This is a genomic window from Acinetobacter guerrae (assembly GCF_009372255.1).
In the GTDB taxonomy this organism is placed as follows: domain Bacteria; phylum Pseudomonadota; class Gammaproteobacteria; order Pseudomonadales; family Moraxellaceae; genus Acinetobacter; species Acinetobacter guerrae.
Map to the genome: position 1 here is coordinate 1 of NZ_LXGN01000001.1, position 57,671 is coordinate 57,671.

Consider the following 57,671-nt stretch of genomic DNA (forward strand, 5'->3'; position numbering starts at 1 on the left):
ACCAACGATCACTACGTCAAATTCCATTGATTCGCGTTCAAGATTATCCATAATAAAAAAGAAATATAGTTTCGCTTGTCGATATTTTAATTTGTTATTTTGCATAAAACAAGATTTATTTCTGAAATAAAAAAAGCCAGTAGGGCTAATACTGGCTATAAACTTAAATGTTGTATTGTTCTAAAAAATTATGAGTTTTGCGGGTCGTACTGTTTTTCTTTAATGAAAAGTGCAGGGATAACACCACAAATAAGATATGCAGCGCCCATTACAACAAAACCTAATCCGATAGAACCGCCCGATGCCAGAAAACCAATTGTTGCTGGTGCAATAGCTGCACCTAAGCGACCAACATTATATGCACCTCCAATGGCTGTACCACGAATTGCAGTTGGGAAGCTTTCTGTCATATAAGTGGCATTTACACCGTATGGGATGCCATATAGAAACCCGAAGATGACCAATAAATATAGAATATTGGCAGGAGAGTTATAAAACACAATGAGAGGAAGAAAAATTGCGGTGCCGATGGCTCCAAAGGCATAAGTAAAACGACGTCCAAGTTTATCAGCCATGTATCCTGCTAATATTTTACCTAGAATCATGGCTGTATATGTTCCAACCATATAGGCAGTCATTTCTTTGAACTTCATGCCAAGTTCACTTTCGAGGTAAGATGGCATCCAATTATTTACGCCATAATAACCAAACTGTAAGAAGCCCGCAGTCAACGCCCATAAGATAAACATATTGCGGTTACGTTTATCCTGAAAAATGATTTTAAATGCAGATTCCTTCGATTTTTCAGCGCGCTGCATCGGTTGTAAGCGTGCTTGTTGCCATGCTGCTGGCTCAGGCACAAGAACATACATCAGGATTGCCATAATCACAGGCACTATTGCAACGAAGAACAACATACGCCAGCCATGTTCAGGAATAATCCAGCCTGCAAGAAGAGTGGCCACGATATAACCGACGGTCCAGCCAGCTTGCAAAGTACCTAGAACTGTTGTGCGATAGCGAGTTGGAACATATTCGGCCATTAGTGTATTACAGGCGATATATAAAGAGCCTAAACCTAATGAAGCGAAGAAACGTAAGATACCAAACTGTAAAAAGCTTTGAGTTAGTCCAAGTCCGCAGGTCAGAATTGAAAATGTTAAAATAGAAAAAACGACAATACGCACACGCCCAAAACGGTCAGATGCCCATCCACCGAAAATTCCGCCAATAGCCATACCTGCAAGTGTAAAGCTCCCCAGCATTCCCGCTTCAACTGAAGTCAGACCAAAATCAGCTTTGATGCTATTTAAACTATAAGAAAGTAACATGAGATCGGCACCATCGACCAATAGTGCCAAAAATGCAAACAAAAATGCAATTTTCCATGTATTTGGTCCAATTCTGGACATTAAATTATTTGTGTTCACAGCTATATTCCTTTACCACAGACGAAATTGCCCATAGGCTGGCTGCATGACTAAAAGCCAGTAAGTGCTATTGGGAGATTTCTAAAAATTTTTCGGATAGTAAAACAAAGAATCAAATAAAACAACATTAATAAAAATAAATATCGCATAGCGATATTTTGTTATTTATATTAAATTTATGTTTTTTAATAAGAAATTTCCTGAAACTATAAAACTAAGACTTTAGTCTTGAACTTGTCAGTCTTTGCTATTGTTGTTAATCGGTGTATATTAGCTTTTAAATATCGCTATGCGAAATTTAATATTAATTTTTAAATATTAAATGATTTTGTCGATTCTGGTCGTTATAGGAAAAAGTATGGGTGCTCTAGAAGGATACCGTGTTCTAGATTTAAGTCGGGTGCTAGCAGGTCCGTGGTGTGGTCAAATCTTGGCAGATTTGGGCGCAGAAGTCATAAAAGTCGAACGTCCTAAACGTGGCGATGATACACGCTCTTGGGGACCACCATGGATGAAAGATGATGAAGGGCGCGCGACCCATGAGGCTGCATATTATCAATCGACTAACCGTAATAAACTTTCAGTGGCAATTGATATTGCAACGCCAGAAGGACAAGAGGTTGTACGGGCATTGGCTCTCGAATCTGATGTTTTGATTGAAAACTATAAAACTGGTTCATTAAAGAAATATGGACTAGATTATGAAACATTGTCTAAGCTTAATCCTAAACTCATCTATTGTTCGATTACGGGTTTTGGGCAAACTGGTCCACGTGCAGAAGAACCTGGTTATGATTTTATCATTCAGGGCATGGGCGGACTTATGTCTGTTACCGGTGAAAAAGATGATTTACCGGGCGGTGGTCCTCAGAAACTCGGTATTGCATTTTCCGACATTACGACAGGTTTGTATTCAACGATTGCCATTCAAGCCGCTTTACTTAACCGAAATATTACTGGCTTGGGTCAGTACATTGATATGGCATTGTTGGATGTCCAGATTGCAACACTTGCAAATCAGGGCATGAATTATCTGGCTTCAGGTAAAGTACCGGGTCGTTTTGGCAATGCGCATGCCAATATTGTGCCTTATCAAGTTTTTAAAGCATCAGATCGTGATTTTATTATTGCCTGTGGTAATGACACACAATTTATTCAATTGTGTCAGGCGATTGGATTGCCAGAGCTTCCGAATAATCCGAAATTTACCCGAAATGCAGATCGCATTAAGCACCGTGAAGAAATCACAAATTTACTTTCAGCACATTTTTCTCATAAAACTGCCGATGAATGGGTCGCTGTGATTCATGCTGCAAAAGTCCCTGTTGGTGTAATTAATAATCTTGAACAAGCATTTCAGGAACCACAAGTGGTGGAGCGAAAAATGTTGGTGGAGATGCAGCACCCACAACAAGAACATCTTAAAGTCATTGGATCTCCAATTAAGATGTCACGTACTCCTGTCGAATATAAGCGGGCTCCTCCAATGTTGGGTCAACATACGGATGAAATATTGTTGAGGATTTTGTCTAAACAAACACTGGATACACTAAAATCTAAAGGCATTGTAGAATAAGTCTACAAAAAGGCAGCAATAGCAAAAGAAGTAAACGTTTTTATACATGCTTCTTTTGCTATTAATAGAATAAATAGATTATAATTTTCGCAATGCGAAACATTAATTGAGTTGAGTGCGCTCTAATACCATGACTGATTTAAACGAAACCGAACAAACTGAAAAACTACTGGTTCCGCTACGCCACGAATTACTTCATCCGATTGAAGATATGCAGGAGGAAGAGGATCGTCAGTTTATCACCGCGCTTGCACGTGGTTTAGAGCTTTTACGTTGTTTTTCGGCTAAACAACCGCATTTGGGTAATCAGGAATTATCACAAATGACAGGTTTACCTAAACCTACGATTACTCGTTTGACGCATACTTTATCGCGTCTAGGCTATATTCGCCAAGTACCAAACTCAACCAAATTTCAATTGTCGGTAGGTGTATTGGCGTTTGGTTATTCAATGCTTGCCAATGTTTCGGTGCGCTCGATTGCACAGTCATACATGAAAGAGCTGGCTGATTATGCAGGTGCGGCTGTTGCCATGTCTACGCGTGATCGATTAAACATGATCTATTTGGATGTGGTGCAGGGTAAAGGTAATGTGACTATGCGTCGTCAGGTCGGGACATATTTGCCCATTCACTTGAGTTCGATGGGACGTGCCTGCCTTGCTGCTATGCCTGAAGATGAACGCGACTTTTTATTGAATGCGATTCGTAATAAGCATAAGGAAGACTGGATCAAGATCAATCGCGATTTGGATAAAGCCTTTAAAGACTATCAGGATTTTGGTTATTGCTTCTCTATTGGTGACTGGCATAAAGATGTCAATTCCGTTGCTGTGCCTTTATTGCATGAGCAACATGGTTTATTGGTGTTTAACTGTGGTGGCCCAAGTTTTATTATGAAACGTGAAAAACTAGAAGAAGATATCGCACCGCGTTTATTGCATATGGTCAATAATATTAAAACTGAAATTGGTTAATTTTTTTAATAAAACCAAGCCAGTAATGTGAATATTCATGTTACTGGTTTTTTTGTACCAATATAGGTGACAGTTTGGCATCTCGAAGGCAACAATAAAGTGTCAAAATCGCCAAAATAAAGCCTAAAACACATACACCATTCCAACCAAAATGCCGCCATGCATAACTTCCTGCCGTTGTTCCGACCGCACCTCCAGTAAAATAACTGGTCATGTAAATTGCATTAAATCTGGATTTAAGTTGTTGGTTGAGCTTAAACACAATGCTTTGATTGGTGACATGAACAGCAGAAAGGCATGAATAGATTAAAATCGTTCCTGCGACATAAAAAATAAAAGAAAATGGCAATAAACGAAATAAAATCCAGCTCAGAATCAGCCCGAAACCACAGTAAATCGAAATTTTATGAATATAGCCCTGATCGATATATTTACCTGAAAAATTAGCAATAAAAGTTCCGATAATACCAACAAAACCAAATAAGCCAATTGTAAAATCACTAAAATGGTATGGTGCAGGTGCAAGCAAAAGTGACATTGTGGTAAATGTTATACTTATGCCTGCAAAGGTGAGAAAGCCAATATAACTTCGGCATCTTAATCTTTGATTTTCCTTAAAAATAACAGGAATTGATCGGATGGTAGTGAAATAACTTTCAGATTGTGTCGCTGGAAAAGCCCCAATTTTTCGATACAAAATGATGGCGATCATCAACAACAAGAAACCGCTAATGAGATAAATAATATTCCACGAAAATAAAGTCGACATAAGCCCAGATAATGAACGGGCTAACAAAATACCGATCATTAAACCACTAATTAGAAACCCCACCACGCGACCACTGTGTTGGATTGGAACTAAACTTGCAGCCAAAGGCAATAAAAGCTGTGCAGATATGGAAAATAACCCTGTGATTAGAGTGCCTAACATGATCAGACCAATATGACTTGAAAAGCCACTAATCAACAAACCCAAAGATGCAAGCAACATCAGAATAAATAACAGTCGTCTTTTCTCAAGAATATCGCCTAGAGGCATTAAAAATAATAAGCCACAGGCATAGGAAATTTGGGCAAGTGTGGGAACCCATGCAATGGTTGTTTCTGAAAGATCAAGTGCCAATGCCATTGAGTGTACTAAAGGCTGACTAAAATAATTACTTCCTGAGCAAATACCAGCAGCAACTGCCATCAAAATAACGGTCGGTGTATAAATACTCGAAGATTTCATGCAATTTCACTTGAGTTTTGACAGTGCAATTCTGTTTGCACATTGGGGTTAAACAAGCTTAATCAAAAACAAATATTTTTACAATAATAATAGAATTATATTTTGCTAGGTGATATTTTGATTTATTATGAGTTTGTCGAATTAAAAAAACGACGTCAATGGAAGAGCTAAATTTGATCAATAATCATGAGGAATAATATGGGTGCCTTAACAGGATTTAGGGTTTTGGACTTAAGTCGAATTCTTGCTGGACCGTGGTGTAGTCAAATATTGGCAGATCTAGGCGCGGAAGTAATCAAAATTGAAAAACCATTTCATGGTGATGACACGCGAATTTGGGGGCCTCCATTCCTCAAAAACAATGAAGGTCAGGATACTGGCGAATCCGCTTATTATTTATCAGCAAATCGTGGCAAACATTCAGTCGCGATTGATTTGGCTACAGCAGAAGGACAGGCACTAATTAAAAAAATGGTGCTTGAGAGCGATGTTCTGATAGAAAACTACAAAGCGGGTTCTTTAAAAAAATACGGTCTAGATTATGAAAGTTTAAGTCAGATCAACTCTAAACTCGTATATTGCTCAATTACTGGCTTTGGTCAAAAGGGTCCACGTGCTGCTGAACCCGGTTATGATTTTATTATACAAGGTATGGGTGGCATGATGAGTGTCACGGGTGAGCGTGATGACTTGCCTGGTGGTGGCCCACAAAAAGCAGGATTGGCATTTGCAGATTTAACCACAGGTTTATATGCTGCGATTGCGATACAGGCAGCATTATTGTCCCGTGTGACCACAGGTGAGGGGCAGCATATTGATATGGCATTATTAGATACTCAAGTTGCTTCTTTATCTGTGCTTGCCATGAATTATTTAACTTCTGCAAAAGTACCAGGACGTTTTGGTAACGCACATGCCAATATTGTGCCTTATCAAGTATTTAAAGCGCAGCAAGGTGAGTTTATTATTGCCTGTGGCAACGACCAACAGTTTAAAGCTTTATGTGAAAGCATTGGTTTGCCAAAACTGTGCGAAGACCCTAAATTTGCAAAAAACAAAGGCCGCGTAACCCACCGTGCAGAAATTACCGCCATACTTCAACAGCATTTTATGACGGAGTCAGCACAAACATGGGTCGATCGTATTCATGCAGTCAACGTGCCTGTAGGTATGATCAATAATTTACAGCAGACTTTGGAAGAAGAGCAGGTCGTTTTTAGGGAAATGCTGGTCAATATGCAGCATCCACTACGTTCTGATTATATCTCGATCGGCTCACCAATTAAGCTATCTAAAACGCCTGTACAATATGTTAAAACACCGCCATATTTGGGCGAAGACACAGACGATATTTTAAATCGATTTGTATCTGCACATGAGTTACAGGATTTAAAAGACAAAAAAGTCGTTCAACAGGGTTAAAGTGTTTGGAGCATTGATAACAATCAATTGCTCCTTTTAATTTATAGGTTTTCGGTCAAAGCATCCTGAATGCTATTCACCATATATTTTAAACGCGGCCCAATTTCTTCAATGGTTTTTTCAGCACTAAGCAAATAAGATGGAGAACCGCAGTTAAACACATATATACCATGTTTTGAGCTGACCAAAGGTACGGCAACAGAATTAATGCCTTGCTGCCATTCGCCTAAAGACAAACAATAACCATGTTTATCATATTGTTCAAAAGCACGATCCAGTTGTTCTTTAATGTCGAGCCACTGATCAGGTTCCCGTTTTTTTATCGCTTCTAAAATTAAATTCCGCTCATATTCTGGCGTTACAACTAAACAGGCACGCCCCATTGAACTGTTGTGTAATGGCAAGGTCGAGCCAATTGGACGACGTAATGTACTATTGGTTTGTACGACATCCAGATAAAGCATATTCAGACGATCACGAGCAGCAAGTGCGACTGGAGCTTGGGCATACAAACTCATTTCTTCCATAAAAGGATGTGCAGTCGTGCGAATAGTTAGATTTGATAAAGCCGCATAACCTAAAGAAAGCACACCAATATCTAGCATATATTTAGGCGAATCTGGCATTTGCTTCAAATAGCCTAAGCTAACCAAAGTATTTGTAATGCGGGCAATCGTCGGCTTTGGCAATCCTGTCATTTTAGCTAATTCTAAATTACCTAAAACTTGATGCTGTAGTGAAAAACAGCGCAGCAATTCCAAACCACGAGCTAAAGAAGCAATAAATTGAGGATTATTTTCACGGTGAATATGAGAAATAGGATCTAAACGAATTTCATCGAAATTAAGATTTTTATCATTTTTTTTAGTTTCGGCGCTTTGCGACATCAAGTTCTCAAATTCAAGAATAATTTGTGATAATAGAACATTTTATTTCGCATTGTAAAATAAATCCATTCATCACTGCGCTGATGTGATGAATGGATCTTTTTTTAAGCATTAAGCGACGTTTTCAATCACCATTGCTAAACCTTGGCCTACACCAATACATAAGCTAACAACTGCGTATTTTTTATTACGACGTTGTAACTCACGTGCGACAGTCAATGCTAAACGTGCACCAGATGCACCAAGTGGGTGTCCAATTGCAATTGCACCGCCATTTGGATTGACACGTGGATCATTAAAATCAACCCCTAAGCCTTTGAGGCAAGAAAGAACTTGTGAGGCAAAGGCTTCATTGATTTCAATAATATCCATATCATCTAGGGTTAAACCCGCACGAGCAACGGCTTTTTTAATAGCTTCGATAGGACCTGCACCCATAATACGTGGTTCAACACCTGCCGCTGCCGCAGACAAAATTTTTGCCATCGGTTTAAGACCATATTTTTGACCTGCAGATTCGGAACCTACCAACACAGCAGCAGCGCCATCATTAATACCTGAAGCATTACCCGCAGTGACAACACCACCTTCAAATAAAGGTTTTAACTTGGTTAAGGCTTCAACCGTTGAACTTGGACGAGGATGTTCATCTTCAGTCACTTGTTTCGGTGGTAATTTTTTACCTTGAGATACTTCAACAGCCGTAATTTCACCAGTAAAGAAGCCATCTTCTTTTGCTTTTTGATATTTGGCTTGAGATTGTGCAGCGAATAAATCGGCTTGCTCACGTGTAATACCATATTCAGCAGCGACATTGTCGCCTGTTTCTGGCATTGAATGACCGCCATATTGCGCTACGATTTTTTTATTAGGAAACCGTGTACCAATGGTGGTGTCATAAATTTTGGCTTCACGGCTATAAGCACTTTCTGCTTTGCCCATCACAAATGGGGCACGTGACATACTTTCTACGCCACCCGCGACATATAAATCGCCTTCGCCACACGTAATCGCACGTGCAGAATCGATAATTGCACCTAAACCACTGGCACATAAACGATTGACAGTTTGACCCGGTACAGTCACAGGCAAGCCTGCCAACAATGCCGCATGACGCGCTATGTTACGGCTATCTTCACCTGCCTGATTGGTATCGCCAAAAATGACATCTTCAATATCCGCACCCGGTACACCTGTTTTTTCAATCAGACGTTGAATGACCAAGCCTGCTAGGTCATCTGGACGAATCGAAGCTAGTTCACCTGCATGGCGACCAAATGGTGTACGTAAACCATCGTAAATATATGCGTTTAACATGGAGTAAATTCCCTTTTTAAATTAAGCAGTAAATGTAAGTGGAAGATTCAGTGCGACACGGCGTTGTAACCATGGGCTAGGGCGATAACGCGGATCGTAAGTCAATTCGGAAATGCGATTTAGAATCAATAGAATCTTGTCTGAGTTAAGTACATCACCCCATTCAATTGGGCCATATGGATAACCCAGACCCAAACGTACAGCAGCATTGATGTCGTCGACTGTTGCAATATTCTGTTGCGCAATGTCACAACCCAAATTAATGACCATTGCCAATACACGTTGCGCGACAAAACCTGTACTTTCGTTAATGCGACTTACGATCGCACCATCAAGATTGAATATGGAGTGCGCTGCCTGAATATAATCGGCATTCGTTGCAAGGGATGGCATGAGCGTACGATGTTTTTCAATGCCATACAGCATGTCTATCGCAACACTATGCGCAGGGGTTGCATTGAAACGTTTCGCAGCATGTGTGGTATCTTCACCGTAACAAGCCAACAAACATAAGCTGTCTGCCTGCGGTGTTGTTCCTGTATCCAATTGAATATTTTGTGCGCTTAGATAAGCTTCAAGCAGTTTTTTATCATCTGCAAAATCGGCTGCAATCCAAACAGCAGGGTAACGTTCTAAACGCTCGACCACTTTGGCTGCTGTTTCGCCTGTCTTACTACCTGTACGATAGTCATAAAAACCCTGACCGACTTTACGGCCTAACTGTTTGGCTTCGAGCATTTGTTTGGTGAGTGGACTTGGACGATAACGTGCTTCTTCGTAATATTGATGATAGATTGATTCCATCACAGGATGTGAAACATCAAGTCCTGTTAAATCCATCAATTCAAATGGCCCCATTCTGAAACCAACGCCATCCCGTAAAATACGATCGATTTCACTAATATCAGCGACATTTTCATTCAGAATTTTTAAAGCTTCTGTGCCATAAGCGCGGCCCGCATGGTTAATGATAAATCCTGGTGTATCTTTTGCTACCACTGGGCGATGACCAAAAACACGAGAGAGTTGGTTCAGCGTTTCCACATGTTTTGGATCAGTTTTTAAACCTTGAATCACTTCAACCACTTTCATAAGTGGTACAGGATTAAAGAAGTGATAACCAATCACACGTTCAGGATGCTGACAATTCGCTGCGATGGCAGTAATAGAAAGCGAAGACGTATTTGACGCCAAAATTGTGGTTTCAGGTACAATTGCCTCAAGCTGATCCATCAAAGATTGTTTAATATCCAGACGTTCAATAATGGCTTCTACAATTAAATCACAGTCTTTTAAATCACTGAGTTCATTCGCAACCAATAGGTTAGCATTCGCTGTATTTGCTTGTTCAACTGTGATTTTATTTTTATCGAGTAGTTTTTGAAATGTGGCTGCTAATTTTTCTTTGGCTTGTTGTGCTGCACCCGCTTTGGCATCATATAAATAAGTCGTATGACCTGATTGCGCCGCGATTTGAGCAATACCACTACCCATTACACCTACGCCTATAATGGCAATAGTTTTGATTTGTTGTGTCATGATGACTGTCCTAAGATACTGTAATCATTAAAAAATAGTGAAACAAAATTAAGTTAACCGCTGCTTATCACCGTCAATGGGTAATATCTGTCCCGAAATAGAACGACCACTGTCAGATGCTAGAAAAACGCATAAATCGGCAATATGTTTAGGATTGACAAAATGTTTGAGTGACTGATTGGCCAAAGCATTTTGGGTAACATCTTCAAGTGAAATATTCATCGCGTCTGCACGTGCTTGTAACACGCGTTGTACACGTTCACCATCAACCGCTCCCGGAAGCACGGCATTGACACGAATATCAAATGCACCCAGTTCCATCGAAAGGGTTTTGGTAAAACCAATAATTCCCCATTTTGAGGTTGAATAGGCCAGTCTAAATGGATAGCCCATACGTCCTGCAATGGAGGATAGATTGATGATTACACCTGAATTGGATTGCTTTAAATAAGGAATAGCAAGCTTGGTCATCATAAAAGTGCTGTTCAAATTTAGATTTAAAACCTGCGTCCAGTCAGCAAAACTAAGTTCTTCTGCTGCAATGGTTGGGCCTGAAATTCCTGTGTTATTGACCAGAATATCTAATCCGCCCAACTGTTGCATGGCGCTTTCAAACATAGGTTGGATTGCATCCATTTGACCTAGATCGCAACAGGCAATATGCAGTTGAGGATAATCCTGTTTGAACTTCTGCAAGCTATCTTCATTAATGTCGCATACAAAAACCTGATCACCTTGCGTCAAAAAGGCTTCTGCTATACATCGACCAATTCCTGAACCACCAGCACTAATAAAAACTTTACGAGCCATTATTTCATTCCCTAAATATTTGCCTGTGAAGATTTATTTGCCTTGATACGACGGTTTACGTTTTTCGATAAAGGCGGTAATACCTTCATTTTTATCTTCTGTAGAAAACAGCAATTGGAAAGATTTACGTTCTAGAGTTAAGCCTGCATTTAGTGGTACGTCTTCGCTCAAAAGAGCAACCTCTTTAATTTGTTGCAAGGCAATAGGAGGCATTTTGGCAAGACTTTGTGCCATTTTGATTGCAGTAGGGATGGTTTGATCATCTTCGGTCACTTGAGAAACCAGTCCCATTAGATACGCTTCTTCTGCTGGAACCATTGCACCAGTCATGATCATGCGCATGGCATGAAATTTTCCAACGGCGCGGAACAAACGCTGTGTACCACCAGCACCTGGCATTAAACCGACTTTAATTTCAGGTTGACCAAAGATTGCGCCTTTACCTGCAATAATAATGTCGCTATGCATGGCAAGTTCACAACCGCCACCTAAAGCGTAGCCATTTACTGCCGCTATGACAGGTTTTGGACATTGAGAAATTGCATTCCAGTAGCGCTCTGTACGGCGTAGCATCATGTCAGTTGAGCCTGCTGTAGCCATTTCTTTTAAATCTGCACCTGCCGCAAAAACGTCATCACCACCAGTTAAAACAATCGCATTGATTTCGTCATTAAAACTGAGTTCAGTAAATGCCTGTGCAAGTTGTTTGCGCACTTCGGTATTTAAAGCATTTTTAGAGTCTGGACGATTAATTTTGACGATTGCAATCTTTTCGATGGAATAGTCTATTTCAACAAAATTATCCTTTTTAAGTTCTGTCATTTTCACATCCTTTGTTTCGCATATCAAAACTATATTCCTCATATGATGCTTAAACCACAGAATTTTTCAAGTGTTTTTTCTTACTTATTCTAAGATGAACCAGTATTGCAGCAATAAATGATTGAAAAATATAGGTCACATGATAATAAATTTCGTTAAACGAAATTTATTTTTAAAAAGTATTGGAAAGTTGGTTTTAATTCTCGTAGTATGAAATCAATTTGAAGCAGAATTTAATTTTGTGAAACCTTATAGGCTAATTGATTTGCGAAATAGTAAATCAAAAATAGCGAAATACATGAAATGGGAGATCGCTCATGATCCGCGATGAAGGAATGTTGCAACAATTACTCTCGACAATTCGAGATTTTGTGAAAAATGAATTAGTTCCAAGAGAACACGAAGTCGATGAACTTAATGATATTCCTCAGGATGTCATTGAAAAAATGCGTGAATTAGGTCTGTTTGGACTAACCATTCCCGAAGAATACGGCGGCATGGGTCTGACGATGGAAGAAGAAGTCAATGTGGCTTTTGAGTTAGGACATACTTCTCCAGCATTTCGCTCACTTATTGGTACAAATAATGGAATCGGGTCAAGCGGCTTGATTATTGATGGTACAGAAGAGCAAAAACAAAAATATTTACCACGTTATGCCAGCGGTGAAATTATTGGTTCATTTTGTTTAACTGAGCCAGAAGCAGGCTCAGATGCAGGTTCATTAAAAACCAATGCAGTAAAAGATGGTGATTTTTATGTTTTAAACGGCACCAAACGTTTTATTACCAATGCACCACGCGCATCAACCTTTACGGTTATGGCACGTACTAATCCTGAAATTAAAGGTGCTAGTGGCATCTCTGCATTTTTGGTTGAAGCCAACACACCAGGTATTTCATTAGGCAAAATTGATAAAAAAATGGGTCAAAAGGGTTCACATACCTGTGACGTGATTTTTGAAAATTGCCGTATTCCAGCTTCAGCCCTAATTGGTGGGGTAGAAGGTGTAGGCTTTAAAACAGCCATGAAAGTTTTGGATAAAGGCCGTTTACACATTGGCGCGTATAGCGTTGGTGTTGCTGAGCGTATGCTAGACGACGCATTACTTTATGCGGTTGAGCGTAAGCAGTTTGGTCAACCAATTGCAAACTTCCAATTAATTCAAGCCATGTTGGCTGACTCTAAAGCTGAAATCTACGCAGCTAAATGTATGGTTTTAGATGCTGCACGTCGTCGTGATGCGGGTCAAAACATTAGCACTGAAGCATCTTGCGCAAAAATGTTTGCTACTGAAATGTGTGGTCGTGTTGCAGATCGCTGTGTGCAGATTCATGGTGGCGCGGGCTATATCAGCGAATATTCAATTGAACGCTTTTACCGTGATGTGCGTTTATTCCGTCTGTATGAAGGTACAACTCAGGTTCAACAAATCATTATTGCAAAAAATATGATTAAGGAAGTGACTGCTTAACTTTTTAGTGAAGTAAAACATGAGGCAATTGGATGCCTCATGTATTTTTGTCTGAGGAAAGAGACATGGCAACAGATACAATTACATCAAGCAGTACGATACAGGCAATTCAAACGCCTAAAAAAATCTGGATTACCGCATTTATATTTGCTTTTCTTGCTTTACTTTGTGACGGCGCTGACTTGGGCTTTTTAGCTTTAAGTTTAACCAGTCTAAAAGCAGAGTTTCATCTTACAGGGGTACAGGCAGGGACATTAGGAAGTTTAACCTTATTGGGTTCAGCCATTGGTGGTTTATTTGGCGGATGGGCGTGCGACCGTTTTGGTCGTGTACGTATTATTGTGTTCTTTATTGCTTATTCTTCAATTTTGACCTGTGCTTTGGGTTTTACTCATTCTTTTGAACAGTTCGCTATTGTGCGAGTATTTGGCTCAATGGGTCTGGGCGCACTGTATATTGCCTGTAATGTATTGATGTCTGAAATGGTACCTACTAAGCATCGTACTACAGTTCTTGCTGCATTAATGACGGGCTATACGCTGGGTTCTCTGCTTGCGACTTTATTGGCTGGGCATATTATTCCAGATCATGGTTGGCGCTATCTATATTGGTTATCAATCACTCCAATTGTGTTGTCTTTCTTTATGTATTTCATGGTGCCTGAACCAGAATCATGGAAAAAATCACGTCAAATTCGTGCGGCTCAAACTGATGGTGGGATGAAAGCCATAAAACGTGAAAATCCATATCGTGAAATCTTTAAGGAAAAGAAACATGGTGTGATGTTTTTGCTCTGGGTAATTAGTACAGGCGCATTACAGTTTGGCTATTACGGTGTGAGTAACTGGTTACCAGCTTATCTGGAATCAGAGTTAGGTATTAAATTTAAAGAAATGGCAATGTATATGGTGGGTACGTTCATCATTATGATTTTTGCCAAAATTATTGCAGGAATGATTGCAGATCGTCTAGGTCGTCGTGCGGTATTTGCTTTCGGAACAATTGGGACTGCCTTATTTATTCCAGTCATTGTGTATCTCAACACGCCTGTCAATATCCTCTGGCTCATGCTGTTCTTTGGTTTCCTTTACGGTATTCCTTATGCCATCAATGCAACCTACATGACAGAAAGCTTTCCAACGTCTATTCGTGGTTCCGCAGTGGGCGGCGCATACAACGTCGGAAAAGTGCTGTCAATTTTCTCGCCATTAACCATTGGTTATTTATCACAAAATGGTTCTATTGGTTTAGGTCTGTTAGTTATGGCGGGTGCTTATTTTATCTGTGGTGTGATTCCACTGTTATTTATTAAAGATCGACTCTTTAACCCGCAAAAAGCAGATTAATGCAGCTATTCAGACTGGTGATGGATCACCAGTCTGTATTTAAAAAATATTCAATATTTAAAAGTACAACAAATTCATCTAAATGAAATAGGTGGCAATATGAAAATGGAAGTTTTAGGTTTTGAGAAAGATACGGTGATTCAGACACCAAAAAAAGTCTGGATGACTGCGTTTATATTTTGTTTTTTGGTGTTGCTGTGTGACGGAGCGGATATCGGGATTTTGGCTTTTACACTAACAAGTTTGAAAGCAGAGTTTGGTTTAACCAGTGTACAGGCGGGCGCTTTAGGAAGCTGGTCTATTTTTGGAATGGCCATTGGTGGTTTGATTGGTGGATGGGCAAGTGATCGTTTTGGACGTGTACGCGTGATTGTCATCGCAACAGCAATGTTTGCCATTCTTTCAGCATGTACGGGGTTGGCACAGTCTTATGAACAGATTGTTATTTTGAGAGCGATTACCTGCTTAGGTTTAGGGTCACTTTATATTGCATGTAACACACTTATGTCGGAATTGGTTCCGACTAAATATAGAACAACTGTTCTGGCAACACTTATGACAGGTTATACCTTAGGTTCATTGGTGATTACCGCTTTATCAGGATGGGTTATTCCTGAGTTTGGTTGGCGAATGCTGTATTTCATTACAATCATCCCAATTATCTTTTCCATTTTGATGTACTTTCTTGTCCCAGAACCCGCGTCGTGGAAAAAAGCGCGCGCACTCAAATTAGCAAACCCGCAAGCAGGTAAAGCACAAAAACTCGAAAACCCTTATGTCGCATTATTTAAAGATAAACAACACGGCAGAATGTTGATGTTGTGGACATTTAGTTCTGGGTTTTTATTGTTTGGTTATTTTGGCGTGAGTAACTGGCTGCCTTCATATTTAGAGGCAGAACTGGGGATCAAGTTTAAAGAGATGGCAATTTATATGATTGGGACTTTCCTGACCATGATGTTTGCCAAAGTGATAGCAGGTTTTGTCGCAGACAGAATTGGCCGTCGAATTGTATTTGCGTTTGGAACAATGGGCACTGCTTTATTTATTCCAGTCGTCGTCTATTTCCACACTGCTGAAAATATTGGTTGGTTAATGCTGATTTTTGGATTTTTGTATGGAATCCCTTATGCCATTAATGCCACATATTTAACTGAAAGTTTTCCGACTTCAATTCGAGGAACTGCGGTAGGTGGTGCATTTAATATTGGAAGAATTGGTGCAATTTTTGCCCCGATTGCAATTGGTTATTTAGCAACCCATAACTCTATCGGTGCAGGTTTGCTTTTAATGGGTGTTGCTTACTTTTTATGTGGTTTGATTCCAACCTTGTTTATCAAAGACAGATTATACGATCCGCAAAAGGCTGAGTAATGAATAGTTTACAAATGATTTTGTAAATGAAAACAGAAGGAATGAATTGATATGATTAATAAGATCACCAGTGATATTGAATCGGTCTTAAGAACGATTCCAGATGGTGCAACCATCATGACCAGTGGTTTTGGCACCACAGGTCAGCCAGAAGCTTTACTAGAAGCGCTAATTGATATTGCCCCGAAAGAGCTGACCATTATTAACAATAATGCGTCATCTGGCCCAAACGGTCTAACCAAATTATTGACCGCGGGACTAGTAAAAAAACTGGTCTGTTCATTTCCAAAGTCTGTAAGTTCAACAGTTTTTCCAGATTTATATCGTGCAGGAAAAATTGAACTTGAACTTGTTCCACAGGGCAATCTTGCCTGTCGTATTCAGGCGGCAGGTGCAGGGCTTGGCGCAGTATTCACTCCAACTGGGTACGGTACAAAGATTGCTGAAGGTAAAGAAACAAGAACCATAAATGGTAAAAACTATGTATTGGAATATCCACTACATGCAGATTTTGCTTTTATTTATGCGGACAAAGCCGATCGCTGGGGTAATTTAATCTATCGTAAAGCAGCACGTAATTTTGGTCCGATTATGGCGAAAGCCGCGACTACAACGATTGTACAGGTCAATGATGTTGTAGAGTTGGGAACTCTGGACCCTGAATGCATCATCACTCCAGGAATATTTGTACAGCATGTTGTAAAAGTAGGAGATATCAAATGACCATTCAAAAAAGAAGTCGTGAAGAAATAGCCACTATTATCGCAAAAGATATTCCTGATGGTTCATATGTGAATTTGGGTATTGGGTTACCAACCAACGTTGCTAAATATTTACCTAAAGATAAGGAAATTTTTCTACATTCTGAAAATGGTGTACTGGCTTTTGGACCACCACCAATAGCAGGTGAAGAAGACCCAGATCTGGTTAATGCAGGAAAGGAACTGGTGACTTTATTACCAGGTGGTTGTTTTATGCATCATGGAGATTCATTCGACATTATGCGTGGTGGACATCTGGATATCTGTGTACTGGGTGCATTTCAGGTTGCTATAAATGGCGATTTAGCAAACTGGCACACAGGTAAGGAAGATGATATCCCTGCGGTCGGTGGTGCAATGGATTTAGCCGTAGGTGCAAAGAGTATCTTTGTTTATATGGAACATACCACTAAAAAAGGTGAAGCCAAAATTGTAAATCAATTGAGCTATCCAATTACAGGAGAACAATGCGTCAATCGAATTTATACCGATTTATGCATTATCGAACTCAAGGATGGACAAGCACGTGTCATTGAAATGGTTGAAGGTTTAAGCTTTGAGGAATTACAGGCAGTTACCGCATGTCCACTCGTGGATGCTCGTACTTAAATCTCACATGAGTTCTTGAAAAAACTTGTATATGGCAATTCGCTTTAATCGGGACATATACAAGTTAAAAATCTAATGCTTATCTTTAAGGAATAAAGATGAAAAAACTAATTTTAGCTGTGGCTTGTGCTACGGCTTCAGGGGCGCTTTTTGCAAATTCTAACGATACTACGGAACAACGAATTAATGCACTTGAAGCAGAATTGAACCGATTGAAAGCTGAACTTGATTTACAAAAAACAAATCAACAAAAAATACTGGCTGAACAAAAAGCAGCTCAAACCAATACTGTTGCTACAACGGCAGCCGCTAAAACCACAGATAAAGCAATTCCACCGTCATGGGTTACTTGGACAGATAATGTCAAAGTTTATGGAATTGCACGTTTAGATGCCGCGGTCGACTTTAAATCTTCTCCAGATACGGGCGGACGTACCACAAGCAGTATTTATCGGACACCGTTTGAAAGTGATAAACGTGCCGACCACGCACGTTCAGATGCGATGATTAATGCCAGCCGTTTAGGGGTTTATTTTACCAGCCCAGATAAGAAAGTGACTGGTAATATTGAAGCCGATTTCTTTGATAGTTCGACAATGGGAACTGGCGATGGCAAGTTCCGCATTCGACATGCTTTCTTTACTTATAAGGATTGGACGTTTGGTCAGACTTGGTCACTGATGTCAAATATGGAAACCCGTACAGAAGCAGTCGACTATACTCAGTTTATGGGGACTTCATACACCCGTTTACCACAAGTACGTTATGACTGGAAAATTGATCAAAATCATGATTTAAAAGTTGCACTTGAATATACAGGTTCAAGAGTTTCAGCTTTCCCTTCATTGACAGGACGATATACTTATAAAGATGGCCCATTGCTATTACTTGCTCAGGGTTTCGTCAACGAAAAATCAGTCGATGTAGGCAGGGATGATGTTAAAAAAGTCAGTTGGGGCGCAGGTGGTGGACTCAAATACGAGATCACGCCGAAACAATCAATTCAGGCGAACTACCAACATATTGTTGGAGACCAGAAATTTATGCCTTATACCACACAAAGTGGCTCGGCGAATGCATCTAGTTTAAATGCATCAGGTGATTTTTCATTAAATAAAGACAAAACTGATCTGGTGATGAATACATTAGATTCGTTCAATATTGGTTATACCTATAAATTTAATGATCAATGGCGTACTAACTGGTCTGCTTCAATATTTAAATATGATGACAGCAGCGACTATGCCGAATTAAATCAGGATGCCAATGATCGTTTGACTGATTATGCTGCCAACTTATTCTATAGCCCAACTGCGCAAATGGACTTTGGTGTGGAATATCATCAGGGTGAGCGGAAGGTGTTTGATGGAAGAACGGCTGACGTGTCACGTGTAAACTTCGTATCGATGTATAAATTTTAAAACTAATGTTTGAGTAAAAAATGTCTAAAATAATTCAATCCAGTACAGAACATATGGATATGTCTAAAAGTCTGGTGTTTATACTGGCAATGACTTGCGGTATTTGTGCTGGGTCGAATTATTATAATCAGCCTTTGATTTATTCAATTGCTCAAGCATTGGGGGTAAATCCTGATCAGGCGGCTTTAGTCATTGTGATTGGTCAACTTTCCTATGCAATCGGTCTATTTGTGTTAGTCCCTTTAGGCGATTTATTTGAAAAAAGATCCTATATTGTTTCGCTTATGACTTGTACAGGTTTGGCTCAGATTGGATTATCGTTTAGTTCAAACTTAACCATGTTGTACAGTTTAACTTGTCTTTCCACTTTTTTTTCGGTTTCAACTCAGGTCTTAGTTCCTTTTGCCGCTGGATTGGTCACACCGCAAAAAAGCCCACAAGTTGTTGGTTCACTTATGAGTGGACTGTTTATGGGAATCCTTTTAGCTAGATCCATCGCAGGGCTTTTATCAACGATTTGGTCATGGCATGCTGTATATGTATTAAGTGGTCTTATCATTTTGAGTTTTGCCTGTATTGTCTGGTTTAAATTACCTCTTGCCAAAAAATCAGCAAAGCTAAAAGTTTGGCAAATTTATGCCTCCTTATTTACTTTAGCTATCGAACAACCGCATTTGATACGTCGTGGTTTAGTTGGTGGAATTGGCTTTGGAATTTTGGCACTTATTTTTACGACCATGACCTTTTTACTTGCCAATGCTCCTTATCATTTTAATGATTTTCAGATTGGCTTATTTGGTATCGTGGGTTTAGCAGGGGTCTTTGCAACGCCATGGGCGGGTAAAAAAATTGCCCATCAGCAGGAAAATATCACTGCGCTCATTAGCCTGACACTGTTAGTTTTGGCATGGTTTCCCTTATTTTTTGCCCAAAAGTTTTTAGTGTTATATGCTTTTGGTGTAATTTTAGCCTATTTCGGATTGTCGGCTTTGCATGTGCTCAATCAGAATTTGATTTATCGTATTTCGGCTCAGGCACGTTCGCGTATTAACTCTATTTATATGACTTTTTACTTTGGAGGCGCTGCTTTAGGTTCATTTATTGCAGTCTATACATGGAAGCATTATGGATGGATCGCTTGTGCCAGTATAGGTTTGGGTATGGCAATCATTAGTTTTGTGATTGATCGTTATGATTTTTATAAAATGCGACAGCCAAATAAAAAAGGATTAAGCAAAGAAGCTTAATCCTGTGATTGATTAACGACGAATAATCATGAAGGTTGCCGAAGCAAAAGCATAAATTTTGCCCTGATCATCCACAATTTTACCTTCAGTTGTAATGATATTACGTCCTGCATTAATTAGTTCGCCATGTGCATAGTAGGCAGTATCTATTTGCATAGGGCGAATCATTTTTACATTTAAGTCAATTGTACCGTAGCCTACATTAGCCTCAAGTACTGAATGTGCAGCACCACCTGTTGCTGTATCCAACGCAGTTGCACAAAAACCACCATGCACACCACCTTGCACATTTAAGTGAGATTTATTGGGTGTCACTTTATAGGTTACTTTGCCTTTTGATGCTTCGATAAGCTGCATAGGTAAGGTTTGTGCCATAGGTGACGAGGAACTTCACCATTTTTGAGTGAAGTTAAAAAGTCTAAGCCTGTTTGTGCTGCTTGCATAGTTCATCCTTGTTAAAAAACATGAAAAATACCTTACTATAAAAACCATTTTTTCGGAATATTATTTTGCATAACAAAAATTAATTTTTTATTTTTTAAAGTACATTAAAATTAATTTTTACTTTAATTTATTGTAATTTATATATTAATTTTATTTATTCATGGTTTTTTGTGAAAATCACGCAGTTTAGATAGTGATATAAATCAAAATTTGCAGAAATAAATTTTGCAATATGGAATTTTTTTAGATATTTTTAGTTCATGAGAAAAATGCATTTTGAGCAACTTGGAACATCGCTTCAAGTTCAATTGAGAATTAAGGAAATAGGATATGCCTGCATATAAAGCCCCAATACGTGATATTCAGTTTGTAATGCATGAAATGTTTGATGCAGAAAAAAATTATCAAAATTTTCCTGAATATGCCGACCAACTAACCCGCGATGTGCTTGATCAATATTTAGAAGCCACAGCAGATTTTTGTGAAAATGAATTGGCTCCATTAAACCAGTCAGGTGATCAAGAAGGGTGTCATTTAGATCAAGGTGTGGTTACCACTCCTCAAGGTTTTAAAGCAGCACATCAAAAATACGCTGAACTGGGCTTTACTTCTTTAACTGCTGACTCAGCATATGGTGGGCAAGGTCTACCAACATCACTACGTATTGCCTTATCAGAAATGCTATATGAAGCAAACTGGGCGTGGTCGATGTATCAAGGTTTGTCACATGGAGCAATGCGTACACTGGAACACCACGGGACAGCTCAGCAAAAGCAACAATTTTTACCAAAATTAATTGCTGGAACATGGATGGGCACCATGTGTTTAACAGAGTCTCATGCTGGTTCTGATTTAGGCTTAATCCGTACCAAAGCTGAGCCTCAAGCAGATGGAAGTTATGCGATTACGGGTGAAAAAATCTTTATTTCGGCTGGCGAGCATGATTTAGCTGAAAACATTGTACATATTGTATTGGCTCGTTTACCTAATGCTCCAACGGGCACCAAAGGTATTTCCTTGTTTATTGTGCCGAAATTTAATGTTGATGAATCTGGCAATATTCAAGATCGTAATCATGTGGTGTGTAGTGCACTCGAGCATAAAATGGGCATTCACGGCAATGCCACTTGTGTCATGAATTTTGATGAAGCCAAAGGTTTTCTAATTGGCCCTGAAAATCGCGGTTTAAACTGTATGTTTACCTTTATGAATACAGCGCGTATTGGGACTGCTGTACAAGGGGTTTCTGCTTCACAAATGGCATTTCAAGGGGCATTGGACTATGCCAAAGATCGTTTAGCGATGCGTGCTCTGGATGGAGCCAAATATCCAGAAAAGAATGCAGATCCAATTATTGTACATCCCGCAGTTCGTAGCATGCTGATGACACAAAAAGCCTTTGCTGAAGGTGGTCGCGCACTGGTGTATTTTTTAGCTCAACATGCCGACATCGTTGAGCATTCAGATGACCTACAAGCCAAACAGTTTTCAGATGAGCTGCTCGCGTTTCTCACCCCAATTGCCAAAGCTTTTTTAACCGAAACGGGCAATGAGTCGGCCAAACATGGTGTTCAAATCTTTGGTGGGCATGGTTTTATTGTTGAACATGGCATGGAACAGATTGCCCGTGATGCCCGTATTTCAAGCTTGTATGAGGGAACAACTGAAATTCAGTCACTCGATTTGCTTGCGCGTAAAGTACTAAAGTCTGAAGGTAAATTGCTGAAGAATATGACTGATTTAATTGAACAGTTCATTGCTGAAAATCAGTCTAGTGCCATTTTAAAACCGGATCTAGATCAATTGTCTCAGTTAAAAACGGAATGGTTAGATATTACTCAGCACATTGCAAAAAAAGCAAAAAATAATCCAGAAGAAATTGGCGCAGCATCTGTCGATTATTTGTACTATTCAAGTTATGTCGTTTTTGCTTATTTGTGGGCACGTATGGCAAAAATTGCGCAACAAAAACTGGATGATGGTTCGACCGAACATAAGTTCTATCAAGCTAAACTTAAAACGGCACAATTTTTTTACAACAAGTTATTGAACCGTACTCAGCAGCATTTAGCTTCGATTAAAACTGGTGCTGAAACTGTTATGGCACTAGATGCAGAAGATTTTGCTTTTTAATGGATGAAGATACGGAGATGGTAAATAGCCACCTCCTCATTTGTGAGTATTGAATATGGATTTTCAACATATTTTAACCCATGTTGAGCAGCGCGTTGCTTATTTAACGTTTAATCGACCTGAAGTTTTAAATAGTTTTAACGAACAGATGCATCTGGAAGTGGCTCAGATTTTAACTGAATGGGAAAAATCTGAAAAAATCAAAGTCATTGTCATTTCTGGGATGGGTAAAGGTTTTTGTGCTGGGCAGGATTTGTCTGCCCGAAAACCTGAAGTCATCGAAGATCCAGACTATGATGCAGGAGCATCTTTAGATCGTTATTACAATCCATTGATTTTAAAAATCGCGAATATGCCTAAAGTGGTGGTGGCTGCTGTAAATGGAGTTGCTGCGGGTGCAGGAGCCAATATTGCACTGGCATGTGATATCGTCGTTGCAAAGCAGTCCGCTTCATTTATCCAGTCATTTTCTAAAGTTGGTTTAATTCCAGACGCAGGCGGAACATGGATATTGCCACGTTTGGTTGGTCAAGCCAGAGCAAAAGCGCTGATGTTGCTTGGAAATAAATTATCGGCCGATAAAGCTTTACAATGCGGTATGATTTGGGATGTTTTCCCTGATAATGAGTTCCAGAATCAGCTAAATGGATTGGTCGAAACTTTAGCGTTACAACCTTCTTCATCGGTCAGATTAATAAAAAAAGCACTGAATCTTTCTCAGCAAAACTCGCTTGAACAACAATTGAACCTTGAACGAGATTTGCAAAGAGAAGCTGGAAAATCTACAAATTATCGAGAAGGCGTACAGGCATTTATGCAAAAACGACAGCCAAACTTCGATTAAACTCAAACTATATTGAACAAAATAACTACACAGAAGGGATGTGATGATGTCAAGTTTACGACAACAGGTTTCAGCAACGGAATGGGCAGCTAGATGTGAATTGGCAGCTTTGTATCGTTTAATTGCTTATTATCGAATGACAGACCTAATTGATACTCATATTAGTTTGCGCGTACCTGATACAGAGGGTCATTTTTTAATTAATCAATATGGTATTCCCTTTGAAAAAATGACGGCTTCTCATTTGGTCAAGATTGATTATGACGGCAACATTGTAGATCAACATGATCAGGGAAAAATGGTCAATGTAGCAGGATTTGTTATTCATTCAGCTATTCATTCAGCGCGTCAGGATCTACATTGTGTGATTCATACGCATACGGCTGATGGGATTGCCGTGTCTGCACAAAAACAGGGACTATTGCCGATCTCGCAACATGCCTTAAAGTTTTATAACAAAATCAGCTATCACGATTATGAAGGTGTTGCTTTATTGACTGAAGAACGCGAACGTCTGGTTCAGGATTTTGGGCAAAATCGTGTCATGATTTTACGTAATCATGGCTTGTTGGCAGCAGGTGATAGTGTGCAGCGGGCTTTTCATGAAATTTACTTTTTAGAACGTGCTTGTCAGGCGCAAATCAAGGCACTTGCTGGTGGTTGTGAGTTAAATATTCCGAGTCAGCAGGTTCGTGAGCATACGAATGCACAATTCGAGTCCAAAGGGATTGAGCGTATTATTGCAAATGCTTGGCATGCTGCGTTGTCATTGATTGAACAACAAAAAGAGGAATATTGTTCATGATCGTGATTGCAACCACTGTTCCTAAAGTACAAAAATGGCTTGAAGATGCATTGGCTGAATATGCACCGCAAGAGGCTTATTGTTTGGCACATAGCGAACAAGCACAAGAAGCGACCACCGCTATTTCATGGTTTCCAGATTTAGATTATCTAGAAACTTTGCCTAATTTGAAATTAATTCACTCTATGGCCGCAGGCGTTGAACATTTAAATCTAAAACGTATTGGCGAACGTTATGCGGTATGTCGTGTTGTGGATGAATCTCATCAAAAGGGTATGTATGATTATTTACAATGGTGTGTATTGTACTATCAGCGTTTCTTTGATGTTTTGATTGCACAACAACAGCAGCAACGCTGGAAGCAACCTCCGCAGAAATCTAGTTCAGATGTCAAAATTGGCATTATGGGTTTAGGGCAAATGGGTGGCTTTATTGCTGAAAAATTTGCAAAGCTAGGTTATCAGGTTTCAGGTTGGTCACGCAGTTTAAAGCAAATTGAAGGGGTGAGTTGCTACGCGGGGAATGCACAAAAACAGGCTTTTCTTTCTCAAAGTGAAATTTTGATTAATCTATTACCTTTGACTGAAGATAATTTTGGCCTATTAAATACTGAATTATTTAATCAACTTCCCCAAGGCGCCTGTATTATAAATTGTGGTCGTGGTCAGCATTTAAATGAGCAGAATTTACTCGAAGCACTGGATTCAGAGCAATTGCGTGGTGCGGTATTAGATGTTTTTGCTAAAGAGCCGTTAGCTCCAGATCATACTTTTTGGCAACATCCTAAAGTTTTGGTGACTCCACATGTTGCTTCGCATGCACCGTGGTCGGCGGTGATTGGACAAATTCTTGAAAATGACCATCGTGTGCAGCAAGGGCTTGCATTGGTCAATCAAGTCAATGTTGTAAATGGCTATTAAAATTTATTCTGAATCAATATTAAGATGAATGTTGTATGCAGCATTCATCTTCTCTCTAAAAAATTTTATTGCCATGCATTAGGCAATTTCTAAAGCTTTTGGCAATTCTAAAACCTGCGTCACTTGTTCAATAAAGTGTTTCAAATTACCACTCCAGCTTTGCGGTTTAGTGGCGATCAAATAGGTATTGATTTCACCGATCTGATCATCAATATCAAAAAATTGTAGTTCATCTTTATACGAAGATTTTTCAATATAAGAGCGCGGCAATATGGCGTAGCCCATGCCTAAATGAACACAACTTAAGAATGGCATCCAGATTTCCCATTTCGGTTAGTTGCGATGGCGGCAAGTCATAACGTTGCAAAAAAGACTCTATACATTTTCGATAAAAACAGCCCTGACGAATCGCAAGAAAGGGAGTGTTTAATAAAACCTTCTTATCTGGAAATGCAGTGACTTCTTTGGGGCAAATCAGTACCAGATGCTCTGTCCATGCATGCAGATTATAAAAGTCGGGCAGTTCTTGTGAACTGGCAATAAAAGCACAATCCAGATCGCCCGTATAAACTCGGTCTATCAGCTCGCGTGTTGTACCTGTATTTAAGTGCAGGCGTAATTCGGGCAGTTGTAGAAGGACAGATTTAAACAATCGAGGCAGGCGCGTTGCTGCTGTGGTTTCCATGCTGCCAATTTTTAAAGAAATGTCATGACATAATGTTTGATTTGAAAAGTGAAATTTAGCTTGTTGATGAAGTTCAATCATCTGTTGTGCGTAATGGCATAATTGTTGACCTGCACTAGTAGGACGAATCGGGGATTGGCGTGATAGCAATTCACAATTTAATTCATCTTCAAGTTTTTTTATATGATTGGTGATGTTGGACTGTACGGTATGCATCTGAACTGCTGCATGGGAAAAACTGCCACATTCCAATACTTTTAAAAATATTTCCAACGACTTTAACTGCATTATTTTCTCTCAGCGTTTTATCTCAAAATACAGCTATCTCTAAATAAGATAATACCTATCACTATAAATCATTTTACCAGATGCAAACAACGCGTTTTAATCTATTCATCTTAAACAGAGATTTGTCTATGCAAAATACATCCAGATTGTTTTGGGTGGCATTTCTGTCAACTTGTCTAGGGATCGGGTTATTTAGATTTTCATATACCTCCCTGATGCCACTTTTAGTTGAACAAAAATGGTTTACTGCATCATTTGCCAGTTATTTAAGTAGTGCAAACTTATTGGGATATCTTATTGGGGCATTATTGGCGCATCCTGCTTCACGTTATATTCAAGATAGAAAGTTAATTATTATCAATGCATTTGTAGGATCTCTAAGCCTTTTACTTTGTGCAATACAGGGTTTACCTGAGTTTTTATATATTGTTTTTCGATTGTTTTCAGGAATTGCAGGCGCGACTTTAATGGTTTTGGCACCTAGTTATGCATTAAGACGTGTAGCCCCTGAAATAAGACAAAAACTCAGTATGGTGGCATTTAGTGGAATTGGTGCAGGAGTTGTGATTTCAACATTTATCGTGCCTTATGCTGCCCAAATCAATGTTGGATTAGGTTGGTTATTTCTTGGAATATTAAGTTTGGTTTTCAGTCTTCTAATTTTTATTGGGCTGCTCGATCAACAAGCAAGGACTGTAACGAATTATTCATATGAACCGACTGTTTCATTACAACCTAAACAGATTCAAATGGTTGTTCTTGTTATTGCTGCATACGCTTTAAGTGCAATTGCTTATATTCCACATAGTTTGTTTTGGATTGATTTTATTAAAAGTGAGTTGCATCAAACCATCCACTTTGCAAATCAACAATGGGCTTTTTATGGAATAGGTTCAATGTTGGGGGCTGTATTTGCTTTTTATTGTGTGAAACATTGGCAGCTTGCAGGGGCTTTGTGGCGTTGTTATTTACTTTATAGTCTGGCGATTTTTATTCCTGTTTATCTCCACAGTTTTTATAGCTTGGCGCTCTCATCTTTTCTGACGGGTTTATTAAATCCTGCTGTGGTCTCCCTTAGTTCAAGTGCTTTATTGACCATATTAGGTGCTCAACATCATCAATCCGCATGGAGCATGGCAACTGCAGCATTCGCAACCGCTCAGCTTTTAGGTGGTCTGCTCATGAGCTTTTTACATACGCATCATATTGATTACACAAATTTATTTTTCCTAGGCGCAATCATCATGAGTGTTGGCTTCGTTTGTAGTACATGTTTCTACATCATTCAGAAAGTAAATTTAACTCAACTTAAAGGAAAAAATTAATGCTTTACTTACTTGGGATTTTACGCATTATTTTGATCTTATCGATCGTCATAATAGTCGTTTTGTGTTTGTCTGCATGGGATAACTTTTTTAGTCCCCAACATCCAATCGAAGAACCTGAACATTTTATGCAATAAAAATGCAAGACGATGACTTAATAGTGAATTTTCATTCGAATATAAGCTTTGGTATTATAAGATTCACATCACATCTCTAAATAGTTTTAAATATTCAACTCAGTAGAATCATGCATATCAACACATAAATTAAGTGATTCTCTACATTTGTGTGTTTTTTCTAAGCGAAAGAACGTGTTGAGTATTTTCTAAAAAAATACTAAGGTTCGATGATCGAACAATAAGTTTAAAATTTGAATTATAAAATATTGCGTAACTCTCTGGCTGTTTCTTGTAATAACGGCAAAATATGCTGAACTAAATATTCTTTAGTTGTTCGCATGGTTGGCGAAACAATATTTAGAGCGGCGACAACGCGGGATTGTTGTCCATAAATAGGTACAGCCAATGCATGTACACCTAACTCATGTTCCTCACTAGAATAACACCAACCTTGTTCTTTAATCTCGGCCAAAAGCTGCAAGAAATCATGATTATTGGTATGCGTATATTTGGTCAGGCGTTGTAGTGGATGTTGTGATAACCATTCCTGTTGTTCATGATCATCTAGATAAGCTAAAAGAATTTTACCTGCCGATGTTGCGTGTGCGGGCAAACGATTGCCCAAATGAAGCCCATAAGGATTTACACGGTCTGTTTGTTGATGTGCTGCACTTCGAGCAATGGTAATCGCCTCGTAGCCATCTAGTACCATAACGGAATAAATAAGAGAAGTTTGTGTTGTCAATAAGTTAAGTAAAGGCTGAGAAATTTTTGGAAGATGAGCGCCACCAAGATAAGAGCCTGAAAATTTTAATATTTTGGGAGTAAGATAAAAATAATGACCATCTTGCTAAACCTGCAATGTAATCTTCGGTTCGAATTTGCTCATTTGAATGTGGATGATGCACGAACTCACTTTGTCGATCCATAACAAAATTCCTAGCTTTTTAGTTGGTTTTGTCCGCATAGCGGACAGATATGATGATATACGGATTTTATTGAATTTCATATATAGAGAGAAAAAACATAAGCACGTAATTTAATGAAAGGAAATTGCAAGGATGAAGTTATGGAAATCATTAAAACCAATGTCGCGATTATTGGTTCAGGCCCAGCAGGATTGTTACTTGGTCAATTACTTTATAAAGCAGGTATTGATCACATCATCATCGAACAGCGTAGTGCAGAATATGTAGCGTCACGAATTCGTGCAGGTATTTTAGAGCAAGTTTCAGTAGATTTGCTTAAACAGGCAGGTGTGGATCAAAATCTAAATCAAAAGGGTCTGCCGCATTCAGGAATAGAAATCTTAACCAATGGACAGAAACACCGTGTTGATTTATCAGCGCTAACAAATGGTAAGCAAGTCACTGTTTATGGTCAAACAGAAGTGACAAAAGATTTGATGCAAGCACGTGAACAAGCAAATTTAACCTCATTTTATGAATCAAATAATGTTCAAGTTTTTGATTTTTATGAAAAACCTAAAGTAACATTTGAGTCTCAAGGTAAAACATATCAAGTCGAATGTGATTTTATTGCGGGTTGTGATGGTTATCATGGAGTATGCCGTGCCAGTATTCCACAAGACAAAATTAAAACTTTTGAAAAAGTTTATCCATTTGGCTGGCTTGGTGTCTTGGCCGATGTACCACCAGTCGCAGATGAATTGATTTATGTACAATCTGAACGTGGATTTGCTTTATGTAGTATGCGCTCGGAAACTCGTAGCCGCTATTATTTACAAGTCCCACTGACAGATAAAGTAGAAAACTGGTCGGATGAAAAATTTTGGGAAGAATTGAAGAATCGACTTGATCCTGAAAGTCGTGAACATTTGGTCACTGGTGCATCAATTGAAAAAAGTATCGCACCTTTAAGAAGTTTTGTGACAGAGCCGATGCGTTTTGGGAAACTATTTTTAGCGGGTGATGCGGCTCATATTGTTCCACCAACTGGGGCAAAAGGCTTAAATCTAGCAGCATCAGATATCGCATATTTATCTAGCGCACTGATTGAATATTACAAAAATGGCTCTGAACAAGGGATTCAGGAATATTCGGAAAAATGTTTAAAACGTGTATGGAAAGCAGAACGTTTTTCATGGTGGATGACGCATTTATTGCATCGTTTTGAAAATGAGAGTGAATTTGACCATAAAATTAAACAGGCAGAATTAAGCTACATATTAGGCTCAATTGCTGGTCAAACAACTTTGGCTGAAAACTATGTTGGACTACCATATGAAATTAAGCCATTTGGTAACTTCAAACAAGCAAGTTAAATAAAAGTGTTATGAGAAAGTATTCAGCATGCTTTCTCATTTTTTAGTCTCTGTAAGGAAATTATTGAATATTTTGCTGAGGATTGAATAAACAAAAGCCTTAATAATAAAAGGCTTATAATATATAACTTCGTATAATAGATATTATGTTAAATAAGATATCTAAGACTGTGGCCTACACAACACTGTTTGTAGCTACAGCTCAGCAACGTGAATATCTACGATTATAATTCACGTTACTGAGTATCCTAATGAACATAATATAAGTTATGCAGAAATTAGACCGCCACTCTATTAAACACTCTCAAATTTAGAATGAGATTCCACTTCGAATCTCTCAGATAAACTTTTCTTTATCAATTTTCAGCACGTAACGAGTATTACGTCCACCACCTTCAAGTTTATGCAGTACACCACCTTCCAAAAGCTCGGTTAGATGACGTGTTGCTGTCGCTTTACTTACTCCAGTAACTTTTTGATACTGAGAAGCATTGATACCCAAAGGAAAATCGTTTTCTTCGGCATTGAGTAAACGATTTAAAACTTTATTTTGGGCCTCATTGAATTCGATATGAGCATAAGAACTCCAAAATTTCGCTTTCGCAACAGTTCGATCAAGTCGAAGTAAAGACTTGTCGATACTTTTCTCTAAAGTATCTAAGAACCAGACCAACCATTCATTCATCGTATAAGTATTATTCTGGCATTTTTCAAGAACGTCATAATAACTACTTCGATTTTCATGGATTGCCACTGACATCGCGTACAAACGGATACTCTGGTGATCCATTTGTGCCAACGCCAAGTCTGTGATGACACGAGTAATACGACCATTACCATCTTCAAATGGATGTAATGTTATAAACCAAAAATGAGCAAGTGCGGCGCGTAATAACGGATCAAGCATCACATCATCTTTAGAACGATTGAACCATTCTAAAAACTCTTCCATTAGTTCTTGTAAATGTTCTCCGCCTTCTGGTGCCTCAAAATAAACTTTGGTTGATGTGCCATAAAGAGAACCACCAACAACCTGCATTGGAGCCTTATTATCACGGATCTCTCCTACTTTGATTTTCTGAGCAGCATAATCAAAGCGTTCTATGGTTTGAAAAAGCCAATTATGCCATTGCAACAAGCGTGTCATTGTTAATGGCGCATGATGGTTGCTCACTGCATCCATCATTATATTGGCCAAGCCTTCAGTTTGATCCTGAAGTGGTGCAGGATTTTCTTCTGTTACACCTAAACGTCGAGCTAGTGAAGATTTGAGTGAACGAACATTCAACCTTTCATCTTCGATCAAAGAAGATGCTACTAGGTTTGTTAGCAGCGTATCTAGTGGTAATGCCTCAGCATCTGGTGATGCTTTGCTTTCACCGACCAATTGACCTATCTTTTTATGGATTAAACGCAGTTTCGCCGTAACGAGTGTTTCATCCCATTTAAATTTAGTCCAATTTGCTTTTTGCCATACCCAATTTTTCATAAGCAGCCCCCTATTTCATGAGCCGATTGTAACACTTATTCGGCTCAATCTGTGAGCTGTTAGATCGAACTATTTGGCTCATTTTAAACAATATAGCCATACAATAACTTGTTAGGGCGGATGTCATGAGCCGAATAAATAGCTTAATCAAATCATATTTTGAGCCGATTATAGAGATTATTTGGTTCATTCCCCTTTTTTTGCAAAAGATTCTGTTATTTAAGTCCAAAAGTGAAATAGCTTTGTATCGTGCAATAAATGGATTAAGCAGCCTTAATCAATAATTTAAAAACTATTATTTTAATTGATACGTAATTTTCTAAACTGAGTGCTATATAATGAGCCACAAGAGATGATTTATTTAATTCTGCTATATGACCAATATATTTTCAGACAGTGATCAAATTAAGCTGGCTTCAAATTTTTCTGAACTTATAAGCGTAAACTTTCAAAAAAATATAAATGCGATTTGTTGGTACAGAGATTTAGCGGGAGATTTCAAAGAAATCGTGTCTAAACTTGAATTAAAAGAGAATATTACAGAAATTTCAATTGAAGATCTTCTAGCTTTGCAACTGTCAGAAAACGGTCATCTTGCAAGAGAAATTATCTTAAAGGATATGCATTTATTAACTGATTTTGGTGCGTCACCTACGCTGAATTTGCTTAAAAATTATCAACGCGATGAAGAACTAGATTTTATTTCAACAGATGTATATTCATATCATATTGATCGCTCGCCGATTGAGGCAGATACTTTTTTATGTACCTATTATGGTCCCGCAAGTGATATTTTGCCGCATGATCAAGTTGAACAAAAAATTTTGATTCCCGAAATTAGGGAAAAACTCAGAAAATTACACGATGGTCCAGAAGATGAATTTGAAACTTTCTTGGAAGACTACTTTTTTGATCTGCACTATCAGCCTAAATCTCATGCAAAACCAGTAAACTTAGGTTCAGGGCATCTTTGGCGTTTAGCGGTAGACCATCCCCAACAACAAGTTTTAGCTTGTGTTCATCGCGCACCTGTTGAAAAAACAAATGAATATAGGTTGTTATTAATTTGCTAAAAAATGCTTATAGAATGAGAACAATCACTTGTACTCATTCTTGTAAAATTTCTTATTATTCGATATGTAAAATTACTAAAAACGACATTATTCCAAATTTTCTTTGATCATTTTCAGTGCTTGATTTAAACGTTCAATATCAGAAGGTTTTAGCCCCTTAAAACTATCCTCAAATAGTACCACTGTCATTTCATTGATTTTATTAACCATTTCCTGCCCTTTAGAGGTTAATGTTACGCGAGTAACTCGGTTGTCATCTGGACATAACATGGTTTCAATCAACTTTTCCTCTCGCAGACGGATCAGAATTTTGGTTGTGGTTGATATTTTTATCAACGTCATTTCTGAAAGATCAGAAACGCTTGCATTTGGATGAAGATGTGCTGTCAACAAAATACGTCTTCTGGAGTTATCTAAACCATACTTTTTTAAAGAGCTGTCCATTTTGGCAACGTATAGACCATAGACTTGCGTAATCCAATAATATGGAAAATTATCCAGACTGAATTCGGCATGATTGGGAAAAAACTTAGAATATTTGTTTGACATAAAAATACGTATTCATCCATGGGCTATGGGACAAAAGGAAAATAACTATTCAGACAATAGATAAGAACTATTTGCATTTTAGAGTATTTAATTTTTTAAAATCAATACAGTACTATCATAAATTTAGTCTTAATTGATACATTTTTAGTAGGAACTTCATAATTTTAACCATTCATTAAAACTAAGTCTATGATCTTCTAGACTTAGTTATTTCAAGTCATTTATTTTTAAAAAAATCTAAATAATTAAATCTGAATGTTTCGATGTTCACTTACAGCTTTACATTTTTTAAAAAATTCCAGATTTGCTGTAAAGACGTATCTTTATTTAGTTTATTTCTCAAGATAAAAATATCTTGTGGAATACTAAAATTATCATCAGCCAAAATTTTGACTTTATTCATTAATAATTCATCTTCAATCGTAATTCTGGGTAGCCATGCCACTCCTGCTCCTTGCATGACAAAATCTTTTAAATTATTTGCATGATCAGTTTCATACAAGATTCTATAATTTAATTTATTCATAATAATTTGATCAACCAAATTTCTTAAATAAGCATTCTTACTATAAGAAAGTAATGGAAAATGTTTTTTTATATCAAACTTGGCTTCACCATTTTTATTGGTTATACACACTGGAATAATATCAGTTTGCCCTAGTTTTAAATAATCAATAATGTCTTTATTAATTTGATTAAGTTTACTGTGATCGATATAACCTATAAAAAAATCACACGCACCTTCTTTTAAAAGTTTAAAACCTTCCCCTACATTTGCAGCAATTAATTCAATTTTAAATTCCTGTAAATGCTCTGGAAAAAGTTGAATAAAATTCGCAAAAAAAGTTGAGCTTAAAGAATGTACCACAGCAAAACGTACTGTAATTTCTTTGGTCTTATTTAAATTATTTAATAAAGCTAAGGTTGCTTGTAACTGATCTTCGATGCTTTTGGCTGTTGCAAGTAGAATTTGACCAGCATCGGTAAACTCAAGATGTCTGCTATCTCTATCTAAAATGGGAAAACCTAAAGCTTGTTCAAGCTGTTGTATTCGTCGGGTAAATGCAGACTGACTAACAAATCGTCGTTCTGCGGCTTTGGAAATAGAGCGTTCTTGTTCAAGGGTTAATAGATCTTCAATCCAGCGAATTTCCAGGCTCATTTGTATGGTCTTAATGTACGATCGCCAGATTATAATCACAGTATGCAAAATTTGCATAGTAAATTTAATCTATGCATTAGAAATTATTTCTTACCAATTTTATGATGAATTATCTTCTTCAGATAGACAAAAAAATGAACGCCGAAATTTTAACACGTACAGAGAAAGATCTTTTAGGTTTTCGTGAAGTACCCAATCAATGTTATTTTGGAATTCAAACTTTAAGAGCCATAGAAAACTTTAACTTAAGTTCAAATAAAATAGAACAATTTCCCAATATAATTAAGTCTTTGGCAATGGTTAAATTGGCTTGTGCTCAAGCAAATAATCAACTTGATAAGTTAGATAATACAAAACTTGAAGCCATTAAATATGCTTGTGAAAAACTTGTAAATGGATCATTCCATGAACAATTCCCAATTGATATGATTCAGGGAGGGGCTGGAACTTCAACCAATATGAATGCCAACGAGGTGATTGCCAATATTGGACTTGAATATTTAAATCATAAAAAAGGCGAATATCAATATTTACATCCAAATAATGATGTGAATATGTCACAATCCACCAATGATGTATACCCTACTGCAATTCGTTTAGGTTTACTTTTTAGTTTAGATGATCTAAATAAACCATTTGAAGATATAATTACCAGCCTTCGTGCGAAAGGTCAGGAATTTTCTCATATTTTGAAAATGGGACGTACTCAACTTCAAGATGCTGTACCGATGACACTCGGTCAGGAATTCCATGCTTTTGCTGCGACACTTGAAAAAGATTTAGCCCAAATCAATAGCATTGCGCCAAATACTTTAAATTATATGAATTTAGGTGGCACAGCAATTGGTACAGGGATTAATACTGAATACCGCTATACTCAACTTGCAATTCAAGCTTTGTCTGAAATTAGCCATAAAGACATTAAATCTGCCCCAGATTTGATTGAAGCAACTTCAGATATGGGCGATTTTGTCCTTTTATCGGGTTTGCTGAAACGTACAGCAACGAAACTTTCAAAAATTGCCAATGATCTACGTTTGTTATCAAGTGGCCCGCGTACAGGAATTAATGAAATTAATCTTGAAGCGCGTCAGCCAGGTAGTTCAATTATGCCTGGCAAAGTCAATCCTGTTATTCCTGAAGCATTAAATCTGGTTTGTTTTCAAATTATTGCAAATGATCTAGCGGTTACTTTGGCAGCCGAAGCAGGTCAACTTCAATTAAATGCAATGGAACCATTGATTGCATTTAAATTATTTGAATCAATTGAATTGTTATCTCGTGCTTTGGTGATGTTTAGAACCAAATGTATTGATACCGTGACTGCCAATGCCGAGCATTGTAAAGCTCAAGTAGAAAATTCGATTGGAATCGTGACTGCACTTAATCCATATTTAGGTTATGAAACAACGACTCGTATTGCTAAAACTGCAAACGAATCAGGTTTAAGCGTTCTCAGTTTAATTCGTGAAGAACAGCTTTTATCGGATGAAGTGATTGCTGAAATTTTAGCGATTGATAACATGGTCAAACCTAAAGACGCAGCTTAAGCATTTAATCAATAAAGGCGCTTTAAAGCGCCTTTATTTTTGAATATAAATATGATTTACCAATCTACTTTTGCACTTAAAACAAACGTAATTGGTTCTCCTGCACCAGAGTTCATCCAGTATTTTTTATTGAATAAATTATTAATGTCAGCCCTAAACGTGACAGGTTTATTCGAGATGCGCGTCTCATAACCACCCCCAATATTCACCAGTGTATAGTCAGGGAGTTTTAAGGTATTTTCATCGCTATGAAATACATCACCAAAATGACGTACATCGCCATGTACACTTAAGCCTTCGACATATGGAATATTCCAATCGGTCTGAACTACAGCTTGAATTTTAGATGCACCTGCTGGTCGATTACCTTTTTGAACTGTAGTATCTGAGCTACTAATTTTTTCAATACTTGGATCATTTAAGTTAATTCCTGCATTTACACTCAAATCTGGTGTAAATCTATAGCCACCCATCAACTCAAAACCCTGATATACCGTTTCACCATTTTGGGTTTTATAAAGTTTATCATTCATCGTTTCATCAATTGTCGCCATTTTTTCTAAGCGATATAATGCTGCTGAAGCGAACCAGCGATCCTGTTGGTATTTGGTTCCAACTTCATATTGTTTGCTGATGGTCGGGTTTAAAAAGTCATCTGCATTTTCATATTTTGTTCCATTATTATCGACCTGAGGTACTTTTTGACCTTCTTCAAGTGCTTCTACATAGCTCGCATAAAAAGACCAATTTTCCATTGGTTTATAAATTAAAGCATAGGTTGGTGTCACGACTTCTTTTTGGTAATTATTGTCCTGATTATTATAATTAATATAACGTCCAGCAATAATGGCCTGCCATTGCTCTGAAAGATGAATTGTATCGCTAGCAAAGACCTCTTTTTGGTATGTATCTCCGATTGGTGTCTGGGTAAAGCTGATTGGTTTATTATAATACGTGGTTTGTGGCTGGTAGATATTCCCCGAACCTACATTTGCCTCCCAATTAGAATCTGCATCGCGTTCTGTTCTCTTCTGAAATGATCCACCAAAAACTAGTTCGTGCTGAATAGGGCCTGTATCGAATTGCCCCGTCACCATCACTTGACTGGTATCTTTAACGACATCCCCACCCAGTTGATATTGGTTAATTGAGTAATCGCCTTGTTCATTTAAAATATAGGCAAAGGTTTTATTGACCATATTACGGTTACGTGTACGTGCCTGAGTCACCTCAGCTTTCCAGTCATCATTAATCTGCCAATAAAGCCCAGTTTGAGCAAGTGCAGAATGAATCGTATAAAATGCACCTTTTACAATGTATTTATCGCCACCATCTATTGGTTTTGGCAGTTGTGCTCCATCTGGTAGATTGAACATAAACATGCTTGCTTCATTATCCAGGTGACGATCCTGATAAATGATTTCACCTTTCCAGAGTAAATTAGGCAGAATACGATAATCTAGAGCTAAAGATGTGACGGTATTATCTGCATCTGAGCCATTATAGGTTTCCCCTTTTTCTTTAACGATATTAAAACGATAACCAAGCTGTTTATCTTCTCCAACACGTCCTCCAGCATCAAGCTGTGCAGATAAAATCCCTGCACTTCGATAGCCGATTTTTGTAGTCAGAAGTGTTTCATCGGTTGGTTGTTTGGTTTGATAGTTAATAATCCCACCAGGTGCAGAGAAGCCATACATGAACCCAGATAGCCCTTTTAAAGCACTGACGCTTTCCACCACTTCAATTGGAAATTCACCGCCCCATGCGCTGACAGAGTACCCATTCACTTTATAGCCATTACTGACATCAATATCTAAGCCACGAATCGAAACAGGGGTACTCCATCCACTACTATAAGAGTTTACCTGTGTCACAATACTGGGGTCACCGACAAAAATTTTACCTAAAGAGTTCGTCTGTCTGGTTTCAATTTCTTCAGCAGTTTTTGTGGTAATCGAATATGGCGTATCAATTACGCTTTTATTCCCTAAAACACCCACAGTATTGACCCGTTTTAAGGGCGCATCTTGATTGTCTGCTTCTAGCTTAATCGTCGGAAGCACAGAATCCGAAGATGCTAAACCCGATCGCCCACTCTGATTGGCTTTCGATTGAAGTGGTGTTAATTTAACAACTTCTTCTTTTTTATTATTTTTACTTTTTTCTTCTACACGATAACCACTGGAGGTTTGTTTAATTTGATAATTGGTATTTTTTAATAATTCTGTAAAACCATCATGAGTTTCATACGAACCCTGTATTCCCTGACTTCTAACCGCTGAAAACAAGCGACTGTCAAAAATGATATTGACACCCTGCTCTAGTGCGTATTGGTTAAGTACCTGCGCCAGATTCCCCGCTGGAATATTGACCTGCGTAGGCGCTGCATGAGTAAACACTGGTAAAGCAGCAATAGAGAGAGTTGCCATATGAATCGCTAAAACCAAAGGTTTTGGATTGAGAAATGGACGACGAATAGACCCCATTTTAATTTCCTTACATCATTTATATTTGCCTATTAACTAAGACGTTTTAGAAATCAAAACAGGAAGTTTTTTTATAGATTTTTAATCTTTTTGAATAACAGTCAATAAATCGCCGACGGAATAAGTACTTAAATGGAGTTGGTCTTTTAATAATTGCATGGCTGAATCAGGATCATCCAATGGCAATACGGCATTAACTCGGTATTGGCTTAATGTCTTATGGTTATAAATATATTTACTCGATTGATAGCTTTCCAACATATGCAAGACTTGATCCAAAGCCATATCATTGACAACCAGTTTTTTACTTTGCCATGATTTTCGTAATAAATCTGGATTAACGCTTTCAATCTGTACCCGTTTTCCATTGAAATTAAAGCTTTGTCCCGTTTCAAGCACCAGTGGTTCAAAGCGATGATGCAAGGAATAAATTTTAGTTTTCGACTCAATCATACTGACACGAACCTGATCATGATCGTAGTTGACAATAAATTGAGTTCCTAATGCCTGTACTTGAATATCCCCTAAATCAACCACAAAAGGTCGTGTATGATCTTTGGCAACATTCACTTGAATATTCCCTTCGAATAAATGTATTTTCCTCTGATCCAGATTATATTGTAAGTTATAAGCCGTTTGCCCTGCCATCTGGATTGAGCTTTGATCAGATAAAATATTCTGTTGCCATTGTTGTGCTTCCGTTGAATGATCTGCGTTCCAACGTTGATAAGGTAATTGTGAAACAATCCAAGCCGTAATCACTGCAATGATTAAACTGCTCCCCCATAATAGAGGTGCTGTTTTTTTCTTGGTCGACGTTTTTCTTAAAATATTATTCTGTACCATTGGATGTTGTGATCGTAGATTTTGAGCTTTAAGTACATCTACTTGATTTAAAAATTGTTGTAATTCTTCAAAGGTTTTTAAATGCTCAGGACTTTGCTGTTTCCAATGTTCAAGTTGGGTTAAATCATCCTGAGAATAGTCACCTGAACTTAATGTAATTAACCATTCTGCTGCTTCGTTTATAATTTGTTGGTCAGGTTTTGACATGAATATTCGTCTTATTATAAGAATATATTTATAAATCTGATTTTAACACAGCATAACAATGACTTAAGGTTTTAACCAAATCATGATGAATGGTTTTACTTGTCACGTTTAATTGTTTGGCAATCTCGACCAGACTCAAATCATCAATGTAATGCATTAGAAACGCAAGCTGCTGTCGTTCAGGTAAACCATCCAGAACTTGCGCAAGTTTATTGAGTATATCAATCGCAAGTACAGTTTGTTCTGGACTAATATCATAACTGAGGTTTTGCTGAGTCAAATATTCAAGATAAGCTTGCTCTATTTTTTGATGTCTTGCCCGATCAATTAAAATTCGTTTCGCTGTCGTGGTTAAATAAGCTTTAGGCTGCTGAATGTCGAGCAAGCCCTGACTACGAATCAGTTTAGTAAATGTATCTTGTAAAACATCTTCGGCATTTTCAGCCGAGCCTAATTTTTTATACAACCAACCATATAACCAGCTATAGTGAACTTTATATAGCTCTGCTATGTAATGCGTGATGATTTGTTGATTTGCCGTCATGATAGTAACGTCACACCGTCAGAAATGTGGCTAATGTATCAGTAATGAGAATTACTATCAATTTTATTTAAAATTAATTTTACAACATTAGTCTCTGCCCCATCCTGTGCCTAATGCTGCAATCAGTTGCATTGAATTGATCATCTGACGTTGTTGTAATTCCAGTCGATCTTGTTCTGCTTGCAAACGTAAGTTTTGTGCTGTAACTACTTCTAAATAACTGACCAGTCCAGAGTTATAACGCTGAGTGACAACACGTTCATTTTCATGGGCTAGATTTAACAATTGAGCTTGTTCAGAAACTTGTTGTTTTAGACTTGCTGATTGCATTAAGCCATCTTCCACTTCTTTCCAACCTGTCAAAACTGTTTGCTTATATGCAGCAAGTTTTTCATCATAATTGGCTTGTGCTTGATCAATCCCTGCTTTACGTTTTCCGCCATCAAATACTGTCGCTGCGGTATTTAAACCAATTGACCAGAGATAGTTTGGCGATTGAAAAAGTTGTGAAAATATATTGTTATTTAAGCTTCCATTTAAACCAATACTCAGGTCTGGAAGCCATGCTGTTTGCGCTAAACCAAGTTGTGCATGTGTTGCAGCCAGTTCTCGTTCAGTGCGAATTACATCTGGTCGCTGAATTAATAAATGACTTGGAATCTGGACAGGAATTGTAGGGACATTAAACTGAGCTGTTTGCTTGCCAAGCTGAAACTGAACAACCGTTTGGCCGAGTAATACAGCGAGGATATTTTCTTGTAAATTTCTTTCCCGTTGTCGTTCAATTTGTTGAATTTCGACTTGTTTGAGTTGTGTTTCTGCCTGAATAACATCTGCACGAGCGATCATACCCGCCTGATATTGATTTTTTAAAATTTGCACCGAACGTGCATAACTTTGCCGAGTTTGTCTAAGTACATCAAGCTGTAAATCTAATAATCGAATATTCCAGTAGCTTTGTGCTGCTAAAAGTTGCTGATTAAGCTTGACCGCGGCTAAGTCTGCCTGTGAAGCCTCCAGATTGGCTTGTTGTCCCTCTATAGCTTTGGCAACTCTGCCCCATAAGTCAGGCACCCAACTGGCTTGTATTCCTGCGCTAAATTGGCTAGTCGCCTTATTATTTTTACTACCATTCCGATTTGCCGAGCCTTCGACGCCTAAGCTTGGTAAACGTGCGGAACGTTGCTCATCAAGTAAAGCGATCGCATTGCGATAACGCGCTTCGGCCTGTTTTAAAGTTAAATTTTCTGTATTAAGTTGTTGAATCAAAGTACTGAGCTTTGCATCTTGATAAAGTTGCCACCACTGAGATGTCTGCGGCGTCAAAGTTTGAGTTTGTACCCAATTTAATGAAGCATATTTATACTGCGTATCTGCCTGAATAACAGGTTGTTGATAAGCAGGTGGATGCGTCACTATATTTGAACTACACCCTATAAGTAGCAAGACACAGCTAAAACTGGGTAGATGTTTGGATAAAATCGAATTGATCACTTTTCTATTTTCCTATCTATTTCTATCTTCTATAGCCGAAGGCATTGGTAATATTGAATTGTTTACACATTTGAGCCAGTTTCTCTAACAAGAGATACATCACAGGTGTGGTATAAAGGGTTAATAATTGACCCAATGCCAAACCGCCAACGATCACAATGCCCAAAGGTTGTCGTAGTTCAGAGCCTTCAGTTGTACTGAGTGCCAATGGAATAGCACCTAATAAAGCTGCGGTATTGGTCATTAAAATAGGACGAAACCGCAATGCTGCCGCAGATAGAATCGATTCAAATGCTGTCTTGCCAAGACGACGTTGCTGTAAGGTGAAATCAATCAGTAAAATTGCATTTTTTACAACAATTCCAATTAATAAAAACATGCCCAATAAGGCGATCAGGCTAAATTCAAAATTAAATAGCCAAAGTGTGAGTAAACCGCCCAAAGCCACAGCAGGAACCGTTGACAATATCGTCAATGGATGGAGCATACTTTCATAAGTTACGCCTAAAACGATATAAATCAGCACAATAACTGCTAAAAGTAACATCGGTGTGCTTAAGCCTGCTTGTAAACTTTCGGCTTCTACATCTTTATCTGTTGCAACAAAAATCTGATTAGGCAGCATGACCTGTGGCAATACACCACGAATCGCGGTCTCGGCTTGTTCAGCGGTGTAACCTTGTTTGAGTACATAGCCAATACCCATTGCGGCATATTGGTTGCGTCGATGTACGCGATCATTTGTAATTCCATATGACCATGTTGCAAAGTTAGTCAATGGTACATATTCACCGTTTTGATTTGGAACTTTGATATTTGCCAATGATTCTGGATTTTCAGTAAAACGCTTATCAATTTCCATCACGACATGAAATTGATTGGTTTGATCATAAATGGTCGAAATTTGTCGTTGTGAAAATGAGTTGTTCAGTACACTGGAAATACTTTCAATATCAACGCCTAAACGTCGTGCGGCTTCTCGATGAATATCGAGCGTGACATGCTGAGCCCCTTCATCGCCTAAAGTTTCCACCTCTTCAAGCTCAGGTAGTTTTTGCATCGCCTCTGCAACTTTCGGCGCCCATTTTCTAAGTAAGGCAACATCATCCGATTGCAATAACAGCAAATAGTCCTGCCCTCCACTCGCAGCAAAAAGATCTTCCAGATCAAGATCCTGTTGGACTCTTGCCGAAAATATTGCCCCTGCTAACCACGGAGCATTTTGACGAATCCTTTCAGCAATTTCATGCGTTGTCTTACCATCGCGTTCAGCTTTGGGTTTTAAACTAACCATAAAAAAGGAATTGGTGGTTCCACCAGCGCCGCCAGAAGTTCCAATCACATCTTTTATTGCAGGATCTTTGAGTAAACTTTGACTAAATGTCAAAATTTTAGGCTGCATAATCTGAAAAGAAAAACCATCATCCCCTCGAATAAATGTTTCGATTCGGCCTGTATCCTGCTCAGGTAAAATCTTTTTAGGCAAACTTTGATATAAATAGATTGAACCCGCAATTGCACCTAACCAAAGTAGTATCGCGAGATAAGCATGACGCATAATCCACTTTAATGAATGCAAATAATGCTGTGTTAAATACTGCATCATGCGTTGGCTATACGCATATAAAACTTGATTATTCTGCGAATTTAAAGGCTTTAAACAACGGGCCGATAGACTTGGGGTTAAAATTAAAGAAACAAAAACTGAAAGAATAACAATGAAAACCAGTGTAAGCGAAAACTCCCTAAATAGCCGTTCAATGACCCCACCCATAAATAATACGGAGATAAAAATCACAATAAGTGCCAGATTCATCGCAATCAGCGTAAATCCAACCTCTCTAACGCCTTGAATAGCTGCATTAAATGGGGTTTCACCCTGTTCAATGTGACGTTCAATATTTTCAAGAACGACAATGGCATCATCTACAACTAACCCAATCGCAACAATGACTGCCATAATCGATAAATTGTTCAGCGAAAATCCTGCCAAATAAACCAGACTTGTCGCGCCAATCAAAGTAACCAACATGGCAATGGTCGGCACAATTGCACTTTGTAGTCTTCCTAACATCAGCGCAACCACAATCACAACCAATAGCATAGAAAAAAGCAAGGTATCACGCGCTTCTTTTAAACCTGCATGAATAATTTCAGAACCATCCATGACTGTTGTCAACTGTGCATCGGCAGGAATAAGAGAATTTAATTCAGGTAGTTTTGCCTTGATTTTTTCAATCGTTGCGATGGTATTGGCATTGGGTTGCCTGCTGATTTTAATAATGACCGCAGGTTCACCATTATGGAAACCACTGACATAACGGTTCTCAACGGAATCTTCTACTTTTGAAATATCTTTTAGTCTGACAATACCCTGCGATGTTTGATGGATAATTAAATTGTCAAAATCTGCCGCAGCTTTCAAATCGGTTGAAAGTGCAACTTGCCAACGATGTTGTTGATTTTCAATGACACCTAATGACTGTACTACATTACTTTTTTCAACTGCCTGTCGAACTTGCTCCAAAGAAACTCCTTGTGAAATCAGAGCATTTGGATTTAACACAATACGCACCGCAGGCATTGACGCACCATCAATTTCAACCTCTCCAACACCACTGATTTGGGCAAGATTGGGTTGTAACTGATTGGTTGCCAACTCATATAATTGACCTGCAGATAAATATTTGGAACTCAGCGCAAGATAAAAAATGGGGCTTTGACTGGGGTTGACCTTAAAATATTCAGGAGGGCTAGGCATACCAGAAGGCAATTGAGATATTGCGGCATTGATAGCGGCCTGTACTTCGCGCGCTGCTTCATTGATATCTGTATCTAGATCAAAATGCAACGTGACTTGGGTCGAGTTTTGGCTACTAGATGAATTAATCGCTTTGACGCCAGACACCCCCATCATGGCGCGTTCTAGTGGAGTGGATACAGTCGCTGACATGCTTTCAGGACTTGCACCAGGTAAATTTGCACGTACTACAATTGTAGGGATATCTGCCTGAGGCAAAGCCGCGACGGGTAAACGAAAATATGCCAATACGCCAAGCAAAGTAATGGCAATGCCCAATAAAACGCTAGCAACAGGTCGATGAACAAACAGAGCAAATATATTCAAGTGATTGCCCCTGATTCATCAACAGATGGATTTATTTTGTTCTGCTGATGCTTGATTCGTTGTAAACGATCGAAAAACAGATAAACCACAGGCGTGGTAAATAAAGTGAGAATTTGGCTTAGGATAAGACCACCAACCATTACAATACCTAATGGCTGACGTAATTCAGCGCCAGAACCAGACGCTAGCATGAGAGGAATTGCGCCGACAAGTGCGGCTAATGTCGTCATTAAAATCGGTCTAAAACGCATTAAGGCAGCTTGATAAATCGCTTGTTCAGGAGATAAACCTTCATTGCGTTGGGCTGCCAGTGCAAAATCGACCATCATGATGCCGTTTTTTTTCACGAGTCCAATGAGCAAAATAATCCCGATCAGCGCGATCATATCGAGTGGCTGATTGACCATAAATAATGCCAATAATGCACCAATGGCTGCGGACGGTAGCGTAGAAAGAATGGTAATGGGATGAATAAAACTTTCGTACAAAATACCCAGTACAATGTACATCGTGACAATTGCAGCAATGACTAGCCAGAAAGTATGTTGTCGCGAATTTTCAAAAGCGGCTGCCGCACCTTGTAAACTCAGATTGATTTCAGCAGGAGGTTTTAGTTCCTGTTCTACTCGCTTGATCGCTCGAATCGCTTCACCAAGTGATACACCTTGCGCCAGATTAAATGAAATGGTATTGGCTGGAAATTGGGCTTGTTGTTGCAAAACACTTGCCACTCTTTTTTGCTCAATACTTGCCACAGCACTCAGTTGTATTGCTTCACCATTTGCATTATGAATATAGGTCTGGTTTAAACCATCAAGCCCTTGGGTCAATGCAGGATCAAGTTCCAATACAATCCGATATTGATTGGACTGTGTATACAAAGTCGCAATCTGGCGTTGTGCAAATAAATTTTGCAATGCCAGACTAATATCTTCAATGGAAAGTCCTAAACGCGCTGCGGCATCTCGATTGACATCAATATAAGCCTGCAATGCTTGTCCACCATTTTCACTGGTGACATCTGAAAACTCAGGCTGTTGCTTTAATGCATCAACCAAAACAGGTGTCCATTGTTGTAAATCCTGAGTTTTTGCTGCGCTGAGACTGAGTTGATATTGGGTACGACTAATTTTGTCTTCAATACTGAGTTCCTGAACGGGCTGCATCCAAGCATGAATCCCTTGTACATCAGCAAGTTGATCTCGTAATCGATCAATCACCTGCTCCGCCGAACTTCGCTCTGCATGTGGTTTTAGATTAATTAAAATACGGCCATTACTGAGTTTTGGATTATTGGCATCAATGCCAATAAATGAGGACAAACTCGCAACAGCGGGATCTTTTAAAATCTGTGCGGCCAAGTTTTGCTGACGTTCACTCATCGCCTGAAAAGAAATATCGTCTGGTGCTTCAGTCACCACTTGGATGACACCACTATCCTGCACAGGAAAAAATCCTTTAGGAATCATCCAATATAAAACACCTGCTAAAATCACGGTACTCAACATAATACTGAGCATAAGTGGCTGATGTTTAAATACCCACTGTAATGCTTTTGCATAGCGGTCAATGACTTGATCCAGACTCCATCGGCTATTTTTTTGATGATGTTTATTTTCTTTAAGTAAGTAAGCACACATCATCGGCGTGAGTGTTAAAGACACCACCAAAGAAAGTGCGATCGCTGCCGCTAAAGTCACCGCGAATTCATGAAATAAGCGTCCGACGACATCGCCCATAAACAGCAATGGAATCAAAACGGCAATTAATGAAATAGTCAGTGAAATCAGGGTAAATCCTATTTCCTTTGCACCCTTGAGTGCAGCCTGTAATAGATTTTCTCCTGCTTCACGATGCCGCGTAATATTTTCCAGCATGACAATCGCATCATCAACCACAAAACCAGTGGCGATGGTCAGAGCCATGAGCGTCAGGTTATTTACCGAGAACCCGAGAAAATACATCAATACAAAAGTGCCAATAATCGACAATGGCACGGCAATACTGGGAATCATGGTCGCGGACAAATTTCTTAAGAAAAGGAAAGTGACCATCACCACCAGACACACTGCAAAAACCAATTCTTTTTGTACATCACGGATCGAACTCCGAATGCTTTCAGTACGATCCGTCAAGACTCGAATTTTTACACTTTCAGGTAGATTTTTTTGCAATTCAGGTAAAATATTTTTGATCTGGTCTGCGACCTGAATCACATTGGCATAGGGCTGACGTTGTACATTGACTAAGATTGCAGACTGCTGATCTGCCCAAGCTGCCATATAGCGGTCTTCACTTCCTTCCTGAATCTGTGCAACATCTTTCAAACGAATAGGTGCACCATTGTTCCAGCGCAAAATCAAATTTTCATAATCTGCAATAGAACGAATCTGATCATTGGCATCTAGCATCGTGGTCCGATATGGCCCATCAAAACTGCCTTTAGGCTGATTGGCATTGGCGGAATTAATGGCTGAACGAACATCCTCAGCACTCATTTTATAAGCTGCCAGTGCTGTTGGATTCATTTGAACACGTATAGCGGGACGTTGCCCACCCGCCAAACTGACCATTCCCACACCAGATAATTGTGATAATTTTTGTGCGATGCGCGTATCCACCATGTCATAAACAGTGGTGAGGGGCAAAGTATCTGAACTGACCGCCAAAGTAATCACAGGCACATCGGCAGGGTTTACTTTTCGGTAGACAGGTGGCGTCGGTAGATCATTGGGCAATTTACTACTTGCCGTACTTAAAGCAGATTGTACTTCTTGTTCAACCACCCCTAACTCAGCACTGAGTTCAAATTGTAAAGTAATGACAGACGCACCGACAGAACTGTTTGAGGACATCTGCTTGAGTCCAGCAATTTTTCCCATTTCACGTTCGAGTGGTGCTGTAATGGTTCTTTGAACCGTATCTGGATTAGCACCTGGTTGAAAGGTATAAACCTGAATAATAGGATAATCGACTTGTGGTAATGCCGAAACAGGTAAAAACCGCCAAATAAGTAAACCACTAAATAGTAGTGCCAGCATTAACAATGTGGTGGCAACGGGTCGTAAAATAAAGAAACGGGAAATATTCATTGCACTTAACCACGTGCTGTTTTTGTTGTTGCAGATGGCGCTTTTTCATCTTGAACAACTTGAGCTTCTTTACCTTCAGCAAGACGGTCTATTCCTTCTAAAACGACTTGCTCATTGCCTTGTAATCCTTGTAAAACCTCTGTCTGCCCATTCGAACTAATGCCTAGTTTAAGCATGCGGATTTCAGCTTTATTTTCTTTATTAATAATATAAACATAAGTCCCTTTAGCGCCGTTTTGAATGGCATCTGTGGGAATGTTGACTGCATTTTCAATGGTCTGGGCGTTTAGACGTACATTGACAAATTGATTTGGAAATAACGCATCATCGCGATTTTCAAAAATAGCTTTGAGTTTTAAAGTACCTGTATTGGTATCAATCTGATTATCAAGTGCTTCCACATAACCCATAGCAAGTTGTTTTTTTTCTGAGCGATCCCACGCAGTAACTTGAACTTTCTGACCCTTTTGCACAGAAGCTCGCAACATGTCCAGATAATTTTCTGCCACCGCAAACTGTACATAAATTGGATGTACCTGTGTAATGCTGACTAGACCTGCTTCTTCATTGGCTTGGATTAAATTTCCCGCATCTTTTTGTTTAAAACCGACACGTCCTTCAATGGGCGCATAAATCTTGGTATAGGAAAGTTGTAACTTTGCTGCATCGACCTGTGCCTGATTCGCCTGAATTTGTCCTTTTAACTGGTTGACTAACGCTTGTTGCTGTTCAACTTGTTGTCTGGCAATAGAGTCCTGTTTAAAAAGTAATTGATATCTGTTCAGTTCACTTTCAGCATTACGCAATTGAGCAAGATTTTGCTGTTGTGTACCTTGTGCTTGAGCTAGAGCGACCTGAAAAGGTGCTGGATCAATCTGGGCTAAAAGTTGACCTTTTATGACCGATTGACCATCTTTAAAATAAATTTTTTGTAAAACACCCGATACCTGACTTTGTACTTTGACCAAATGAGTTGGAATAACTGTCCCAATTGCTTTAATTTCAAGCTGTAAATCATTTCGTTGTACAGGTATGACGCTGACTGGAACTGGTTTACTCCACTGGCTATATTCCTGTGTAGGCACCTGACTCGATTTCCACCAATAGATCGCTATGGCAATTGCCAAGATGACAATTACGAATAGCACTAACCATTTTGTATTTTTTGGGAGAGTTTGAGATTTTTTTTCAACATTCAACGGTTGTTCTATCATTACATTCACTTAAATCGATATCAATATTGATCAAATAACCTTCATCCCGCTTCCCCTTTAAAGCCTGTTTAATGGGATGAAAATTGCATTTGTATTCACTAAGACGTTTGAAACAGCGAAAAAGGTTCAATCTTCGTGTAAGGAATTGTATATTATTTTCATAAACGATTCTCATTATTATTAAAATTAGCTTAATTTTTTTAATAATTCTGAAATTAAATTTTAATTTCAGATTTTCTGATTGTAATCATGGATGTCTATTGCTTTGATGCCATCCATTTATTCTGAACATTGATACGCTTTGGAATAAAAATAAACGAGAACAATAATAAGACTGCCGCAATCCAATAAGGCAACTCATTTTTATAGTGATAAAGTATGGTTGCAATAAACGGTGAAACAAGCATCGACATCCCTTGTGCAGCAGAAATTAATCCTGATGCGGCACCCTGTTCATGTGCATCAACAGCCAGTGAGGTCATGGTATTGATCATCGGCAGAATTAAACCGCCACCAATTCCCATCATTACAGCACTAACAATAAAGAAAAATAAGCCTTGAGTAAGCGTAAACATAATTGTTCCAAGTGCCATGCAGAGCATGCCGATGCCGAGTAGCAATAAATGACGATTTGGTTTTAATTTAGAAATCAGAACTTGTACGATAATCAAAGTCAAACCGACTGCGCTTAGCGTCATGCCTGCCACAGTCGCACTTTGCTGCTGTGTCGCCAATTGCAAATGGTCTTTGCTAAAAAAACCAATACACATATTAAAAGTAAAAATGCAATTCATGGTGAGAAACATCACCACAACTTCAAACCAGATTCGTGAATCTGTCATTTTTAACTGAGTTCTCTCAGTTACATTTGAAACCAATCGATCACTTTCCTGCACTTTAAAATGCGTTAAGATCAACGCAAATAGAGGCATAATAGCGGCAAAATAAAAAGCAAAACTTAAGTCAAAACTAGAAAGTATTCCACCGATGAAAGGCCCAAGAAAAATAGCAATACCAGCAGCTGCTCCTAACATCGCAATCTTTGACGCACGTTCTTCGGGCGCATAATGGTCCGCAATATAGCCCACCATGACTGGATTAATCCCTGAGAAAAAAGCAGCAATAATACAGCGCAAGATCAACATCACCAGTAACATGGTTAAAATGCTTAAGGGATGTTGCAGTGTGTAGCCAATAAAAACTGCCCAAAGCAAATAAAAAACAAAGAAACCCAACGTCAAAGGTAATAAAACTTTTTTCCGGCCAAGTTCATCACTTCGCTGCCCCCAGAATTTTGCACTGAGCATCCAAAATAAACCTGAAAGACTTACGATTAAACCTGCATGCCATTCTTGTAAACCTTGAGTTCGAATCACTGGGCCTATGACTGGGAGAATCATCATAAATGCCATTTGTAGCAGCATATAACTTAAAAACAACGCTTTAATAATATTCATTTTTCTACCTGATCTATCTTTGGTTTTGACTGATCATTCAATTATTCCAAAGTTAATTATAATGATAATTATTATCATTTAAAAGTATTTTACTCATCTTTATGTCACAAAGATTTGGAAAAGTATGATCGGTCAGCTATTCAAATCAGAAAAAAAATGAATAACAAAATCATCTATTGTAATTTGTATGGAAATCTCAATATATCGTGATATCGAACTAGAATGTATTATTCAAATTCAGCTTAAAATGTAAATTATATATTTAATCAATGGTTTAACCATTTTTAAAGGAGTTATCTATCTATGACAAATCTACCGAACAAAATGCTTCATATAGAAATTTCACAATTTGGTGAACCTGATGTTTTAAATGTCGTTGAAGCTGAAATACCCCGCCCTAAATCTAGCGAAGTTCTGATTCAGGTCAAAGCTGCGGGTATTAATCGTCCTGATGTATTACAACGCAAAGGCTTATATCCCATGCCTAAAGGAGTTACGCATATTCCAGGGCTTGAAGTTGCAGGTATTGTTGTCGAAATTGGGAAAGATGTTCAAGATTTTAAAATTGGTGATCGAGTCTGTGCGCTTACCAATGGTGGTGGCTACGCAGAATATTGCATTGTTCCCGCTAGCCAAACACTGATCATTCCTAAAAATTTAAGCTTTGTTCAGGCAGCGGCAATTCCAGAAACCTACTACACAGTGTGGGCAAATTTATTTGATATTGGTCAGCTAAAAAATGGTGAAACAGCCTTGATTCACGGTGGGGCTAGTGGAATAGGAACGACTGCTTTATCGCTTTGTCATGCATTGGGTATTCAGACTTTTTGTACAGTGGGCAGCGATGAAAAAGTCGAAGAACTTAAAGGAATTAGCACTGCAATTAATTATAAAAAAGATGATTTTGAACAAATTGTTTTAGAGAAAACGGATCAAAAAGGTGTCGATGTCATTTTAGATATCGTAGGTGCAAAATACTTTAACCAAAATATGAATTTACTCAAACGAGATGGGCGTTTGGTGATTTTAGGCTTTATGGGTGGACGTATGGCAAAAGAATTTGACCTACAGCAACTCATTTTAAAGCGAGCAAAAGTCACAGGTTCAACCATGCGTGCTCGTACTGATCAGGAAAAAGCTGAGATTACTCAATCATTAAAGCAAACGGTTTGGCCTTTACTTGAACAAGGTAAAAGCCTTCCTATTATTTATAAAACCTTTGCATTTGAAGATGTTGCAAAGGCACATACAACAATGGAGAAAAGTGAGCATATTGGCAAGATTGTGCTGGAATTGAATTAATCTATAATGGGGAGGTAAAGCTGCCTTCCCCTCTTTTATTCGAATAATAGATTTAATAAATAGCGAGAGAAACGCTTTAACTTCACACATTAGTGTTATATTATAACAATAATTAAAAATTTATGATGTATTCATGATTTCTTTTAAATCTTTATCTTGCATGACGATCTTGCTACTAGGATTAACAGCATGTACCCAACAACCACAACCCATTCCATCACAAAAAATAGTTGTTCCAATCTCAGATAAAGCCAAAATATTACATAAAAGAACGCCTGTATCTTACTTCATTTGGATCGCGCATCCGTACAATGCTGATCGAGTTAAAAGCTATAAAAACTTTTTACAGCAACAAGGCGTACGACTCACTGTTCCAGACTTTGAACTTTTACGTTCCGCACGTGGCTGGCAAGAATGTCATTATGACCAATATGATGTACCAGACCAAAATGTATGGGTAAATATTGTCCCTACACTCAACTTATTATCAGTTTTAGTCCAAAATGGTGTTTTGACAGACTTTGAAATAACATCAAGTTATCGATCCCCTGCTTTAAATCATTGTGTAAATGGCGCTCAATCATCTAGTCATATGCAAAATGCAGCAGTCGATTTTCGAATAGGTTCAGAATTTCCTAGTGCAGATGAAGCCATTGCAATAGCAGACAGTAAGTTGAAATTATGCAAATTTTGGCAAACAGAAGGTCAACAATACAACATGGGTTTAGGTGTCTATAGTACAGGTCAAATTCATATTGATACCAAAGGTTTTCGTACTTGGGGGCCTGATTTAAGTTGGCATAGTTCGATCTGTGGGGAAAAAATTCCTTAAGCCCTTGCATCCTCTCACTCAGATTGGACTTAGAGATATTTGAGACATTTTTGTCCAGAAAGCTTGCCAAAGAGATAAATAACGCTGCATAACCTCATGTAGTTCTGATTTATTTTCAGGGCGAATTGCTTGAATGCAAAGTAACCAAAGATCATTGGCATGATTATCGTCATTGGCCAAATTGTCCTGATCATTTGCTACACCATGACATGCGTAGTAACCCTGATCAAATATTTCACCAAATTTTTTCAGGTTCATATGTAGAGCTTCACTAAAGACAATCACTTGCTTTTCTGTAATTGATAAAATAAGCAATAAATTCAGATAGCTATGGTAATGACTACGTATAAAATCTTGTATCGCAAAAGCTTCAGATTCAATTTTTTCCTGCTCAATAGGATGATTTACCCCAAACTGTTCTAAAATTTTCAGATAATGAGCAAGATGAGACTTGGCTGGAGAACTTTGCTGAAGATCAACAGTATTGAACCCTAATTCATCGAGTAAATTTAAGGAAAGCAAGTAACGCGCATAAATTTTCGATAAAATTCGATTTTGAATATCAATATTTTGATTACTTTCTAGCTGATTTGCCTGAAAGATCAGCATACTTAATGCATCGGTAAAAATTTTTACAATACAATTTAAGTAATTGAGATGTATTGTTTTTAATTGCTGTAAATTTAATTTTTGATGTTTTAAATCCTCTAAAATGTCATGCTCAAATAAAACATGCTGATCTATCTCTGTTCTAAATGGCTTAACTAATTCTGTATTAAATGTCCACAAATCTGTTGGAATCGCATTTTTAATAAAAGCGATGACCTCAGCACGTGAGTCTTCAGATTGTGTAAATGACGGATTGTGAATCATAGATTTTTATTTAATATACAGAGTATTCAGTATATTAAATAAAAAATAATTGATCTATAGTAAAGACAACTGAATGATAAAAAAAACTTATTAAGAATAAGATAGTTATAAAAAATTAACATTTAAAGCGTATATTATGCCTGCGCCTCTCTTAGATTTATTCTTATAAGTACTCGGATTGCGCTAAGTGATTAAATTTTTTATCATATTTTCATTTAAGCATCCACTTAAATGTTATACTTGAAAAATTGTTTAAACTAAATGATCTAATTATCGCCACTGTACGCCAAATGATGATGTATTTAGCAGGAATCTCAAAATATGTCGAAAAAAGATGACATTATACATACAGCTTTACGTCTTTTTAATGCCAATAGTTACAATTCTGTAGGTGTGGATCGCATTATTCAAGAGTCAGGTGTTGCAAAAATGACTTTTTATAAATACTTTCCTTCAAAAGCCAAACTGATAGAAGAATGTCTAGATCAACGTAACATGAATTTACAAGAATCTCTCACGACATCGTTACAGGCCTGTGATCAAGATGATGGCTTAGGGCGTATTAAAGCTATTTATTTTTGGTATTCAGCTTGGTTTCATACCGATGACTTTAATGGTTGTATGTTTCAAAAAGCAGTGGAAGAAGTCTTTAAAATTTACCCTTCTACCATTCGACCTGCCCTTGAATATAAAGAATGGTTAACCAATATTATTCTCGGTTTATTGACTCAACTTCAAATAAAAAATCCGTCTTCTTTAGCAAATCTACTGGTAAGCATTCTGGATGGAATGACCATGCAAGCACAGATTGATAAAGACTCTGTCAAGATAGATGAATATTGGGCGCGAGTTGAGCGTTTAATTGAATTTGAAAGACAAATGTAAAGAAATAAAGCGTGAGTGGATATTATTATTTTATTGTTATCATTGTATTATTTCACGCTTGCGTCTGAAACCTAAGCAACTTAATGAATAAAAATAAATTTATTTAAAAAGTTGAACGTGCATAATTAAAATTATGCCTTCTTATGCATTAGTACATGCACGTGGAGGCTTATGTACTAATCTCAGAAAACACAATGATACTGTTTTGCATGGCTTGCCCTCTCTTTGTTATATAAAACTGCACAATCTAAAATAATTATAAAGGTATACATACAGGTCTGTATGATTAGTTCTCATTATAAATAAGTTCTGGAAAAGCACAACTTTTTTTTGAAATATTCTTATTTTTAGGTTTATTAAATTATTTAATTTTCTTTTCTTCTTATATGGTCATAATTCGTATAAAATTTCAATGAATTTGATATTTTTATTTTATTCAAGTTATTTGGATGCATTCGTTTTATACTTATGCCCGCTGTAAATTTGAGGGATAAGCAATGCAAACAGAATTTCAAATTGAGGAGATGAGAAATTCCGCGGATACTGTGGTAATAATTTTAAAGTCTCTGGCTAATACAGACCGCTTACTTATTTTGTGCCATCTTGCACAAGAAGAGCTAAACGTATCTCAAATTGAAGAAAGAACACAAATTACTCAACCTACTCTTTCACAGCAATTAATGATGTTACGTAAAAGTGAAGTTGTTCATACCCGTCGAGCAGGTAAACAAATTTTTTACTCTATTAAAGATCAAAAATTGATTGAAGTTTTAGACACACTTTATCGTCTTTATTGCCCTAATCTCATTTAACTTTCTATTTTTTATCAATATTTTCTGATTTATATATATTGTGCTCAGCTGAATTCTTTTAAAAAATACTTAAGCTTCACGGTCATTGTGTATAAAATACTTTTTTTGCTGATTTAGCTGTATGTTGCTAAGGCTTTTTTATGTTATCGATTTTGTCCCGCTTGAGTCTTGTTACTAAAATATTTATCGCAATTATTTTAGGTTTTTGCGTTGCCCTACTTTTCCCCAGTTTTACACCCTATTTGAGTTTACTCGGTGAGCTATTTATTAAAGCCTTAAAATCTGTTGCTCCGATTTTAGTCTTTGTGTTGGTGATGAGTTCAATTGCCAATTTTAAAGTGGGTCATAATGCAAATCTTAGACCTATTTTAATGTTGTATGTGGTGGGTATGATCTTGGCAGCATTTAGCGCCATTGTTGCTAGTCAATTTTTTCCAAGTTTTCTCTATTTAAATGTCGATGCCCAAACTGGATTACAACCAGCAGGTAGTCTGACTGAAATTTTAAAAAATCTATTACTTAGTTTTGTAGCGAACCCAGTACAGGCAATTGCAGAAGCCAATTTCATTGGAATCTTAGGCTGGGCAGTTGGCTTGGGTGTTGCTTTGCGACACAGTTCAGAAACCACTAAACAAGTATTAACCGATATCTCCCACGCTATAAATCATATCATTCGTATTGTGATCAGTTTTGCTCCATTGGGTATTTTTGGTCTTGTTGCAGTCACATTTGCAGATGCAGGTTTAGCTACTTTAAAGAATTATGCTCAATTAATCGCTGTTCTATTAGGAACAATGTTCTTTGTAGCATTGGTCATCAACCCAATTTTGGTGGCTATTGTTATTCGCTCAAACCCGTATCCTTTGGTATTGAAGTGCTTAAAAGAAAGTGGAATTACTGCGTTTTTCACCCGAAGTTCGGCAGCAAATATTCCTGTTAATCTGGATTTGGCTAAACGCTTGGGAGTAAATGAAGCGACGGCAAGTGTTTCTATTCCACTTGGTGCAACGATTAATATGGCGGGTGCAGCCGTGACAATTACGGTATTAACGCTTGCAGCAGTGCATACTTTAGGTATACATGTTGACTTTATGACAATGATTATTTTATCAATTGTAGCAACAGTCTCGGCATGTGGTGCGTCAGGTGTTGCAGGTGGTTCTTTATTATTGATTCCAGTTGCATGTGGGTTGTTTGGTATTCCTTCAGAAGTCGCTATGCAAGTCGTTGCTATTGGCATGGTGATCAGTGTTTTACAGGATTCCACAGAAACTGCATTAAATTCATCTACAGATGTCATATTTACAGCAGCGGTTGATATTGCTTCACGAAAATAGTTATCGCTAAAGTTGAGGTCTTATGCCTTTTCAAAGTCTTCCAAACTGGGTGCAATTTGCAGCATTTTTACTGGCTATGAATGCTGGGATGATTAACGTTCTTTCCCTTATAACCGTATTGCATCAATCCATTTCACATATGACGGGAAACGTGAGTATGTTGGCAATGGATCTGGTCGGCTTTAAATTTGAGAATGTTGTTTATTTAATATTAGTGGTCATTTGCTTTGTAATTGGTTCATTCTATAGTGGTTTCATTTTAGGAAATAGCCAGTTCCAATTGGGTCGTCGTTATGGCGTGCCTTTAAGTTTGGTGGCTTTGTTTATTTTTATTTCGTGGTTAGTACTACCCTATTTTCCTCGTTATGGTCTACTCTGGGCATGTGCAGCCATGGGCATCCAAAATGCTATGGTCAGTCATTACAAAGGTACAATTATTCGTACCACCCATTTATCAGGTGTACTCACCGATATTGGACTGGCGCTTGGTTATAAAGCACGTGGCTTACCGCTCGATAAACGCCGTATTACATTGCATTTACTGATCCTGATTGGGTTCTTTTTAGGTGGAGTCATTGCAGCACTCATCCATCCTCTACTCTCTATTCAGGCGTTCTTGGTTCCTGTTATCTTAAGTTTGATTCTCAGTATTGCCTACTGGATCATTTATCTTCGTCATTCATCTTTGCATCAATAATTTGGATTTGGTTATGGTTAAAAATGCATTACAGGCTCAACTGCTTAAAGCGGGTTTAGTGGATAACAAAAAAGCGAAAAAGCTGAATAAACAAACACAACATGAACATCGTATGGGTCAAAACAATGAGGCCGAGTTAAAGGCTAATATTGAAAAAAATAAATTAGAAAAGCTTGAAAAAGATCAAGCGCTTAATCAGGAAAAACAGCGTCAGTTAGAGGAAAAAGCCTTAAAAGCAGCCATTATTCAGATGATTTCTCAGCATAAAATTAAAGAATATGAAGGTGATATCAGCTATCAATTTATTGATGACAATAAAGTCAAGAAAGTCTATATCTCTCAGACGGTTTATAATGCATTAGTATCTGGCAGTTTGGTGATTGCGAAGGATCAGGAAAGCTATGCCTATTTGCCTAAAGCACTGGCTGATAAGATTAATCTGAAAATGCAAGGTTTTATCTTGGTAAATAATGCTCAAAGCAATGAGCAAACCACTGACGAAGAAGATCCATATGCTGCTTATGTTATTCCAGACGATTTAATGTGGTAATTT

Annotated in this window: 45 protein-coding genes and 3 pseudogenes; 26 read left to right on the top strand and 22 right to left on the bottom strand. The window is 38.1% G+C overall.

The genetic code is table 11. The annotated features are described in order from the left end of the window. Positions 1-188 precede the first annotated feature (188 nt). A complete protein-coding gene (locus tag A7A69_RS00005) occupies positions 189-1,412 on the bottom strand; it encodes an MFS transporter (RefSeq protein WP_120371315.1) in 1,224 nt (407 codons plus the stop codon). Between the two features lie 376 nt (positions 1,413-1,788). On the opposite strand from A7A69_RS00005, the gene A7A69_RS00010 reads away from it, so the two are divergent. Together A7A69_RS00010 and A7A69_RS00015 are read left to right on the top strand one after the other, a co-directional pair. After that, positions 1,789-3,006, top strand: a complete 1,218-nt coding sequence (locus A7A69_RS00010) for a CaiB/BaiF CoA transferase family protein (protein WP_151982218.1) — start codon at positions 1,789-1,791, stop codon at positions 3,004-3,006. A 130-nt stretch (positions 3,007-3,136) separates the two neighbouring features. Next, positions 3,137-3,982, top strand: coding sequence for an IclR family transcriptional regulator (locus tag A7A69_RS00015; RefSeq protein WP_120371313.1), 846 nt, complete (start codon positions 3,137-3,139; stop codon positions 3,980-3,982). Between the two features lie 40 nt (positions 3,983-4,022). On the opposite strand, the gene A7A69_RS00020 is transcribed toward A7A69_RS00015, so the two are convergent. Further along, positions 4,023-5,213 carry an MFS transporter gene (locus A7A69_RS00020; protein ID WP_152875892.1) on the bottom strand — a complete coding sequence of 397 codons (1,191 nt, stop codon included), beginning with the start codon at positions 5,211-5,213 and terminating at the stop codon, positions 4,023-4,025. A gap of 198 nt (positions 5,214-5,411) precedes the next feature. On the opposite strand from A7A69_RS00020, the gene A7A69_RS00025 reads away from it, so the two are divergent. After that, positions 5,412-6,635, top strand: coding sequence for a CaiB/BaiF CoA transferase family protein (locus tag A7A69_RS00025; RefSeq protein ID WP_152875893.1), 1,224 nt, complete (start codon positions 5,412-5,414; stop codon positions 6,633-6,635). Between the two features lie 41 nt (positions 6,636-6,676). Here A7A69_RS00025 and A7A69_RS00030 read toward each other — a convergent pair whose 3' ends face one another. The 5 genes from A7A69_RS00030 to A7A69_RS00050 all read right to left on the bottom strand — a co-directional run bounded on the left by A7A69_RS00030 (position 6,677) and on the right by A7A69_RS00050 (position 12,010). Continuing rightward, a complete protein-coding gene (locus A7A69_RS00030) occupies positions 6,677-7,522 on the bottom strand; it encodes an IclR family transcriptional regulator (protein ID WP_120371310.1) in 846 nt (281 codons plus the stop codon). A 111-nt stretch (positions 7,523-7,633) separates the two neighbouring features. After that, positions 7,634-8,839: a 3-oxoadipyl-CoA thiolase gene (locus A7A69_RS00035; protein ID WP_152875894.1), complete on the bottom strand. Its 1,206-nt coding sequence runs from the start codon at positions 8,837-8,839 to the stop codon at positions 7,634-7,636. Positions 8,840-8,860: 21 nt separating this feature from the next. Then, on the bottom strand, positions 8,861-10,378 hold the full coding sequence (locus A7A69_RS00040; RefSeq protein WP_152875895.1) for a 3-hydroxyacyl-CoA dehydrogenase: 1,518 nt from the start codon (positions 10,376-10,378) through the stop codon (positions 8,861-8,863). Between the two features lie 48 nt (positions 10,379-10,426). Then, positions 10,427-11,188 (bottom strand): SDR family oxidoreductase, encoded by a 762-nt coding sequence (locus A7A69_RS00045; RefSeq protein WP_120371307.1) that lies wholly within the window; start codon positions 11,186-11,188, stop codon positions 10,427-10,429. Positions 11,189-11,221: 33 nt separating this feature from the next. Continuing rightward, positions 11,222-12,010 carry an enoyl-CoA hydratase gene (locus tag A7A69_RS00050; RefSeq protein ID WP_120371306.1) on the bottom strand — a complete coding sequence of 263 codons (789 nt, stop codon included), beginning with the start codon at positions 12,008-12,010 and terminating at the stop codon, positions 11,222-11,224. A gap of 317 nt (positions 12,011-12,327) precedes the next feature. Here A7A69_RS00050 and A7A69_RS00055 point away from each other — a divergent pair, with 317 nt between their 5' ends. From A7A69_RS00055 to A7A69_RS00085, 7 genes are all read left to right on the top strand, one after another. Then, positions 12,328-13,482: an acyl-CoA dehydrogenase family protein gene (locus tag A7A69_RS00055; RefSeq protein WP_152875896.1), complete on the top strand. Its 1,155-nt coding sequence runs from the start codon at positions 12,328-12,330 to the stop codon at positions 13,480-13,482. Positions 13,483-13,547: 65 nt separating this feature from the next. Beyond that, positions 13,548-14,828: an MFS transporter gene (locus A7A69_RS00060; RefSeq protein ID WP_206669001.1), complete on the top strand. Its 1,281-nt coding sequence runs from the start codon at positions 13,548-13,550 to the stop codon at positions 14,826-14,828. A 99-nt stretch (positions 14,829-14,927) separates the two neighbouring features. After that, positions 14,928-16,202: an MFS transporter gene (locus A7A69_RS00065; protein WP_120371303.1), complete on the top strand. Its 1,275-nt coding sequence runs from the start codon at positions 14,928-14,930 to the stop codon at positions 16,200-16,202. 51 nt (positions 16,203-16,253) lie between these two features. Beyond that, positions 16,254-16,925: a 3-oxoacid CoA-transferase subunit A gene (locus A7A69_RS00070; protein ID WP_120371302.1), complete on the top strand. Its 672-nt coding sequence runs from the start codon at positions 16,254-16,256 to the stop codon at positions 16,923-16,925. Continuing rightward, the gene (locus A7A69_RS00075; RefSeq protein ID WP_151982206.1) at positions 16,922-17,572 is read left to right on the top strand and encodes a 3-oxoacid CoA-transferase subunit B; all 651 of its coding nucleotides are present in this window, start codon (positions 16,922-16,924) and stop codon (positions 17,570-17,572) included. The genes A7A69_RS00070 and A7A69_RS00075 overlap by 4 nt, the downstream gene beginning before the upstream one ends. Before the next feature lie 98 nt (positions 17,573-17,670). After that, positions 17,671-18,993 (top strand): outer membrane trimeric porin-like protein DcaP, encoded by a 1,323-nt coding sequence (dcaP, locus tag A7A69_RS00080; protein ID WP_152875898.1) that lies wholly within the window; start codon positions 17,671-17,673, stop codon positions 18,991-18,993. A 20-nt stretch (positions 18,994-19,013) separates the two neighbouring features. Next, entirely contained in the window at positions 19,014-20,240 is a 1,227-nt protein-coding gene (locus tag A7A69_RS00085) for an MFS transporter (protein WP_152875899.1), read from the top strand. Positions 20,241-20,252: 12 nt separating this feature from the next. On the opposite strand, the pseudogene A7A69_RS00090 reads toward A7A69_RS00085, so the two are convergent. Continuing rightward, positions 20,253-20,683 (bottom strand): annotated as a pseudogene (locus A7A69_RS00090) (PaaI family thioesterase). 331 nt (positions 20,684-21,014) lie between these two features. On the opposite strand from A7A69_RS00090, the gene A7A69_RS00095 reads away from it, so the two are divergent. Genes A7A69_RS00095 through A7A69_RS00110 form a run of 4 tightly spaced genes read left to right on the top strand, consistent with a single transcriptional unit; the run spans position 21,015 to position 25,386 of the window. Beyond that, positions 21,015-22,817 carry an acyl-CoA dehydrogenase C-terminal domain-containing protein gene (locus tag A7A69_RS00095; protein ID WP_152875900.1) on the top strand — a complete coding sequence of 601 codons (1,803 nt, stop codon included), beginning with the start codon at positions 21,015-21,017 and terminating at the stop codon, positions 22,815-22,817. Positions 22,818-22,872: 55 nt separating this feature from the next. Then, a complete protein-coding gene (gene paaG / locus A7A69_RS00100) occupies positions 22,873-23,661 on the top strand; it encodes a 2-(1,2-epoxy-1,2-dihydrophenyl)acetyl-CoA isomerase PaaG (RefSeq protein WP_152875901.1) in 789 nt (262 codons plus the stop codon). A 46-nt stretch (positions 23,662-23,707) separates the two neighbouring features. Next, the gene (locus tag A7A69_RS00105) at positions 23,708-24,466 is read left to right on the top strand and encodes a class II aldolase/adducin family protein (protein WP_152875902.1); all 759 of its coding nucleotides are present in this window, start codon (positions 23,708-23,710) and stop codon (positions 24,464-24,466) included. Then, positions 24,463-25,386, top strand: a complete 924-nt coding sequence (locus A7A69_RS00110; RefSeq protein WP_152875903.1) for a 2-hydroxyacid dehydrogenase — start codon at positions 24,463-24,465, stop codon at positions 25,384-25,386. The genes A7A69_RS00105 and A7A69_RS00110 overlap by 4 nt, the downstream gene beginning before the upstream one ends. Before the next feature lie 78 nt (positions 25,387-25,464). Here the strand turns inward: A7A69_RS00110 and A7A69_RS00115 are convergent. Beyond that, a pseudogene (locus A7A69_RS00115) lies at positions 25,465-26,359 on the bottom strand (LysR family transcriptional regulator). Between the two features lie 128 nt (positions 26,360-26,487). Between A7A69_RS00115 and A7A69_RS00120 the strand changes: the two are divergent. Further along, entirely contained in the window at positions 26,488-27,684 is a 1,197-nt protein-coding gene (locus tag A7A69_RS00120) for a YbfB/YjiJ family MFS transporter (RefSeq protein WP_152875904.1), read from the top strand. After that, positions 27,684-27,821, top strand: coding sequence for a hypothetical protein (locus A7A69_RS16510; protein WP_171500760.1), 138 nt, complete (start codon positions 27,684-27,686; stop codon positions 27,819-27,821). The genes A7A69_RS00120 and A7A69_RS16510 overlap by 1 nt, the downstream gene beginning before the upstream one ends. Positions 27,822-28,059: 238 nt before the next feature. Here A7A69_RS16510 and pcaU read toward each other — a convergent pair. Next, positions 28,060-28,650 (bottom strand): annotated as a pseudogene (pcaU, locus tag A7A69_RS00125) (IclR family transcriptional regulator PcaU); the annotation flags it as partial. Between the two features lie 222 nt (positions 28,651-28,872). Here pcaU and pobA point away from each other — a divergent pair. Next, the gene (gene pobA, locus A7A69_RS00130; RefSeq protein ID WP_152875905.1) at positions 28,873-30,087 is read left to right on the top strand and encodes a 4-hydroxybenzoate 3-monooxygenase; all 1,215 of its coding nucleotides are present in this window, start codon (positions 28,873-28,875) and stop codon (positions 30,085-30,087) included. Positions 30,088-30,424: 337 nt separating this feature from the next. On the opposite strand, the gene A7A69_RS00135 is transcribed toward pobA, so the two are convergent. Continuing rightward, a complete protein-coding gene (locus tag A7A69_RS00135) occupies positions 30,425-31,576 on the bottom strand; it encodes a Fic family protein (RefSeq protein WP_152875906.1) in 1,152 nt (383 codons plus the stop codon). A 374-nt stretch (positions 31,577-31,950) separates the two neighbouring features. On the opposite strand from A7A69_RS00135, the gene A7A69_RS00140 reads away from it, so the two are divergent. After that, positions 31,951-32,649, top strand: a complete 699-nt coding sequence (locus tag A7A69_RS00140; RefSeq protein ID WP_152875907.1) for a DUF1826 domain-containing protein — start codon at positions 31,951-31,953, stop codon at positions 32,647-32,649. An 87-nt stretch (positions 32,650-32,736) separates the two neighbouring features. Here the strand turns inward: A7A69_RS00140 and A7A69_RS00145 are convergent, their stop codons facing one another. Continuing rightward, positions 32,737-33,198 (bottom strand): MarR family winged helix-turn-helix transcriptional regulator, encoded by a 462-nt coding sequence (locus A7A69_RS00145; protein ID WP_120369089.1) that lies wholly within the window; start codon positions 33,196-33,198, stop codon positions 32,737-32,739. 271 nt (positions 33,199-33,469) lie between these two features. Then, positions 33,470-34,360, bottom strand: a complete 891-nt coding sequence (locus A7A69_RS00150; protein WP_120369090.1) for a LysR substrate-binding domain-containing protein — start codon at positions 34,358-34,360, stop codon at positions 33,470-33,472. Between the two features lie 134 nt (positions 34,361-34,494). Between A7A69_RS00150 and A7A69_RS00155 the strand changes: the two genes are divergently transcribed. Next, complete coding sequence (locus A7A69_RS00155) at positions 34,495-35,910, top strand: aspartate ammonia-lyase (RefSeq protein WP_171499518.1); 1,416 nt, start codon at positions 34,495-34,497, stop codon at positions 35,908-35,910. A gap of 56 nt (positions 35,911-35,966) precedes the next feature. On the opposite strand, the gene A7A69_RS00160 is transcribed toward A7A69_RS00155, so the two are convergent. The 8 genes from A7A69_RS00160 to A7A69_RS00195 all read right to left on the bottom strand — a co-directional run bounded on the left by A7A69_RS00160 (position 35,967) and on the right by A7A69_RS00195 (position 50,380). After that, positions 35,967-38,399 (bottom strand): TonB-dependent siderophore receptor, encoded by a 2,433-nt coding sequence (locus A7A69_RS00160; RefSeq protein WP_120369092.1) that lies wholly within the window; start codon positions 38,397-38,399, stop codon positions 35,967-35,969. 81 nt (positions 38,400-38,480) lie between these two features. Beyond that, positions 38,481-39,452 carry a FecR family protein gene (locus tag A7A69_RS00165; protein ID WP_152875908.1) on the bottom strand — a complete coding sequence of 324 codons (972 nt, stop codon included), beginning with the start codon at positions 39,450-39,452 and terminating at the stop codon, positions 38,481-38,483. A 28-nt stretch (positions 39,453-39,480) separates the two neighbouring features. Then, the gene (locus tag A7A69_RS00170) at positions 39,481-39,996 is read right to left on the bottom strand and encodes an RNA polymerase sigma factor (protein WP_005004401.1); all 516 of its coding nucleotides are present in this window, start codon (positions 39,994-39,996) and stop codon (positions 39,481-39,483) included. 87 nt (positions 39,997-40,083) lie between these two features. Then, positions 40,084-41,490 carry an efflux transporter outer membrane subunit gene (locus tag A7A69_RS00175; protein WP_187349137.1) on the bottom strand — a complete coding sequence of 469 codons (1,407 nt, stop codon included), beginning with the start codon at positions 41,488-41,490 and terminating at the stop codon, positions 40,084-40,086. Between the two features lie 22 nt (positions 41,491-41,512). Next, a complete protein-coding gene (locus A7A69_RS00180) occupies positions 41,513-44,617 on the bottom strand; it encodes an efflux RND transporter permease subunit (RefSeq protein ID WP_152875909.1) in 3,105 nt (1,034 codons plus the stop codon). Then, the gene (locus tag A7A69_RS00185; protein WP_152875910.1) at positions 44,614-47,709 is read right to left on the bottom strand and encodes a multidrug efflux RND transporter permease subunit; all 3,096 of its coding nucleotides are present in this window, start codon (positions 47,707-47,709) and stop codon (positions 44,614-44,616) included. The genes A7A69_RS00180 and A7A69_RS00185 overlap by 4 nt, the downstream gene beginning before the upstream one ends. A 5-nt stretch (positions 47,710-47,714) precedes the next feature. Then, a complete protein-coding gene (locus A7A69_RS00190; protein WP_152875911.1) occupies positions 47,715-48,923 on the bottom strand; it encodes an efflux RND transporter periplasmic adaptor subunit in 1,209 nt (402 codons plus the stop codon). Positions 48,924-49,180: 257 nt separating this feature from the next. Beyond that, the gene (locus A7A69_RS00195; RefSeq protein WP_152875912.1) at positions 49,181-50,380 is read right to left on the bottom strand and encodes an MFS transporter; all 1,200 of its coding nucleotides are present in this window, start codon (positions 50,378-50,380) and stop codon (positions 49,181-49,183) included. A 303-nt stretch (positions 50,381-50,683) separates the two neighbouring features. On the opposite strand from A7A69_RS00195, the gene A7A69_RS00200 reads away from it, so the two are divergent. Further along, the gene (locus A7A69_RS00200) at positions 50,684-51,682 is read left to right on the top strand and encodes an NAD(P)H-quinone oxidoreductase (protein WP_152875913.1); all 999 of its coding nucleotides are present in this window, start codon (positions 50,684-50,686) and stop codon (positions 51,680-51,682) included. Positions 51,683-51,815: 133 nt separating this feature from the next. Next, positions 51,816-52,514 (top strand): D-Ala-D-Ala carboxypeptidase family metallohydrolase, encoded by a 699-nt coding sequence (locus A7A69_RS00205; RefSeq protein ID WP_152875914.1) that lies wholly within the window; start codon positions 51,816-51,818, stop codon positions 52,512-52,514. An 18-nt stretch (positions 52,515-52,532) separates the two neighbouring features. Here the strand turns inward: A7A69_RS00205 and A7A69_RS00210 are convergent, their stop codons facing one another. Beyond that, a complete protein-coding gene (locus tag A7A69_RS00210) occupies positions 52,533-53,387 on the bottom strand; it encodes a hypothetical protein (RefSeq protein WP_120369101.1) in 855 nt (284 codons plus the stop codon). A 321-nt stretch (positions 53,388-53,708) separates the two neighbouring features. On the opposite strand from A7A69_RS00210, the gene A7A69_RS00215 reads away from it, so the two are divergent. The 5 genes from A7A69_RS00215 (at position 53,709) to A7A69_RS00235 (ending at position 57,668) form a co-directional block, all read left to right on the top strand. Next, a complete protein-coding gene (locus A7A69_RS00215; protein ID WP_152875915.1) occupies positions 53,709-54,272 on the top strand; it encodes a TetR/AcrR family transcriptional regulator in 564 nt (187 codons plus the stop codon). A gap of 497 nt (positions 54,273-54,769) precedes the next feature. Further along, positions 54,770-55,084 (top strand): ArsR/SmtB family transcription factor, encoded by a 315-nt coding sequence (locus tag A7A69_RS00220; protein ID WP_120369103.1) that lies wholly within the window; start codon positions 54,770-54,772, stop codon positions 55,082-55,084. Between the two features lie 140 nt (positions 55,085-55,224). Next, positions 55,225-56,421: a serine/threonine transporter SstT gene (gene sstT, locus A7A69_RS00225; protein WP_151980634.1), complete on the top strand. Its 1,197-nt coding sequence runs from the start codon at positions 55,225-55,227 to the stop codon at positions 56,419-56,421. Positions 56,422-56,443: 22 nt separating this feature from the next. Then, a complete protein-coding gene (locus A7A69_RS00230; RefSeq protein WP_152875916.1) occupies positions 56,444-57,118 on the top strand; it encodes a YoaK family protein in 675 nt (224 codons plus the stop codon). Positions 57,119-57,131: 13 nt separating this feature from the next. Next, positions 57,132-57,668: a DUF2058 domain-containing protein gene (locus tag A7A69_RS00235; protein ID WP_152875917.1), complete on the top strand. Its 537-nt coding sequence runs from the start codon at positions 57,132-57,134 to the stop codon at positions 57,666-57,668. Positions 57,669-57,671: the final 3 nt, after the last annotated feature.

What these genes read in the sequence shown, in the direction of transcription:
- pobA (WP_152875905.1), top strand. Translation starts at nt 28,873, where the DNA reads ATGGAAATCATTAAAACCAATGTCGCGATTATTGGTTCAGGCCCAGCA.
- dcaP (WP_152875898.1), top strand. Translation starts at nt 17,671, where the DNA reads ATGAAAAAACTAATTTTAGCTGTGGCTTGTGCTACGGCTTCAGGGGCG.
- A7A69_RS16510 (WP_171500760.1), top strand. Translation starts at nt 27,684, where the DNA reads ATGCTTTACTTACTTGGGATTTTACGCATTATTTTGATCTTATCGATC.
- A7A69_RS00050 (WP_120371306.1), bottom strand. Translation starts at nt 12,010, where the DNA reads ATGACAGAACTTAAAAAGGATAATTTTGTTGAAATAGACTATTCCATC.
- A7A69_RS00110 (WP_152875903.1), top strand. Translation starts at nt 24,463, where the DNA reads ATGATCGTGATTGCAACCACTGTTCCTAAAGTACAAAAATGGCTTGAA.
- A7A69_RS00095 (WP_152875900.1), top strand. Translation starts at nt 21,015, where the DNA reads ATGCCTGCATATAAAGCCCCAATACGTGATATTCAGTTTGTAATGCAT.
- A7A69_RS00155 (WP_171499518.1), top strand. Translation starts at nt 34,495, where the DNA reads ATGAACGCCGAAATTTTAACACGTACAGAGAAAGATCTTTTAGGTTTT.
- A7A69_RS00015 (WP_120371313.1), top strand. Translation starts at nt 3,137, where the DNA reads ATGACTGATTTAAACGAAACCGAACAAACTGAAAAACTACTGGTTCCG.
- A7A69_RS00030 (WP_120371310.1), bottom strand. Translation starts at nt 7,522, where the DNA reads ATGTCGCAAAGCGCCGAAACTAAAAAAAATGATAAAAATCTTAATTTC.
- A7A69_RS00210 (WP_120369101.1), bottom strand. Translation starts at nt 53,387, where the DNA reads ATGATTCACAATCCGTCATTTACACAATCTGAAGACTCACGTGCTGAG.
- A7A69_RS00120 (WP_152875904.1), top strand. Translation starts at nt 26,488, where the DNA reads ATGCAAAATACATCCAGATTGTTTTGGGTGGCATTTCTGTCAACTTGT.
- A7A69_RS00150 (WP_120369090.1), bottom strand. Translation starts at nt 34,360, where the DNA reads ATGAGCCTGGAAATTCGCTGGATTGAAGATCTATTAACCCTTGAACAA.
- A7A69_RS00135 (WP_152875906.1), bottom strand. Translation starts at nt 31,576, where the DNA reads ATGAAAAATTGGGTATGGCAAAAAGCAAATTGGACTAAATTTAAATGG.
- A7A69_RS00010 (WP_151982218.1), top strand. Translation starts at nt 1,789, where the DNA reads ATGGGTGCTCTAGAAGGATACCGTGTTCTAGATTTAAGTCGGGTGCTA.
- A7A69_RS00185 (WP_152875910.1), bottom strand. Translation starts at nt 47,709, where the DNA reads ATGAATATTTCCCGTTTCTTTATTTTACGACCCGTTGCCACCACATTG.
- A7A69_RS00145 (WP_120369089.1), bottom strand. Translation starts at nt 33,198, where the DNA reads ATGTCAAACAAATATTCTAAGTTTTTTCCCAATCATGCCGAATTCAGT.
- A7A69_RS00055 (WP_152875896.1), top strand. Translation starts at nt 12,328, where the DNA reads ATGATCCGCGATGAAGGAATGTTGCAACAATTACTCTCGACAATTCGA.
- A7A69_RS00215 (WP_152875915.1), top strand. Translation starts at nt 53,709, where the DNA reads ATGTCGAAAAAAGATGACATTATACATACAGCTTTACGTCTTTTTAAT.
- A7A69_RS00005 (WP_120371315.1), bottom strand. Translation starts at nt 1,412, where the DNA reads ATGTCCAGAATTGGACCAAATACATGGAAAATTGCATTTTTGTTTGCA.
- A7A69_RS00165 (WP_152875908.1), bottom strand. Translation starts at nt 39,452, where the DNA reads ATGTCAAAACCTGACCAACAAATTATAAACGAAGCAGCAGAATGGTTA.
- A7A69_RS00045 (WP_120371307.1), bottom strand. Translation starts at nt 11,188, where the DNA reads ATGGCTCGTAAAGTTTTTATTAGTGCTGGTGGTTCAGGAATTGGTCGA.
- A7A69_RS00230 (WP_152875916.1), top strand. Translation starts at nt 56,444, where the DNA reads ATGCCTTTTCAAAGTCTTCCAAACTGGGTGCAATTTGCAGCATTTTTA.
- paaG (WP_152875901.1), top strand. Translation starts at nt 22,873, where the DNA reads ATGGATTTTCAACATATTTTAACCCATGTTGAGCAGCGCGTTGCTTAT.
- A7A69_RS00035 (WP_152875894.1), bottom strand. Translation starts at nt 8,839, where the DNA reads ATGTTAAACGCATATATTTACGATGGTTTACGTACACCATTTGGTCGC.
- A7A69_RS00020 (WP_152875892.1), bottom strand. Translation starts at nt 5,213, where the DNA reads ATGAAATCTTCGAGTATTTATACACCGACCGTTATTTTGATGGCAGTT.
- A7A69_RS00205 (WP_152875914.1), top strand. Translation starts at nt 51,816, where the DNA reads ATGATTTCTTTTAAATCTTTATCTTGCATGACGATCTTGCTACTAGGA.
- A7A69_RS00085 (WP_152875899.1), top strand. Translation starts at nt 19,014, where the DNA reads ATGTCTAAAATAATTCAATCCAGTACAGAACATATGGATATGTCTAAA.
- A7A69_RS00170 (WP_005004401.1), bottom strand. Translation starts at nt 39,996, where the DNA reads ATGACGGCAAATCAACAAATCATCACGCATTACATAGCAGAGCTATAT.
- A7A69_RS00075 (WP_151982206.1), top strand. Translation starts at nt 16,922, where the DNA reads ATGACCATTCAAAAAAGAAGTCGTGAAGAAATAGCCACTATTATCGCA.
- A7A69_RS00220 (WP_120369103.1), top strand. Translation starts at nt 54,770, where the DNA reads ATGCAAACAGAATTTCAAATTGAGGAGATGAGAAATTCCGCGGATACT.
- A7A69_RS00105 (WP_152875902.1), top strand. Translation starts at nt 23,708, where the DNA reads ATGTCAAGTTTACGACAACAGGTTTCAGCAACGGAATGGGCAGCTAGA.
- sstT (WP_151980634.1), top strand. Translation starts at nt 55,225, where the DNA reads ATGTTATCGATTTTGTCCCGCTTGAGTCTTGTTACTAAAATATTTATC.
- A7A69_RS00070 (WP_120371302.1), top strand. Translation starts at nt 16,254, where the DNA reads ATGATTAATAAGATCACCAGTGATATTGAATCGGTCTTAAGAACGATT.
- A7A69_RS00200 (WP_152875913.1), top strand. Translation starts at nt 50,684, where the DNA reads ATGACAAATCTACCGAACAAAATGCTTCATATAGAAATTTCACAATTT.
- A7A69_RS00065 (WP_120371303.1), top strand. Translation starts at nt 14,928, where the DNA reads ATGAAAATGGAAGTTTTAGGTTTTGAGAAAGATACGGTGATTCAGACA.
- A7A69_RS00190 (WP_152875911.1), bottom strand. Translation starts at nt 48,923, where the DNA reads ATGATAGAACAACCGTTGAATGTTGAAAAAAAATCTCAAACTCTCCCA.
- A7A69_RS00195 (WP_152875912.1), bottom strand. Translation starts at nt 50,380, where the DNA reads ATGAATATTATTAAAGCGTTGTTTTTAAGTTATATGCTGCTACAAATG.
- A7A69_RS00025 (WP_152875893.1), top strand. Translation starts at nt 5,412, where the DNA reads ATGGGTGCCTTAACAGGATTTAGGGTTTTGGACTTAAGTCGAATTCTT.
- A7A69_RS00140 (WP_152875907.1), top strand. Translation starts at nt 31,951, where the DNA reads ATGACCAATATATTTTCAGACAGTGATCAAATTAAGCTGGCTTCAAAT.
- A7A69_RS00060 (WP_206669001.1), top strand. Translation starts at nt 13,548, where the DNA reads ATGGCAACAGATACAATTACATCAAGCAGTACGATACAGGCAATTCAA.
- A7A69_RS00235 (WP_152875917.1), top strand. Translation starts at nt 57,132, where the DNA reads ATGGTTAAAAATGCATTACAGGCTCAACTGCTTAAAGCGGGTTTAGTG.
- A7A69_RS00160 (WP_120369092.1), bottom strand. Translation starts at nt 38,399, where the DNA reads ATGGGGTCTATTCGTCGTCCATTTCTCAATCCAAAACCTTTGGTTTTA.
- A7A69_RS00040 (WP_152875895.1), bottom strand. Translation starts at nt 10,378, where the DNA reads ATGACACAACAAATCAAAACTATTGCCATTATAGGCGTAGGTGTAATG.